Source organism: [Clostridium] citroniae WAL-17108 (genome assembly GCF_000233455.1).
Classification (GTDB): Bacteria; Bacillota; Clostridia; order Lachnospirales; family Lachnospiraceae; genus Enterocloster; species Enterocloster citroniae.
This window is the reverse complement of record NZ_JH376421.1, coordinates 516,073-573,186: the sequence shown is the minus strand read 5'-3', so window position 1 is coordinate 573,186 and position 57,114 is coordinate 516,073. Positions and strand designations below refer to the sequence as shown.

General features: G+C 51.6%; 56 protein-coding genes and 2 pseudogenes. 54 read left to right on the top strand and 4 right to left on the bottom strand.

What is annotated here, in order from left to right; genetic code table 11:
* Positions 1-303: 303 nt before the first annotated feature.
* The 10 genes from tet(W) (at position 304) to HMPREF9469_RS12540 (ending at position 8,624) form a co-directional block, all read left to right on the top strand.
* Positions 304-2,223 carry a tetracycline resistance ribosomal protection protein Tet(W) gene (tet(W), locus tag HMPREF9469_RS12585; RefSeq protein WP_002586627.1) on the top strand — a complete coding sequence of 640 codons (1,920 nt, stop codon included), beginning with the start codon at positions 304-306 and terminating at the stop codon, positions 2,221-2,223.
* Between the two features lie 50 nt (positions 2,224-2,273).
* Positions 2,274-3,041 (top strand): class I SAM-dependent methyltransferase, encoded by a 768-nt coding sequence (locus HMPREF9469_RS12580; protein WP_002586626.1) that lies wholly within the window; start codon positions 2,274-2,276, stop codon positions 3,039-3,041.
* A 171-nt stretch (positions 3,042-3,212) separates the two neighbouring features.
* Positions 3,213-3,635, top strand: a complete 423-nt coding sequence (locus HMPREF9469_RS12575) for a sigma-70 RNA polymerase sigma factor region 4 domain-containing protein (protein ID WP_002586616.1) — start codon at positions 3,213-3,215, stop codon at positions 3,633-3,635.
* Entirely contained in the window at positions 3,628-3,840 is a 213-nt protein-coding gene (locus HMPREF9469_RS12570; protein ID WP_002586615.1) for a helix-turn-helix domain-containing protein, read from the top strand. Before HMPREF9469_RS12575 ends, HMPREF9469_RS12570 begins: the two co-directional genes overlap by 8 nt.
* A gap of 497 nt (positions 3,841-4,337) precedes the next feature.
* Entirely contained in the window at positions 4,338-4,736 is a 399-nt protein-coding gene (locus tag HMPREF9469_RS12565) for a plasmid mobilization protein (RefSeq protein WP_002596229.1), read from the top strand.
* On the top strand, positions 4,708-6,333 hold the full coding sequence (locus tag HMPREF9469_RS12560; protein ID WP_002596230.1) for a relaxase/mobilization nuclease domain-containing protein: 1,626 nt from the start codon (positions 4,708-4,710) through the stop codon (positions 6,331-6,333). The genes HMPREF9469_RS12565 and HMPREF9469_RS12560 overlap by 29 nt, the downstream gene beginning before the upstream one ends.
* Positions 6,323-6,709: a cysteine-rich VLP domain-containing protein gene (locus HMPREF9469_RS12555; RefSeq protein ID WP_002596231.1), complete on the top strand. Its 387-nt coding sequence runs from the start codon at positions 6,323-6,325 to the stop codon at positions 6,707-6,709. Before HMPREF9469_RS12560 ends, HMPREF9469_RS12555 begins: the two co-directional genes overlap by 11 nt.
* A gap of 132 nt (positions 6,710-6,841) precedes the next feature.
* On the top strand, positions 6,842-7,576 hold the full coding sequence (locus HMPREF9469_RS12550; protein ID WP_087325174.1) for a replication initiator protein A: 735 nt from the start codon (positions 6,842-6,844) through the stop codon (positions 7,574-7,576).
* Positions 7,573-8,415, top strand: coding sequence for an ATP-binding protein (locus HMPREF9469_RS12545; RefSeq protein WP_002596233.1), 843 nt, complete (start codon positions 7,573-7,575; stop codon positions 8,413-8,415). The genes HMPREF9469_RS12550 and HMPREF9469_RS12545 overlap by 4 nt, the downstream gene beginning before the upstream one ends.
* A 14-nt stretch (positions 8,416-8,429) precedes the next feature.
* Complete coding sequence (locus HMPREF9469_RS12540) at positions 8,430-8,624, top strand: transposon-encoded TnpW family protein (RefSeq protein WP_002596234.1); 195 nt, start codon at positions 8,430-8,432, stop codon at positions 8,622-8,624.
* A gap of 64 nt (positions 8,625-8,688) precedes the next feature.
* Here HMPREF9469_RS12540 and HMPREF9469_RS12535 read toward each other — a convergent pair whose 3' ends face one another.
* Positions 8,689-8,889: a hypothetical protein gene (locus tag HMPREF9469_RS12535; RefSeq protein WP_002596235.1), complete on the bottom strand. Its 201-nt coding sequence runs from the start codon at positions 8,887-8,889 to the stop codon at positions 8,689-8,691.
* 225 nt (positions 8,890-9,114) lie between these two features.
* Between HMPREF9469_RS12535 and HMPREF9469_RS12530 the strand changes: the two genes are divergently transcribed.
* From HMPREF9469_RS12530 to HMPREF9469_RS12465, 15 genes and pseudogenes are all read left to right on the top strand, one after another.
* Positions 9,115-10,731, top strand: coding sequence for a recombinase family protein (locus HMPREF9469_RS12530; RefSeq protein ID WP_002596236.1), 1,617 nt, complete (start codon positions 9,115-9,117; stop codon positions 10,729-10,731).
* Between the two features lie 87 nt (positions 10,732-10,818).
* Positions 10,819-10,917, top strand: a pseudogene (locus tag HMPREF9469_RS33495) (Maff2 family mobile element protein); the annotation flags it as partial.
* 69 nt (positions 10,918-10,986) lie between these two features.
* The gene (locus tag HMPREF9469_RS12525) at positions 10,987-11,856 is read left to right on the top strand and encodes a VirB6/TrbL-like conjugal transfer protein, CD1112 family (protein WP_002589061.1); all 870 of its coding nucleotides are present in this window, start codon (positions 10,987-10,989) and stop codon (positions 11,854-11,856) included.
* A 13-nt stretch (positions 11,857-11,869) separates the two neighbouring features.
* A complete protein-coding gene (locus HMPREF9469_RS12520; RefSeq protein WP_002589060.1) occupies positions 11,870-12,415 on the top strand; it encodes an MT-A70 family methyltransferase in 546 nt (181 codons plus the stop codon).
* A gap of 14 nt (positions 12,416-12,429) precedes the next feature.
* Positions 12,430-12,885: a PrgI family protein gene (locus tag HMPREF9469_RS12515; RefSeq protein WP_002589059.1), complete on the top strand. Its 456-nt coding sequence runs from the start codon at positions 12,430-12,432 to the stop codon at positions 12,883-12,885.
* On the top strand, positions 12,842-15,241 hold the full coding sequence (locus tag HMPREF9469_RS12510) for a VirB4-like conjugal transfer ATPase, CD1110 family (protein ID WP_007862398.1): 2,400 nt from the start codon (positions 12,842-12,844) through the stop codon (positions 15,239-15,241). Before HMPREF9469_RS12515 ends, HMPREF9469_RS12510 begins: the two co-directional genes overlap by 44 nt.
* A gap of 2 nt (positions 15,242-15,243) precedes the next feature.
* Positions 15,244-15,618: a DUF3851 family protein gene (locus HMPREF9469_RS12505; RefSeq protein WP_002569211.1), complete on the top strand. Its 375-nt coding sequence runs from the start codon at positions 15,244-15,246 to the stop codon at positions 15,616-15,618.
* A complete protein-coding gene (locus tag HMPREF9469_RS12500; protein WP_038271071.1) occupies positions 15,611-17,320 on the top strand; it encodes a CHAP domain-containing protein in 1,710 nt (569 codons plus the stop codon). Before HMPREF9469_RS12505 ends, HMPREF9469_RS12500 begins: the two co-directional genes overlap by 8 nt.
* Positions 17,321-17,349: 29 nt before the next feature.
* Positions 17,350-17,601 carry a DUF4315 family protein gene (locus HMPREF9469_RS12495; protein ID WP_002589133.1) on the top strand — a complete coding sequence of 84 codons (252 nt, stop codon included), beginning with the start codon at positions 17,350-17,352 and terminating at the stop codon, positions 17,599-17,601.
* Positions 17,591-18,343 (top strand): DUF4366 domain-containing protein, encoded by a 753-nt coding sequence (locus tag HMPREF9469_RS12490; protein WP_002589132.1) that lies wholly within the window; start codon positions 17,591-17,593, stop codon positions 18,341-18,343. Before HMPREF9469_RS12495 ends, HMPREF9469_RS12490 begins: the two co-directional genes overlap by 11 nt.
* Before the next feature lie 147 nt (positions 18,344-18,490).
* Positions 18,491-19,198, top strand: coding sequence for a hypothetical protein (locus HMPREF9469_RS12485; protein WP_002589131.1), 708 nt, complete (start codon positions 18,491-18,493; stop codon positions 19,196-19,198).
* Complete coding sequence (locus HMPREF9469_RS12480; RefSeq protein ID WP_007862391.1) at positions 19,179-21,278, top strand: type IA DNA topoisomerase; 2,100 nt, start codon at positions 19,179-19,181, stop codon at positions 21,276-21,278. The genes HMPREF9469_RS12485 and HMPREF9469_RS12480 overlap by 20 nt, the downstream gene beginning before the upstream one ends.
* The gene (locus tag HMPREF9469_RS12475; RefSeq protein ID WP_002588974.1) at positions 21,275-21,553 is read left to right on the top strand and encodes a hypothetical protein; all 279 of its coding nucleotides are present in this window, start codon (positions 21,275-21,277) and stop codon (positions 21,551-21,553) included. The genes HMPREF9469_RS12480 and HMPREF9469_RS12475 overlap by 4 nt, the downstream gene beginning before the upstream one ends.
* Positions 21,554-21,559: 6 nt before the next feature.
* Positions 21,560-24,931: an LPD28 domain-containing protein gene (locus HMPREF9469_RS12470; RefSeq protein ID WP_007862387.1), complete on the top strand. Its 3,372-nt coding sequence runs from the start codon at positions 21,560-21,562 to the stop codon at positions 24,929-24,931.
* Position 24,932: 1 nt separating this feature from the next.
* Positions 24,933-25,148: a transposon-transfer assisting family protein gene (locus tag HMPREF9469_RS12465; protein ID WP_007862384.1), complete on the top strand. Its 216-nt coding sequence runs from the start codon at positions 24,933-24,935 to the stop codon at positions 25,146-25,148.
* A gap of 96 nt (positions 25,149-25,244) precedes the next feature.
* Here HMPREF9469_RS12465 and HMPREF9469_RS32940 read toward each other — a convergent pair whose 3' ends face one another.
* Complete coding sequence (locus tag HMPREF9469_RS32940) at positions 25,245-26,012, bottom strand: hypothetical protein (RefSeq protein ID WP_227884285.1); 768 nt, start codon at positions 26,010-26,012, stop codon at positions 25,245-25,247.
* Here HMPREF9469_RS32940 and HMPREF9469_RS32935 point away from each other — a divergent pair.
* The 9 genes from HMPREF9469_RS32935 (at position 26,011) to HMPREF9469_RS12425 (ending at position 38,985) form a co-directional block, all read left to right on the top strand.
* Positions 26,011-26,355 (top strand): TnpV protein, encoded by a 345-nt coding sequence (locus HMPREF9469_RS32935; protein ID WP_430734168.1) that lies wholly within the window; start codon positions 26,011-26,013, stop codon positions 26,353-26,355. The genes HMPREF9469_RS32940 and HMPREF9469_RS32935 overlap by 2 nt on opposite strands.
* Before the next feature lie 776 nt (positions 26,356-27,131).
* Positions 27,132-34,010, top strand: a complete 6,879-nt coding sequence (locus HMPREF9469_RS12460; RefSeq protein ID WP_330363665.1) for an SNF2-related protein — start codon at positions 27,132-27,134, stop codon at positions 34,008-34,010.
* A 1-nt stretch (position 34,011) separates the two neighbouring features.
* On the top strand, positions 34,012-34,830 hold the full coding sequence (locus tag HMPREF9469_RS12455; RefSeq protein ID WP_002588978.1) for a DUF3848 domain-containing protein: 819 nt from the start codon (positions 34,012-34,014) through the stop codon (positions 34,828-34,830).
* A 2-nt stretch (positions 34,831-34,832) separates the two neighbouring features.
* Positions 34,833-35,171, top strand: a complete 339-nt coding sequence (locus HMPREF9469_RS12450; protein WP_002588979.1) for a plasmid mobilization protein — start codon at positions 34,833-34,835, stop codon at positions 35,169-35,171.
* A gap of 155 nt (positions 35,172-35,326) precedes the next feature.
* Positions 35,327-35,626, top strand: coding sequence for a CD1845 family protein (locus HMPREF9469_RS12445; RefSeq protein WP_002588980.1), 300 nt, complete (start codon positions 35,327-35,329; stop codon positions 35,624-35,626).
* Positions 35,627-35,750: 124 nt separating this feature from the next.
* Positions 35,751-36,344, top strand: a complete 594-nt coding sequence (locus HMPREF9469_RS12440; RefSeq protein ID WP_425474077.1) for a type IV toxin-antitoxin system AbiEi family antitoxin domain-containing protein — start codon at positions 35,751-35,753, stop codon at positions 36,342-36,344.
* Entirely contained in the window at positions 36,341-37,195 is an 855-nt protein-coding gene (locus tag HMPREF9469_RS12435) for a nucleotidyl transferase AbiEii/AbiGii toxin family protein (protein ID WP_002595844.1), read from the top strand. Before HMPREF9469_RS12440 ends, HMPREF9469_RS12435 begins: the two co-directional genes overlap by 4 nt.
* Complete coding sequence (locus HMPREF9469_RS12430) at positions 37,192-37,518, top strand: hypothetical protein (RefSeq protein WP_038270897.1); 327 nt, start codon at positions 37,192-37,194, stop codon at positions 37,516-37,518. Before HMPREF9469_RS12435 ends, HMPREF9469_RS12430 begins: the two co-directional genes overlap by 4 nt.
* Before the next feature lie 54 nt (positions 37,519-37,572).
* The gene (locus HMPREF9469_RS12425; protein ID WP_002588983.1) at positions 37,573-38,985 is read left to right on the top strand and encodes a relaxase/mobilization nuclease domain-containing protein; all 1,413 of its coding nucleotides are present in this window, start codon (positions 37,573-37,575) and stop codon (positions 38,983-38,985) included.
* Between the two features lie 188 nt (positions 38,986-39,173).
* On the opposite strand, the gene HMPREF9469_RS12420 is transcribed toward HMPREF9469_RS12425, so the two are convergent.
* On the bottom strand, positions 39,174-39,488 hold the full coding sequence (locus HMPREF9469_RS12420) for a helix-turn-helix domain-containing protein (protein ID WP_002576937.1): 315 nt from the start codon (positions 39,486-39,488) through the stop codon (positions 39,174-39,176).
* 157 nt (positions 39,489-39,645) lie between these two features.
* Here HMPREF9469_RS12420 and HMPREF9469_RS12415 point away from each other — a divergent pair, with 157 nt between their 5' ends.
* The 20 genes from HMPREF9469_RS12415 to HMPREF9469_RS12335 all read left to right on the top strand — a co-directional run bounded on the left by HMPREF9469_RS12415 (position 39,646) and on the right by HMPREF9469_RS12335 (position 56,642).
* Positions 39,646-40,188 carry an SLOG family protein gene (locus HMPREF9469_RS12415; RefSeq protein WP_002588984.1) on the top strand — a complete coding sequence of 181 codons (543 nt, stop codon included), beginning with the start codon at positions 39,646-39,648 and terminating at the stop codon, positions 40,186-40,188.
* 107 nt (positions 40,189-40,295) lie between these two features.
* A complete protein-coding gene (locus HMPREF9469_RS32440; protein WP_166434156.1) occupies positions 40,296-40,466 on the top strand; it encodes a hypothetical protein in 171 nt (56 codons plus the stop codon).
* 53 nt (positions 40,467-40,519) lie between these two features.
* Entirely contained in the window at positions 40,520-40,753 is a 234-nt protein-coding gene (locus HMPREF9469_RS12410; protein WP_002576934.1) for an immunity 17 family protein, read from the top strand.
* An 11-nt stretch (positions 40,754-40,764) separates the two neighbouring features.
* Entirely contained in the window at positions 40,765-41,268 is a 504-nt protein-coding gene (locus tag HMPREF9469_RS12405) for a DUF2004 domain-containing protein (RefSeq protein WP_002588985.1), read from the top strand.
* Between the two features lie 36 nt (positions 41,269-41,304).
* On the top strand, positions 41,305-41,631 hold the full coding sequence (locus tag HMPREF9469_RS12400; protein WP_002588986.1) for a DUF5713 family protein: 327 nt from the start codon (positions 41,305-41,307) through the stop codon (positions 41,629-41,631).
* A 5-nt stretch (positions 41,632-41,636) separates the two neighbouring features.
* Positions 41,637-41,786 (top strand): hypothetical protein, encoded by a 150-nt coding sequence (locus HMPREF9469_RS32435; RefSeq protein WP_006059601.1) that lies wholly within the window; start codon positions 41,637-41,639, stop codon positions 41,784-41,786.
* A gap of 65 nt (positions 41,787-41,851) precedes the next feature.
* Positions 41,852-42,583, top strand: coding sequence for a DUF4241 domain-containing protein (locus tag HMPREF9469_RS12395; RefSeq protein ID WP_007862369.1), 732 nt, complete (start codon positions 41,852-41,854; stop codon positions 42,581-42,583).
* 27 nt (positions 42,584-42,610) lie between these two features.
* Positions 42,611-43,054 carry an Imm51 family immunity protein gene (locus HMPREF9469_RS12390; RefSeq protein ID WP_002588988.1) on the top strand — a complete coding sequence of 148 codons (444 nt, stop codon included), beginning with the start codon at positions 42,611-42,613 and terminating at the stop codon, positions 43,052-43,054.
* Positions 43,044-43,373: a hypothetical protein gene (locus HMPREF9469_RS12385; protein WP_171902266.1), complete on the top strand. Its 330-nt coding sequence runs from the start codon at positions 43,044-43,046 to the stop codon at positions 43,371-43,373. The genes HMPREF9469_RS12390 and HMPREF9469_RS12385 overlap by 11 nt, the downstream gene beginning before the upstream one ends.
* Before the next feature lie 18 nt (positions 43,374-43,391).
* A complete protein-coding gene (locus tag HMPREF9469_RS12380) occupies positions 43,392-43,691 on the top strand; it encodes a DUF6881 domain-containing protein (RefSeq protein WP_002588990.1) in 300 nt (99 codons plus the stop codon).
* A 15-nt stretch (positions 43,692-43,706) separates the two neighbouring features.
* Complete coding sequence (locus tag HMPREF9469_RS12375) at positions 43,707-44,657, top strand: hypothetical protein (protein WP_002588991.1); 951 nt, start codon at positions 43,707-43,709, stop codon at positions 44,655-44,657.
* A complete protein-coding gene (locus HMPREF9469_RS12370) occupies positions 44,654-45,064 on the top strand; it encodes a DUF6966 domain-containing protein (protein ID WP_002588992.1) in 411 nt (136 codons plus the stop codon). The genes HMPREF9469_RS12375 and HMPREF9469_RS12370 overlap by 4 nt, the downstream gene beginning before the upstream one ends.
* 11 nt (positions 45,065-45,075) lie before the next feature.
* Positions 45,076-46,044, top strand: coding sequence for a formylglycine-generating enzyme family protein (locus tag HMPREF9469_RS12365; RefSeq protein WP_007862364.1), 969 nt, complete (start codon positions 45,076-45,078; stop codon positions 46,042-46,044).
* Positions 46,045-46,086: 42 nt separating this feature from the next.
* Positions 46,087-52,059 carry an immunity protein Imm33 domain-containing protein gene (locus HMPREF9469_RS12360; protein ID WP_007862362.1) on the top strand — a complete coding sequence of 1,991 codons (5,973 nt, stop codon included), beginning with the start codon at positions 46,087-46,089 and terminating at the stop codon, positions 52,057-52,059.
* 15 nt (positions 52,060-52,074) lie between these two features.
* On the top strand, positions 52,075-52,938 hold the full coding sequence (locus tag HMPREF9469_RS12355) for a CbrC family protein (RefSeq protein WP_007862360.1): 864 nt from the start codon (positions 52,075-52,077) through the stop codon (positions 52,936-52,938).
* A gap of 15 nt (positions 52,939-52,953) precedes the next feature.
* Entirely contained in the window at positions 52,954-53,733 is a 780-nt protein-coding gene (locus HMPREF9469_RS12350) for a hypothetical protein (protein WP_007862358.1), read from the top strand.
* A gap of 26 nt (positions 53,734-53,759) precedes the next feature.
* Entirely contained in the window at positions 53,760-54,635 is an 876-nt protein-coding gene (locus HMPREF9469_RS12345) for a hypothetical protein (protein ID WP_007862356.1), read from the top strand.
* Positions 54,632-55,510 (top strand): DUF4261 domain-containing protein, encoded by an 879-nt coding sequence (locus tag HMPREF9469_RS12340; RefSeq protein ID WP_007862355.1) that lies wholly within the window; start codon positions 54,632-54,634, stop codon positions 55,508-55,510. Before HMPREF9469_RS12345 ends, HMPREF9469_RS12340 begins: the two co-directional genes overlap by 4 nt.
* The gene (locus HMPREF9469_RS32430) at positions 55,511-55,651 is read left to right on the top strand and encodes a hypothetical protein (RefSeq protein ID WP_007862354.1); all 141 of its coding nucleotides are present in this window, start codon (positions 55,511-55,513) and stop codon (positions 55,649-55,651) included.
* Between the two features lie 28 nt (positions 55,652-55,679).
* Entirely contained in the window at positions 55,680-56,642 is a 963-nt protein-coding gene (locus HMPREF9469_RS12335; protein WP_007862353.1) for a helix-turn-helix transcriptional regulator, read from the top strand.
* 266 nt (positions 56,643-56,908) lie between these two features.
* Here HMPREF9469_RS12335 and HMPREF9469_RS32625 read toward each other — a convergent pair.
* A pseudogene (locus HMPREF9469_RS32625) lies at positions 56,909-57,114 on the bottom strand (IS30 family transposase); the annotation flags it as partial.

Sequence of the window (57,114 nt, the reverse complement as noted above, 5' to 3'; positions counted from 1 at the left end):
GTGATACAATGATTTAATCCAGAAAAGGAGTAAAAAATATGCGGCAAGGTATTCTTAAATAAAACTATAATCAAATAGTGGGAACAAAGGATTATGATAGCTCCTTTTGTAGGGGCTTAGTTTTTTGTACCCAATTTAAGAATACTTTTGCCTTATCAATTTTGACATATCCCCAAAAACAGCAATCACAAACAGGTGTATGCTGTATATGTGTATGTCCGCAACTTATAATCCCCAGTGGTAAAAGTATTTTACTGCTGGGGATTTTTATGCCCTTTGGGGCTGTAAAGGGAGGACAATCACATGAAAATAATCAATATTGGAATTCTTGCCCATGTAGACGCTGGAAAGACGACCTTGACGGAGAGCCTGCTATATGCCAGCGGAGCCATTTCAGAACCGGGGAGCGTCGAAAAAGGGACAACGAGGACGGACACCATGTTTTTGGAGCGGCAGCGTGGGATTACCATTCAAGCGGCAGTCACTTCCTTCCAGTGGCACAGATGTAAAGTTAACATTGTGGATACGCCCGGCCACATGGATTTTTTGGCGGAGGTGTACCGCTCTTTGGCTGTTTTAGATGGGGCCATCTTGGTGATCTCCGCTAAAGATGGCGTGCAGGCCCAGACCCGTATTCTGTTCCATGCCCTGCGGAAAATGAACATTCCCACCGTTATCTTTATCAACAAGATCGACCAGGCTGGCGTTGATTTGCAGAGCGTGGTTCAGTCTGTTCGGGATAAGCTCTCCGCCGATATTATCATCAAGCAGACGGTGTCGCTGTCCCCGGAAATAGTCCTGGAGGAAAATACCGACATAGAAGCATGGGATGCGGTCATCGAAAATAACGATGAATTATTGGAAAAGTATATCGCAGGAGAACCAATCAGCCGGGAAAAACTTGCGCGGGAGGAACAGCAGCGGGTTCAAGACGCCTCCCTGTTCCCAGTCTATCATGGCAGCGCCAAAAATGGCCTTGGCATTCAACCGTTGATGGATGCGGTGACAGGGCTGTTCCAACCGATTGGGGAACAGGGGGGCGCCGCCCTATGCGGCAGCGTTTTCAAGGTTGAGTACACCGATTGCGGCCAGCGGCGTGTCTATCTACGGTTATACAGCGGAACGCTGCGCCTGCGGGATACGGTGGCCCTGGCCGGGAGAGAAAAGCTGAAAATCACAGAGATGCGTATTCCATCCAAAGGGGAAATTGTTCGGACAGACACCGCTTATCAGGGTGAAATTGTTATCCTTCCCAGCGACAGCGTGAGGTTAAACGATGTATTAGGGGACCAAACCCGGCTCCCTCGTAAAAGGTGGCGCGAGGACCCCCTCCCCATGCTGCGGACGACGATTGCGCCGAAAACGGCAGCGCAAAGAGAACGGCTGCTGGACGCTCTTACGCAACTTGCGGATACTGACCCGCTTTTGCGTTGCGAAGTGGATTCCATCACCCATGAGATCATTCTTTCTTTTTTGGGCCGGGTGCAGTTGGAGGTTGTTTCCGCTTTGCTGTCGGAAAAATACAAGCTTGAAACAGTGGTAAAGGAACCCTCCGTCATTTATATGGAGCGGCCGCTCAAAGCAGCCAGCCACACCATCCATATCGAGGTGCCGCCCAACCCGTTTTGGGCATCCATAGGACTGTCTGTTACACCACTCTCGCTTGGCTCCGGTGTACAATACGAGAGCCGGGTTTCGCTGGGATACTTGAACCAGAGTTTTCAAAACGCTGTCAGGGATGGTATCCGTTACGGGCTGGAGCAGGGCTTGTTCGGCTGGAACGTAACGGACTGTAAGATTTGCTTTGAATACGGGCTTTATTACAGTCCGGTCAGCACGCCGGCGGACTTCCGCTCATTGGCCCCGATTGTATTGGAACAGGCATTGAAGGAATCGGGGACGCAGCTGCTGGAACCTTATCTCTCCTTCATCCTCTATGCGCCCCAGGAATACCTTTCCAGGGCTTATCATGATGCACCGAAATACTGTGCCACCATCGAAACGGCCCAGGTAAAAAAGGATGAAGTTGTCTTTACTGGCGAGATTCCCGCCCGCTGTATACAGGCATACCGTACTGATCTGGCCTTTTACACCAACGGGCGGAGCGTATGCCTTACAGAGCTGAAAGGATATCAGGCCGCTGTCGGTCAGCCGGTCATCCAGCCCCGCCGTCCAAACAGCCGCCTGGACAAGGTGCGCCATATGTTTCAGAAGGTAATGTAAAGATACATAATCGTCAAGACGGCAACAATCAGAAGTTATGGAGGGTAACAATGGAATATAGTAAGGAAGATTTAATGGAAGCAAAAAAGCAAATTTGGGGAGTGGGAGAGAACATGGGAACAGAGGAAAGTAAAAAAATCTGGGAGGAGAACGCACAATTTTGGGATAATGCAATGGGTGACGAATCTAATGAATTTCACAGAGAGGTAGTGCGTCCCAAAGTAACGGAACTTCTATCTCCTAATCCTGCGGATTACATTTTGGATATTGCGTGTGGCAATGGAAATTATTCTTCGTATCTTGCACAAAGAGGCGCTTCGGTTGTCGCTTTTGATTACAGCAAAAAAATGATAGAATTGGCTAAAAGACGGCAATCACAATATGCAAAACAAATTGAATTTTGTGTGGCGGATGCGACCGATAGAAAAAGTATATTAGAATTAAAAAGAAATCGAGCCTTTACGAAAGCAGTTTCTAATATGGCAATTATGGATATTACGGATATTGAACCACTTCTTATGGCTGTTTATGAACTGTTGCAGGAAAGCGGAATTTTTGTCTTTGCAACGCAACACCCTTGTTTTGTCACGTTGACTGAAAAATATATGACACCGCACAGTTACTATGATATAGCGATTGAAGGGCAACCGAAAGAGCAGATTTATTATCATCGTTCCATACAAGATATTTTTAACCTTTGTTTTAGAGCTGGATTTGTCATTGATGGATTTTATGAAGAATGTTTTAAAACCAACAAAGAAATTCCTATGGTAATGATAGTAAGGCTTAAGAAGGTAAAACGTGATAGCTTAAAATAAATTCAAGTTTGTCGGGTAAATAGCAAACCCAGCCGAGCCAGTCAACGGTCAAGATGAACGGCGCATATGCGCAGCCGTTGACAGCCCCGCCCGCCTTTGCTGGTAGGCAATCAAGGGGCGACAGCAAGAAGTGCCACCGCCCCGCACTATTATTCAGAAAGGGGAATTTCCATGACCGACCAGATAGCCTATCAAGAATATATCCAGCGCAGGTACAACGCCTTTTGCAAGACTGTTATCCGCTGTGCCGCCTTGGACAAGATTTTGAAGCTTAAACGGCAATGGGAACGGCAAGTTTCCCTTGACTATCTGATGAACGAGAAGTTTGTCCAGTTTGCCGCGTCGGAGCCGGACGAGGAATACCCATTTACCGTCTGCGGTCAGACCGTCCTGCTCTGCAACGCCGCCCTTGCCGACGCGATCTCTGTTTTGCCGGAGCAGACGCGGGAAGAAATCCTGCGCTATTACTTTCTGCGCCAGCCGCAGCGCGTGATCGGCGCGTGTATTGGCCGGTCACGCAGCACAGCGGGGCGGCATATCCAGCTTGCCTTGCAGCGGCTACGCGAAGAAATGGGGGTGAGCCGGTATGAGTAGACTTCTCCCCTATGAAACAATCCTCAAAGCCCGTGAGGGCGACCCAGAAGCCGTGAACGCTGTCCTGCTCCACTACGCCGGATATATCCGCTATTTCTCAAAAGTGAACGGGCAGGTCAACGCCGAGGTGGAGGACTATGTAAAGCAGCGGTTAATTGACTGTCAATTCAAGTTCCGGCTTGACGAACCACCGGACAAGTCATAAAAACTGAATACCAGCCGCCACCGACGCGGCCAGCGAAAGCAGTAAGTCTTGAAAAAGATTTACTGCTTTTTTTGTTGTCCGGCTCCGCTCCCGGCCATTTTGCCCCCTGCCGGTTGTAGTAGTAAGCGAGGAGGGAATTTTTCTGCCCTGGTGTTTGGCATTTGGAGCATTTACCCGTAGTAGAGGGCAAAGAGAAAGGATTTCTCCAACACCGGGTAGAAACCACTGCGTCCGGTGTCATTTTAGCGAAAGCGGGCAGGAATGCCCTTTACAGGATTAGTAGTAGCAGAAAAAGAGAAACAAACTTTTGTGGTTGCAGTTTTCCAAAAAAGTGGCGGACGGAAGTGAGAGAAAGTTTGCAGTCACGGAGAGCAAGTTTCTACCACGGTGCCAAAATCCGCAATTCTGCAGTTTTGCCCCTCGCGGGAAACTTGTTGGGGAGTGCCTTCCCCAAACCCTGCTCATGCGCCCTTACGGGCGAGAAAGGAGGTCACACCATGCGAAAGAAATACAACACGCCCCACCGCAGCCGCGTTGTGAAAACCCGGCTGTCCGAAGATGAGTATGCCGACTTCACAGCGCGGCTTGCGCCCTATGGTATCAGCCAGTCCGAATTTCTCCGGCAGGCGATACGGCGGGCGACCATACGCCCGGTTGTCCATGTGTCGTCGGTCAATGACGAGTTGCTTTCCGCTGTCGGGAAGCTGACAGCCGAGTACGGCAGGATCGGCGGCAACCTCAATCAGATTGCCCGGTATCTGAACGAATACGGCGTACCCTACAACACCCTTTCCGGCGAGGTACGCGCCGCCATATCCGACCTTGCCGTCCTCAAGTATGAAGTCCTCAAGAAAGTAGGTGACGCGGTTGGCAACACTCAAGCATATCAACTCTAAAAACGCCGACTACGGAGCCGCCGAGCAATATCTTCTCTTTGAGCATGACGAGTTTACCATGAAGCCCGTCCTTGATGAAACCGGCAGGCTTATCCCCCGCGAGGACTACCGGCTGTCCACGCTGAACTGCGACGGGGAGGATTTTGCCGTTGCGTGTATGCGGGCCAATCTCCGCTATCAGAAAAACCAGCGGCGGGAAGATGTGAAAAGCCACCACTACATCATCAGCTTTGACCCGCGGGACGGGCCGGACAACGGCCTGACCGTAGACCGGGCGCAGGCGTTGGGGGAACAATTCTGTAAAGAGCATTTTCCCGGCCACCAGGCCCTTGTCTGCACCCACCCGGACGGGCATAACCACAGCGGCAACATTCATGTGCATATCGTCATAAACAGCCTGCGGATTGAGGAAGTGCCGTTCCTGCCCTACATGGACAGGCCGGCCGATACGAAAGTCGGCTGCAAGCACCGATGTACCGACGCTGCCCTGCGCTACTTCAAATCCGAAGTCATGGAGATGTGCCACCGGGAGGGGCTTTATCAAATCGACCTCTTGAACGGCAGCAAGAACCGCGTCACCGACCGGGAGTATTGGGCGCAGAAAAAGGGACAGGCCGCGCTGGACAAGCAGAACGCCCCCATGATTGCCGATAGTATCACGCCCCGGCAGACCAAGTTTGAAACGAACAAGGAGAAGCTGCGGCAGACCCTACGGAAAGCCCTTGCCACCGCCGCCAGCTTTGACGAGTTTTCCTCTCTGTTGCTGCAGGAGGGTGTGACCGTCAAGGAGAGCCGGGGGCGGCTTTCCTACCTCACGCCGGACAGGACAAAGCCAATTACCGCCCGGAAGCTGGGCGACGATTTTGACCGCGCCGCTGTCTTTGCCGTTTTAGAGCAAAACGCCGCCAGAGCAGCCGAAGCGCCAGCCAGATCCCCCGATCCCCCACGCACCATAAAAGACCGCTTGCAGGTTGCCAGAGCCGAGATAGCCGCCCCGAAACAGGACGGAGTGCAGCGGCTTGTGGACATTGAGCAGAAAATGGCCGAGGGCAAAGGCCGGGGCTATGAACGCTGGGCGAAGATACACAATCTGAAGCAGGCCGCCAAAACGCTGTCCGTCTACCAGCAATACGGCTTTACTTCCCCGGAGCAGTTAGAAGCCGCCGTTGACACCGCCTATCAGAAAATGCGCCAGACCAGCGGCGAACTGAAAGCACTGGAAACGAAGCTGCAAGGGAAAAAGAAGTTGCAGCGGCAGGTGTTGGCCTACGCCCAGACCAAGGCCGCCCGCGACGGGCTGCGGGCACAGAAATCCGAGAAAGCCCGCGCCGCATACCGGCAGGCCCATGAGAGCGATTTTATCATAGCCGACGCAGCAGCCCGGTATTTCAAGGCGCATGGCATTACCAAGCTGCCCGCCCGGAAAGCGTTGCAGGCCGAGATCGAGCAGCTTATCTCCGAGAAAGACGGCCTGTATAACACCTATCACGAACAGAAACAGCGGTTCAAGGAGTTGCAGACCGTCAAGCGGAACATCGACCAGATTTTGCGCCGGGACGAGCCGCACCGCAGAAAGGAGCAGAGCCATGAGCGATAACCTGCCCCACATGGACTACCGCCAGCACCGGCGGGCGCGGCGGCTGGTACATGAGTGCTGTAACTACGATGAGGGGAACTGCCTGCTATTGGACGACGGGGAGCCTTGCGTGTGCGTCCAGAGCATTTCCTTTTCCCTCATGTGCCACTGGTTCCGTGTGGCTGTCCTGCCCCTTGACGGGGAGCTGGCCGCAGCCCTCTTGTGCCGGGGAAGCCGGAAACGGTGTGCCGTCTGCGGGGCGGCCTTTGTCCCCAAATCCAACCGGGGAAAATACTGCCCCGACTGCGCCGGGCGCATGAAGAAAATCAAAGCCGCCGAGAGAAAGCGGAAACAAAGGCAGAGATGTCACGCTTTAGAGCCTTTCAAACCCGCATAAATCAAGGCTTTTTTCGTGGGTGTCAAAGGGTACGCGATACATTTATCCTTTTCCCCCGGAAACGGCGTTTTAATGCGTGACAATACGCCAAAATCAACCCGAACACAGGGAGGTGATCCTATCGCTGATTATATCAGGGCAGACACGCGGCTGCCCGCCTATCTGCCGTATCCCCGTTTCCTGCTGAAAATGGAGATTTCACAGACCGCCAAGCTGCTGTATTCGCTGCTGTTAGACCGTTCCACCCTCTCCCAGAAAAACAAGTGGCTGGACGACGAGGGCAGGATTTATATTATCTATCCCATCGCGGAGATAGCAGAAATACTGGATAAAGGCAGCACCACCATCAAGGGGGCGCTTAATGAACTGGACACGGCGGGGCTGTTGGAACGGGAACGGGGCGGCTTCTCCGCACCGAACCGGCTTTATGTCAAAGTACCGCCAGTGCCACAGGTACAGTTTTCAGACCAACTGATGGCCGGAAGTCCGCCCCTCATAGAGCCGGAAAACCGTCCTACTGATGGTCAGAAAACCGACCTTATGATGGTCGGAAAACCGTCCCCTAACCAAACTACTATAAACAACCTTACAGAGAGCCAAACAAAGGGAGTGAGTGGGGGGCCGTCCGCGCCCTATGGCCGATATGGAAATATTTTTCTGTCACAGACCGAATACGACGAGTTGCAGGCAGAGTACCCTGACAGGCTGGAACGGTTCATCGAGGAAATGAGCCGCTACCTTGCCGCCAACGGGAAAAGCTACCAGAACTATGCCGCCGCCCTGCGGATATGGGCGGGGAACGACAAAAAGGAAGCCCCTAAAAAGGGCATACCAGACTACTCATGCAAGGAGGGCGAGAGTTTATGAAGAATGAAATCAACGCGGTTTTGGAGAATATGACGACCACCATCCCGGAGCCGGAGGACTACACCGGCGAGGACGGTTTACTGTACTGCGGCAAGTGCCGCAAGCCGAAAGAAGCCTATTTTGCGCCGGATAAGGCCGCTATCTTCGGGCGCGACCGCCACCCGGCAGAGTGCGACTGCCAGAGAACCGCCCGCGAGGAACGGGAAGCCGCCGAAAAGCGGCGCAGACACCTTGACACCGTGGAAGAACTGAAACGCCGGGGCTTTACCGACCCCACCATGCGGGACTGGACTTTCGAGAACGACAACGGCAGGAACCCGCAGACCGGGCTTGCCCGCCGGTATGTGGAGCATTGGGAAGATATGCGGACAGACAATATCGGCTGCCTGTTCTGGGGCGGCGTAGGCACCGGCAAAAGCTACCTTGCAGGCTGTATCGCAAACGCCCTCATGGAGAAAGAAATCCCCGTCCGCATGACGAACTTTGCTCTTATCCTCAATGACCTTGCCGCCAGCTTTGAGGGGCGCAACGAGTACATTTCCCGCCTTTGTCGTTATCCGCTGCTGATCCTTGACGACTTCGGCATGGAACGCGGGACGGAATACGGGCTGGAACAGGTGTTCAATGTGATTGACAGCCGTTACCGCAGCGGCAAGCCGCTGATCGTCACGACCAACCTTACGCTGGACGACCTGCACAACCCGGAGGACACCGCCCATTCCCGGATTTATGACCGCCTGCTTTCCATGTGCGTCCCGGTACGCTTTACCGGCGACAACTTCCGGCAGGAAACCGCCAAGCGGAAAATGGAGAGCATGAAGAAACTGATTACCGACTGAAAGGAGTATTGCCTATGGCAGATAACAAGCAGCACGACACCCGCACCACCCGCCGCCCTGACTGTGTGACGGAAATCCGCATGGGCAATTCCGTCCTTGTCGTGTCCGGCTATTTCAAGAAAGACACCACAACCACAGCCGCCGACAAAATGGCGCGGGTACTGGAAGCGGAAGCCGCTGCTACACAGGAGCCGACTTATCCGGCGTGAACCGGGGCATGGAAAAGCGGCCATGCCAGGGAGCATGACCGCTGGAACGAAAATCGGAAGTGCTTTAGCAATTCTTAATCTCATTCTCTATAAAATAATTTGCAATTTCAAAGGCTTTTATTCTTCTCTTTGCCAATGTGATTTGTGATTTATAACGCTCGGAATTATCCTTTGATTCAAATGTTTTTACTGTTTCTCTTAGCTTGTGCAGAGTTGAATCAATTTGCCTTTTGGCCGCGGTTAATTCATCTATTGTATACTTCATGTTTTCTCCTTTAACTTCTGATTTTTTTGTTAAATCAGAGTATACCACGGAGTTATGAACTTTTCTACTGCAAATATGGGACGACAACCCATACCATAAAAATCGGAAAATTGAAAAGCTGTAAAGAAGCAAATTTAACGCTTTTGCCGCTGTACAGCCCCCGCCGTTCCGTGGTACAATGAAACCACGGAATAGTGGGGCTGGCTGTCGGAAACGGAGGATTTTATGTTAAGACAAGCCACCCAAAACCTCATTACCGCCCTTTATCCGAGATTGTCCCACGAGGATGAATTGCAAGGCGAGAGTAATTCCATATCGAACCAAAAAAGGATACTCGAAACCTACGCAAAACAGAACGGCTTTACCAATCTGCGCTGGTACACCGACGACGGTTTTTCCGGCGCGAACTTCCAGCGGCCCGGATTTCAAGCCATGCTTGCGGACATTGAAGCCGGGAAAGTGGGTACGGTCATCGTCAAGGACATGAGCCGGTTAGGGCGAAACTACTTGCAGGTAGGGTTTTACACGGAAATGCTGTTCCCTCAAAAGGGTGTGCGTTTTATCGCTGTCAACGATAATGTGGACAGTGCCAGCGAGGGCATGGACAACGATTTTACCCCGCTGCGAAATCTGTTCAATGAATGGCTGGTGAGAGATACGAGCAAGAAAATCAAGGCAGTGAAAAAGTCAAAAGGCATGAGCGGCAAGCCTGTTACCAGCAAGCCGGTTTACGGCTATGTGATGGACGAGGACGAGAATTTTATTATAGACGAGGAAGCCGCCCCGGTGGTGCAGCAGATTTACCAGCTTTGCCTTGCCGGGAACGGCCCGACCAAGATTGCCCGTATGCTGACGGAGCAGCAAATCCCCACGCCGGGGACGCTGGAATATCAGCGGACAGGCAGCACCCGCCGTTATCACCCAGGCTATGAGTGCAAATGGGCGACCAACACCGTCGTTCATATCCTCGAAAACCGAGAGTACACCGGATGTCTGGTGAACTTCAAAACGGAAAAGCCTTCTTATAAGGTCAAGCACAGCATAGAGAACCCCGTCGAGAAGCAGGCCATTTTCGAGAACCACCATGAGCCGATCATCGACAAGGAAACATGGGAACGGGTGCAGGAGTTACGCAAACAGCGCAAACGCCCGAACCGCTACGATGAAGTGGGGCTGTTCTCCGGGATTTTGTTCTGCGCCGACTGCGGCCATGTGCTGTATCAGCAGCGGTATCAGAACAAAGACCGCAAACAGGACTGCTACATCTGCGGCAGCTACAAGAAGCGCACCCGCAACTGTACGGCGCACTTTATCCGCACCGATCTGTTGACCGCTGGTGTCCTGGCAAATCTCCGGCAAGTGACCGAATACGCAGCCAAGCATGAGAGCCGGTTTGTGAAACTACTTGTCCAGCAGAACGAGATCGGCGGCAAGCGAAAGACCGCCGCAGCCATCAAGCAGCTTGAACAGGCGCAGGAACGCATTTCTGAAATCAGCCGCATTATCAAGCGGCTGTATGAGGACAATGTAAACGGCAAAATCAGCGATGAGCGTTTCATGGAACTGTCGGCTGACTACGAAGCCGAGCAAGCGGAGCTGAAAAAGAGAGCCGCCGCCCTGCAAGCCGAACTGGACAAGTCACAGGCAGCTACCGTCAACGCCGAGAAATTTATGGGCATTGTCCGCAAGCACCTTGCCTTTGAAGAACTGACCCCCACTCTCTTGCGGGAAATGATCGAGAAAATTGTGGTGCATGAGTGCAGCTATGATGAGAACGGCACCCGCAGGCAGGACATTGAGATTTATTACAGCTTTGTCGGCAAGATTGACTTGCCCGAATAACCGCCCGACCTATCCGACACAATGGCCAAGTGTCGGATAGGAACGGCAAAATTTTTTGCACTTCTATTGCTTCTTTATCACACATAAGCAAAATCACAGGGCATGAAGCAGCTCATGGCCGGCGCTGGTGTAGCCGTGGTCGGCATGGTCCTTGTACCTCTGCTCTCCGGGCTGTTCTCTGTCTAAGCGTCCCTGCATGAAATCCTTGCCGCTCCCGCAGTTTTGCGGGGGCGGCGGAAAGGAGGTTGACACCGTATGGATTTCTTACTTGAAGCCCTGACAAATTGGCTGAAAGAAATGCTGGTGGGCGGTATTATGAGCAACCTTTCGGGGATGTTTGACAGCGTAAACCAACAAGTCGCGGATATATCCGTACAGGTAGGCCAGACCCCACAGGGATGGAATGGCAGTATTTTCAGCATGATTGAGAACCTGTCAAACTCCATTATGGTGCCGATTGCAGGCGTGATCCTGGCTATCGTGATGACCGTAGACCTGATCCAGATGATCGCAGACAAGAACAACCTGCATGATGTGGACACCTGGATGATTTTTAAGTGGGTGTTCAAATCAGCCGCCGCCATCCTCATTGTCACAAACACATGGAATATCGTGATGGGCGTCTTTGATATGGCGCAGAGCGTAGTAGCGCAGGCAGCAGGGATCATCGGTTCGGATGCGTCCATTGACATTTCTTCTGTTTTGGCAGATATGGAGCCGAGACTTATGGAAATGGATCTGGGACCGCTATTCGGGCTTTGGTTCCAGTCCCTCTTTATTGGCATTACCATGTGGGCGCTGTATATCTGTATCTTTATCGTCATTTATGGCCGTATGATTGAGATCTACCTTGTCACATCCGTTGCGCCGCTTCCGATGGCTGCCATGATGGGCAAGGAATGGGGCGGGATGGGACAGAACTACCTCCGCTCCCTGCTGGCGCTGGGCTTTCAGGCGTTTCTCATCATCGTCTGCGTGGCAATTTATGCTGTGCTGGTGCAGAACATCGCTCTGGAAGATGACATCATCATGGCAATCTGGAGCTGCGTGGGCTACACCGTACTGCTGTGCTTTACGCTGTTCAAAACCGGCAGTCTCGCAAAATCAGTCTTTCAGGCGCACTAAAGGAGGGTTCTGTATGAAAAAATATCAAATCATTTACGCAGACCCGCCATGGAACTACAAAGTATATTCCAAGAAAGGATTGGGACGCAGTGCAGAAAGTCACTATCCGACCATGAGTATCGAGGATATTTGTGCGCTGCCAGTAGGCAACTTGGCGGATAAAGACTGTGCCTTGTTTTTATGGGTCACGATTCCATGTTTACTGGAAGGTCTCTCAGTTCTGAAGGCATGGGGATTTACCTATAAAACCGTCGGCTTTGTTTGGGTAAAGCAAAATCGAAAGGCAGATAGCTTGTTCTGGGGAATGGGATATTGGACGCGCTCCAATGTGGAACTTTGTATCCTCGCAACGAAAGGACATCCCAAGCGTATAAACGCAGCTGTTCATCAGGTCATTGTCTCTCACATTGAAGAACATTCAAAAAAACCGCAGGAAGCCAGAGAACGCATTGTCTCATTGATGGGTGATCTCCCGCGCATAGAACTGTTTGCTCGTCAATCCACACCCGGTTGGGATGTGTGGGGAAATGAAGTGGACAGCTCTATTTCATTCCCATAAAGGAGGTGGATAATATGGCTTATGTACCCGTACCCAAAGATTTAACCAAAGTCAAAACCAAGGTCATGTTCAATCTGACACGAAGGCAGCTGGTCTGCTTTACCGCCGGGGCGCTTGTAGGTGTACCGCTGTTCTTGTGGCTCCGTGAGCCTGCGGGAAACAGCATGGCTGCCATGTGTATGATGCTGGTCATGATGCCCTTCTTCCTGCTGGCAATGTATGAAAAGCATGGACAGCCCCTGGAAAAGATCGTCGGCAACATCCTCAAAGTAGCTGTGATCCGTCCCAAGCAGCGTCCCTACCAGACCAATAACTTTTATGCCGTATTAAAGCGGCAGGAAATGCTCGATAAGGAGGTGTATGACATTGTTCACCGCAATGAAAAGCTGGCTGCGCCGTCTGCTGGGAAAACCGGAAGAAAAGACCGTGCATCCGGTAAAGACAAAGAAAAAGCTGTCCCGCGCCGATAAGAAGCAGATCGAAGCGGCCATTGCCCGCGCCAACCGCACGGACAAAAAAGGAAAATCGGCACAGGACAGTATCCCCTATGAACGAATGTGGCCGGACGGGATCTGCCGCGTATCGGACAGCCACTACACAAAGACCATTCAGTTTCAGGACATCAACTATCAGCTCTCCCAAAATGAAGATAAGACCGCGATCTTTGAGGGCTGGTGTGATTTCCTCAATTATTTCGACAGCTCGATTCACTTCCAGCTGTCTTTTTTGAACCTTGCGGCATCGGAGGAGACCTTTGCCAACTCCATTTCCATTCCGCCCCAGGGGGATGCCTTTGACAGTATCCGTGAGGAATATACCACGATGCTGCAAAATCAGCTGGCCAGAGGCAACAACGGTCTCATCAAGACCAAATACCTGACCTTTGGTATCAACGCTGACAGCATCAAAGCCGCCAAGCCCCGTCTGGAGCGTATTGAGACCGATATACTCAATAACTTCAAGCGTCTTGGTGTAGCCGCCAGAACATTGGACGGTAAGGAAAGGCTTTCCCAGCTTCATGCGGTATTCCACATGGATGAACAGCTCCCGTTTCAGTTTGAATGGGACTGGCTGGCTCCTTCCGGCCTGTCCACGAAAGATTTTATTGCACCAAGCTCCTTTGAGTTCCGCACCGGCAAGCAGTTCCGTATGGGCAAGAAATACGGGGCTGTTTCTTTTTTGCAGATTTTAGCCCCAGAGCTGAATGACCGTCTGCTGGCTGATTTTCTGGATATGGAAAGCTCGCTCATTGTGAGTATGCACATTCAGTCGGTGGATCAGGTGAAAGCCATCAAAACGGTAAAGCGTAAGATTACCGATCTGGACCGCAGTAAGATTGAGGAACAGAAAAAAGCAGTCCGCGCCGGATACGACATGGACATCATTCCTTCTGACCTTGCCACCTACGGCAGCGAAGCGAAAAAGCTGTTGCAGGATTTGCAGAGCCGAAACGAGAGAATGTTCCTGGTCTCCTTTTTGGTGCTGAACACAGCGGACACCCCCCGTCAGCTTGGCAACAACATCTTTCAGGCAGGCTCTATTGCCCAGAAGTATAACTGCCAGCTGACCAGACTGGACTTCCAGCAGGAAGAAGGGCTGATGAGCTGTCTGCCCCTGGGACTCAATCAGATCGAGATTCAGCGAGGGCTGACCACCAGTTCTACGGCTATCTTTGTACCATTCACCACACAGGAATTATTCCAGAACGGCAAGGAAGCCCTGTACTACGGCATCAATGCCCTGTCCAACAACCTCATCATGGTGGATAGAAAGCTGCTGAAAAACCCCAACGGCTTGATTTTGGGTACGCCGGGTTCCGGTAAGTCTTTCAGCGCCAAGCGTGAGATTGCCAACTGCTTTTTGCTTACCAATGATGATGTCATCATCTGTGACCCGGAAGCGGAGTACGCACCTCTGGTGGATCGTCTGCATGGGCAGGTCATCAAGATCTCGCCTACCTCAACCAACTACATCAATCCGATGGATCTGAACCTGGACTATTCGGATGATGAAAGCCCGCTGTCCCTCAAGTCTGACTTTATCCTCAGCTTGTGTGAGCTGATCGTGGGCGGTAAGGACGGATTGCAGCCGGTGCAGAAAACCATCATCGACCGTTGTGTGCGTCTGGTCTATCAGACCTACCTCAATGACCCGCGCCCGGAGAATATGCCCATACTGGAGGACCTATATAACCTGCTCCGTTCACAGGAGGAAAAGGAAGCCCAGTATATCGCCACGGCCCTTGAAATCTATGTAACCGGCTCCCTCAATGTGTTCAATCACCAGAGCAATGTGGACATCAATAACCGCATTGTCTGCTATGACATTAAGGAGCTGGGCAAGCAACTCAAGAAAATCGGTATGTTGGTGGTCCAGGATCAGGTGTGGAACCGCGTTACCATTAACCGCGCTGCCCACAAGTCCACCCGTTATTACATCGACGAGATGCACCTGCTTTTGAAGGAGGAGCAGACCGCCGCTTATACGGTGGAAATCTGGAAGCGATTCCGCAAATGGGGCGGTATTCCGACAGGTATCACCCAGAATGTCAAAGACCTTTTGAGCAGCCGCGAGGTGGAGAACATCTTTGAAAACTCCGACTTCGTGTATATGCTCAACCAGGCAGGCGGAGACCGTCAGATTCTCGCCAAGCAGCTGGGCATTTCCACGCACCAGCTTAGCTATGTGACCCACTCCGGTGAGGGCGAGGGCCTGCTGTTCTATGGCTCCACCATCCTGCCCTTCGTTGACCACTTCCCGAAGAATACTGAGCTTTACCGCATTATGACCACCAAACCCCAGGAACTGAAAAAGGAGGATGAATAACTATGAAACAGAATATTTGCGAACTTGATACCATGATTTTTTTCCGTGAGGCATTGGAGGCTCACGAATTCATGTTGCTTCCGGTAATGGCCTCCGCTGTTGTTGAGTGTCGTACCGCTGACAAAGAACTCAAAACCTTGAATGAGGATGGCGAAATTGGTCTTGCCCGTCTCTTTTCGATTTGGGCGAATATGATGTGTGCCCCTGGTGCAGCAACCATTGTAGGGTGCAGACCTATCACAATGCTCTCTGAGATTCTGGCGCAAGTCCATGCGTATCTCACCGTGCATCCGCTATATGATCCGGAAGGTTTGGCCCTCTATGTGGAGCTGCACCACATGATGGATGCTATCCTAATGGGTGATTGGTTTGAATAAAGAGCCGCGCCTGCGCTTTACTGATGAGGAACGGGCTGACCCTGCACTGGAAAAGCCGATCCGCAAAACGGAGAAAGCTACGGCCAGAGCAGATAAGGCGCAGGCCAATATTCCAAAGAAAAAAGTCAGACAGACGGTCATTGACCCGGACACCGGGAAAAAGACCTCGAAGCTGACCTTTGAGGACAAGAAAAAACCACCTTCCAAACTTTCTCAAGGGGTTAAGGAAGCTCCCGTCCATCTGGTCGCGGGCAAGTTTCACAAAGAGATCCGGGAAACAGAACAGGACAATGTGGGCGTGGAAAGCGCCCACAAGTCCGAGGAGGCGGTGGAGACCAGCGCTTATCTGGTGCGGGAGGGCTATCGCAGCCACAAGCTGAAGCCGTACCGCAAAGCAGCCCAGGCCGAGCAGAAGCTGGAAAAGGCAAATGTAAATGCCCTGTACCAGAAGTCCCTACGGGAAAATCCTCAGTTTACCAGCAACCCTCTCTCCCGCTGGCAGCAAAAACAGAGTATCAAAAAGCAGTATGCCGTCGCCAAGCGCACCGGTCAGACTGCCGGAAATACCGCCCAGGCTGCGTCCAAAACCGGAAAAGCCGCAAGGACGGTAAAAGAAAAGGCACAGCAGGCAGGGGCATTCGTCATGCGCCACAAGAAGGGCTTCCTGATCGCAGGGGTTTTGTTCCTCATCGCCTGTATGCTGATGAATACCATGTTCTCCTGCTCTATGATGGCACAGAGTATTGGTTCTGTAATTTCCGGCACTACCTATCCATCGGATGACCCGGAAATGCTGGCGGTGGAGGCAGATTATGCAGACAGAGAAGCTCGGTTGCAGGAGAAAATCGACAACATCGAAAGCAGCCACCCAGGGTATGACGAGTATCGCTATAACCTGGATATGATTGGCCATGACCCCCATGAGCTGGCGGCAGTTCTCTCTGCTGTCTTGCAAGGCTATACACGCCACAGCGCACAGGCAGAGCTGGATCATGTGTTTGATGCACAGTATCAGCTTACGCTGAGAGAAGAAATTCAGATTCGCACTTACACTGACGAAGATGGTGATGAGCATGAATATGAATATCGTATTCTCCATGTAACTTTAACAAGCCGTTCCATTGCCTCTCTTGCGCCAGAACTACTGACTCCGGAGCAGATGGAGATGTACCAGGTCTACCGACAGACTATGGGCAATAAGCCGCTGTTATTTGGTGGCGGTTCTCCCGATACAGGTGTTTCTGAAGATTTGACTGGTGTTGAATTTATCAATGGCACCCGCCCCGGCAATCCGCAGCTGGTGGAACTGGCGAAAAGTCAGGTGGGCAATGTGGGAGGACAACCTTATTGGAGCTGGTACGGCTTTGACTCCCGTGTGGAATGGTGTGCCTGCTTTGTATCATGGTGCTATGGTCAATCCGGTCGAACGGAACCACGCTTTGCTGGTTGTCAGTCTCAGGGTGTTCCGTGGTTCCAGTCTCATGGACAGTGGGGCGCACGAGGATATGAAAACATCGCCCCCGGTGATGCCATTTTCTTCGATTGGGATCTGGATGGTTCCGCAGACCATGTGGGAATTGTTGTCGGCACCGATGGCAGCCGTGTTTATACCGTGGAGGGAAATTCCGGCGATGCCTGCAAGATCAAAAGTTATGACCTGAATTATCAGAGTATCAAGGGCTACGGCCTGATGAACTGGTAACAGAGATTTTTTAGAAGGAGTGATAGACGATGGCAAAGAACAAAATTGAACGCATTGACCAGGAGATTGCTAAGGTCCGCGAGAAGATCGCAGAGTATCAGGAAAAGCTCAAGGCGCTGGAGGTACAGAAAACCGAGGCAGAAAATCTGGAGATCGTCCAGATGGTGCGCGCACTGCGTATGACCCCGGCTCAGCTGAGCGCCATGCTGTCCGGAGGCACAGTTCCCGGCAGTTTTGCTGATGACAACAACGAACAGGAGGAAAACAGCTATGAGGAATAAACGATTGCTCCGAACACTTTCCGCCCTTTGTCTGACGCTGGTGCTGGCATCGGGCTTTACCGTTCCCGCTTTTGCCCAGGGCGCAGCGCCGCCCCCGGCAGAGGATACCACCAATGACAGCAATGTGGTGGTGGAAGAAACGGAAAAAGCACCTCCGCTGACCCCGGAGGGCAACGCCGCTCTGGTGGATGATTTCGGGGGCAATAAACAGCTCATTACCGTTACCACCAAGGCGGGCAACTATTTTTATATCCTGATCGACAGGGCCAACGAGGATAAAAAGACTGCTGTTCACTTTCTGAACCAGGTGGATGAAGCGGACCTGATGGCGCTGATGGAAGATGGAAAACCCAAAGAGGAGCCGCCTGCTGTGTGCAGCTGCACGAAGAAATGTGAAGCAGGGGCAGTTAATACGGCCTGTCCGGTCTGTGTAACTGATAAGAGTAAATGTACGGGAAAAGCACCGGAACCTCCGGCAGAAACACCGGAGCCGGAAAAAGAGAAGCCTGCCGGACTGAACCCGGCTGCGCTGATCCTTCTGCTGGCTCTGCTGGGCGGCGGTGGCGTATTTGCCTACTTGAAGCTCGTTAAGAATAAGCCTAAGACCAAGGGCAATGACAGTCTGGACGATTATGATTATGGTGAGGAAGATTCCGAGGAATGGGAAACCGAAGATGAGGAAGTCCTTGAGGATGGTTTTGAGGGTTCTGACCCTAATGAGGAACGCGATAGAGCAGATTGAACCATTTGAGCGTAGCGTATTTCAAATCATTGCGGGATAAGGGACAGAGGACAGGGAGAAATTCCTGTCCTCTGCTGCTCTACTCACTCTCTTACTGTAAATCCACACCCAAAATCAGCACATGGTCAAAGAAAGGAGGACCTCACAATGAACACATGGAACTGGTTATTACACTTTCTGATTATTTTTGATCTGGTCGCCTTCGGAATTTACTTTGGAGGAGACATTCTTTTCACTGCTATCAGCAAAGTTCAAAAAAAGTCAAAGAAGGACGATGACTTGGATCTTTATGATTTTGAAATTGAGACCGCACCCCAAAAGCGCTCTTTATGTGTGGACTCAATCCGAATGCTTTATTCTGGTGAGATAGATGAATTTGTGGAAAAGGAACTGTTGCCTGATGCAGCGGAGACCATGAACGCTTTATCTGAAGCTGAAAAAACAGCAGTTAGCCTGTTACTAAAAGCTTATATCGGTTTTTTGAGCGAAGAAGCAACGGTAGATGAACAAAGTTTTCCCATGGTTAAGGAACTGTTGTCTTATACACAGGGCAGCAAAGAAGATGGTGAAAAAGATGCCATAGATTGTCTGATGGAAGATACGGTCAGCAGAACCCACAGACATCGAGAATATTACAACAATTATCAACGCTATCAACTGATGCAGGTGGATAAAGAGCGTGTGATTATGGCCTGCAATATCATAATCAATGATTTGATTGGCAGGTTGTACCGATATGATTATCGCTTTGGCTATGACATTACACTTGCCTCAGAACACAGCATTGCAAAAAAACTGTCTGATAATTGGCAGAATGAATGGGAGGTTGAAGATTATGAAGCTGGTGATTGCTGAAAAACCATCGGTTGCACAAAGTCTGGCGGCGGTGATCGGTGCAACTGCCCGTAAGAACGGGTATCTGGAGGGCAACGGCTGGCGTGTCAGCTGGTGCGTGGGCCATCTGGCCGGTCTTGCGGATGCAGACAGCTATGACCCCAAGTACGCCAAGTGGCGATATGATGACCTGCCTATCCTGCCGGAGCATTGGCAGATGGTGGTGGGCAAAGATAAAAAGAAGCAGTTTGATATTCTCAAAAAGCTGATGAATGCCCCGGATGTGACGGAAGTGGTAAATGCCTGTGATGCCGGACGCGAGGGCGAGCTGATCTTCCGCAGCGTCTACGAGCTGGCAGGTTGCCAAAAGCCGATGAAAAGGCTCTGGATTTCTTCGATGGAGGACTCCGCCATAAGGGAGGGCTTTGCAAACCTGCGCCCCGGTGCGGACTATGATGAACTTCGGGATGCTGCCCTCTGCCGTGCCAAGGCGGACTGGCTGGTGGGGATCAATGCCACAAGGCTGTTTTCCGTGCTGTACCACCGCACACTCAACATCGGGCGCGTTATGTCCCCAACGCTGGCACTCATTGTCCAGCGAGAAGCTGAGATCGACACCTTTAAGCCGGTTCCCTTTTATACCGTGGCGCTGGAGCTGCCCGGTCTTACCGTATCCGGGGAGCGCATGGCGGATAAGGCTGCTGCCGAGCAGCTGAAAGAAGCCTGTCAGGGTGCAAATGTCACAATCAAAAAGATGGAGCGCAAGGAAAAGTCCGAAAAGCCGCCTGCCCTCTATGACCTGACTGCTCTGCAAAGAGATGCCAACCGCCTGCTTGGATTTACAGCCCAGCAGACCCTGGACTATCTGCAAAACCTGTATGAAAAGAAGCTTTGCACCTATCCCCGTACTGACAGCCGCTATCTGACCGGTGATATGGCAGACAGCCTGCCGGTGCTGGTGAATCTGGTTGCCAATGCTATGCCGTTTCGCAAAGGGATCGCCATTACCTGTGACTCCCATGCGGTCATCAACGATAAGAAAGTAACTGACCACCACGCGGTAATCCCTACCAGAAATCTCAAGGATGCAGACCTTTCTGCCCTTCCTGCGGGAGAAAAAGCGGTGCTGGAGCTGGTGGCCCTGCGTCTGCTGTGCGCCGTAGCCCAGCCCCATATCTATTCGGAAACCGTTGTGATTGCAGCGTGTGCCGGTGGGGAGTTTACCGCCAAAGGAAAAACAGTGAAGCACCCCGGATGGAAAGCACTGGAGGACGCTTACCGTGCCAAAACGAAGGATGCAGAGCCGAAAAAAGAGGGCGCAGAGAAAGCCCTGCCGGAGCTGACCGAAGGACAGACCCTTTCGGTTGCTGCTGCAATCATCAAAGAAGGCAAAAGCAGTCCTCCTCAGCGCTTTACGGAGGACACCCTATTGTCCGCGATGGAGACTGCCGGAAAAGAGGATATGCCGGAGGATGCCGAGCGAAAAGGTCTGGGGACACCGGCCACTCGTGCCGGTATTTTGGAAAAGCTGGTATCTGCCGGTTTTCTGGAACGAAAAAAGAACAGGAAAACGGTGCAGCTTCTCCCTTCCCACGATGCAGTCTCCCTGATCACAGTCTTGCCGGAACAGCTGCAATCGCCGCTTCTGACTGCCGAGTGGGAGTACCGCCTGGGCGAGATCGAGCGCGGGCAGCTTGCCCCGGAGGAGTTTCTGGACGGGATCAGCACCATGCTGAAAGATCTGGTGGGAACTTATCAGGTCATCAAGGGAACCGAGTACCTGTTCACTCCGCCCCGTGAGGTGGTGGGCAAATGCCCCCGCTGCGGCGGTGAAGTTGCAGAATTGCAAAAAGGCTTCTTCTGTCAGAACAAAGATTGCAAATTTGCAATCTGGAAAAACAACAAATGGTGGGCTGCCAAGAAAAAACAGCCGACCAAGGCTGTGGTGTCTGCACTGCTTAACGATGGCCGTGTCCGTGTGACGGGCCTATATTCGGAGAAAACCGGAAAGACCTACGATGCCGCTGTGGTTTTGGAGGATGATGGACAGTACGCTAACTTCAAGCTGGAATTTGACCAGCGGAAAGGAGGCAGCCGATGAAGCTCTCTTTAGCGGAACGGGAAACCATTCTCCTCTATAATCAGGCAGAACCAATGGCTGAGATCTATACCCATGATCCCCGTCTGATGGAGAAGCTGGATCTGCTGGCAAAAAAGCACCCCGACCAGATCACCCGAAAGGACGCCCATAACTTTACCGTCCCAAAGCGGTGTGTATCAGTCCGGGAGCCATATAGCGCAGAACGCCGCAAAGCCGCCAGTGAGCGTGCGAAAGCCGCCGGATACCAGCCTCCTATGCGAAAGTCCGGCAGTTAAAGGCACATGACAGAGAATGTATTTGAAGCAGTCAAGCAGTCGGTCAGCACCAGAGATGCGGCAGCGTTTTATGGGATCGAGGTCAAACGAAATGGCATGGCCTGCTGTCCCTTTCACGATGATAAGAACCCAAGCATGAAGGTAGACCAGCGGTTCCACTGCTTTGGCTGCGGTGAAGATGGGGATGTGATCGACTTTACCGCAAAGCTCTTTGACCTCTCCTCAAAAGAAGCGGCGGAGAAACTGGCACAGGACTTTGGCCTGATCTATGACAGTCAGGCCCCTCCCCGCAGGAGATATGTCCGGCAGAAAACCGAGGCACAAAAGTTTCGGGAGGACCGGCAGCGGTGTTATCGCGTACTGTCCGATTACTACTATCTGCTGAAAAAATGGGAGGCCGACAATTCTCCCCGGACACTGGAGGAAGAACCGCACCCCCGTTTTGTGGAAGCAATCCAGAAAAAAATCTATGTAGAGTACCTGCTGGACCTTTTTCTGTATGAAAGTGAAGAAGAACAAAGGGCATGGATTGCAGAACACACAGCAGAAATCACACACTTGGAAAGGAGATTGAAAATCATGGCTGAGAACAAACCCACCAACCGAGAGCGGCTAAGGGAAATCACAGATGGCATCGAGCAGGGCATCAAAGAACTGTTTGAGAGTGAAAAGTATATGCGCTATCTGTCCGTCATGTCCCGCTTCCACCGCTATTCGGTAAACAACACCATGCTCATCTATATGCAGAAGCCGGACGCCACTTTGGTAGCCGGATACAATAAGTGGAAAGACCAGTTTGAGCGTCATGTTAAAAAGGGAGAACATGGCATTACCATCATCGCCCCCACACCGTACAAGAAGAAAATCGAGGAGCAGAAACTGGACCCGGATACCAAGGCTCCGATTCTGGATAAAGACGGAAAGATCATCACAGAGGAAAAAGAAATCGAGATCCCCATGTTTCGCCCGGTCAAGGTCTTTGATGTGAGCCAGACTGATGGGAAACCTTTGCCGGAGCTTGCTTCCTCCCTTTCCGGCAATGTGCCAAATTATGAGGCATTCATGGAGGCTCTGCGCCGCAGCGCACCGGTGCCGATCACTTTTGAAGCAATGGCCGCCGATACGGACGGCTATTTTTCTGCCGATCATCAGAAAATCGCCATTCGTCAGGGCATGAGTGAGGTGCAGACGGTTTCGGCCACAGTACACGAGATTGCCCACAGCAAGCTCCACAATCAGAAAAAGATTCAGATTGCCAATGACGAGCAATATCAGGAGATCGAGCTGTTTGATAAACCCGGTCTGTTCTCCAATGGGCGGATTGCCCGTGATAATCTGCCGGAGGGCGTTTATTGCTATGACCTGCGCGGTTCTGACTACGACCCCGGAGAGCCGGTCTGTGTAGAAGAACAAGTGGTTGTAAACCATGCAGGTTCCGTTCTGCTGACAGAGCCGTTGGAGCTGGCGGAAGATGGACGCCTGATGCTGACCGAGGAAGAAGGGCTGAATTTTGTTGGCGGCTTTTCTACCCTCGCCCAGTTTTTGCAAGAACAGAGGAAAGACCGCCACACGGAGGAAGTGGAGGCTGAAAGCATCTCCTACGCAGTCTGCAAATATTTTGGCATCGAGACCGGAGAAAACAGCTTCGGCTATATTGCAAGCTGGAGTCAGGGCAAGGAACTGAAAGAACTGAGAGCCAGTTTGGAGACCATCAACAAAACCTCCGGCACTTTGATCTCTGACATTGAGCGCCACTATAAGGAAATATGCAAAGAGCGTGGGATTGATCCCCATGCAAAGGCAGAGCCGGAAACCGCCCCGATAGAGCAGCCGACCGGCAATCTAACCTACTATGTAGCAGAGTGCATGGAGTTTCCAAACCTCGGAGAATACCACGATAACCTGTCTTTGGAGGAAGCTGTACGCATTTATCAGGAGATTCCGGCAGAGCGAATGAATGGGATCAAGGGCATTGGTTTTGAGCTGAAAGACGGAAGCGATTATGAAGGACCTTTTCCGATTTTGACCGGCCATACCATTGACCTGGACACCATCCAGGCAATCGACTATTATCGTGACAATCCGCTGGTACAGAAAGCGGTAAAGGAACTGGCTGCGGCCATGCCGGAAATGGAGGTGCTGGGGGCGGACGCCAACCAGCAGGAGGCTTTGTTTCTGATCGACGATGCCACCTATCTTCATATCCAGCCCTGTGACAGCGGATGGGACTACACCCTTTACGATGCTGCGTCCATGAAAGAGATGGATGGCGGTCAGCTGGATATGCCGGAACTTTCCCGCATGAAGGCAGTTCTCCAGATTTGTGATGACAACGATTTGGGCAAAGACTCGGTAAAATACGCACCGTTGTCCATGATCGAGACCTTGCAGGAAGCGGCCTATCAGCAGATGCAGGCAGAGGTCAGTCAGATGACTGCTTCTTCCCAGCTGCCGGAGGCACAGGAGCAGGCGCTGGATGAATACCCCATGCCGGATGAGCAGGTCTCCACACCGGATATGCTGAAATACGGCTACTCCTATGATGGGATGCTCCCTGTTACCAGAGAACGGGCGCTGGAACTGGATGCCGCCGGTTTGACTGTCTATGTGCTGCATGAGGACAATACGGAGAGCATGGTGTTTGACCCACAGGAGATCATGGAGCATGGCGGTCTTTGCGGTGTGGACCGTGAGGAATGGGAGAAAAGCCCTCAGTTCCATGAAAAGGTCATGGAGCGTCAGGAACATCAGCAGGAACGAGAACAGGCATTTCTCTCCCAGAATAGAGATTGCTTTGCCATCTATCAGGTAAAGCATACCGATGAATTGCGTGACATTCGCTATGAAGGGATGGACTGGCTCCGATCCATCGGGCAAGCAGTAAAGCGTGAAAACTATGATCTGGTCTATACTGCGCCGTTGGAACCCTGCAATTCTCCGCAGGCTGCTGTTGAACAGCTTTATAATCAGTTCAACAACGATCATCCGGCAGACTACCACCATCCTTCTATGAGCGTCAGCGACATCGTTGCGATCAAGCAGGACGGTAAGGTATCCTGTCATTACTGCGACAGCGTTGGTTTCACCGAGATTCCCGGATTCCTGCCGGACAATCCGCTGAAAAATGCGGAAATGATGCTGGAGGATGACTACGGCATGATCGACGGCATCATCAACAACGGCCCAAAAGAGCCGACCGTGGCGCAGCTGGAACAGCAGGCCCGCAGCGGCCAGCCAATCTCTCTCATGGATTTAGCGGAAGCTGTCCACCGGGAGGAACGGGACAAGAAAAAGTCCGTCATGGAGCAGCTGAAAAGCCAGCCCCGGACGGAACACAAAAAGACAGCGCCTAAAAAGAGCGCAGAAAGGGAGATTTGATATGGGAAACTTTACTTTTGAAGAAATGAACCTGATGTGCATTTACAACACCGGCAGCCGCACCGGGCTGATGGAGGCTCTGACCGAGATGCGCGGCGAACTTTCGCCGGAGGAAACGGAACTGAGGGAATTGACCGACAGCGCTCTTACGAAGCTCTGTGCGATGACTGATGAGAAGTTTGCCGAACTGGAGCTGTACCCGGATTTTGACCAGTAAACAACATAACCGCAGGGATGGGGTGGCGATCTGCCACCCCGCCTTTTTACCCCAAAACTGAAAGGAGGACAGAACACCATGCCAACCAAAGCTGAACTATATGCACAGATGGCGGACAAGGTGGCAACACAGCTCACGGGGAGCTGGCAGGAATGGGCAGGGTTTCTCACCACTGCTTCCCGTCTTTACAAGTACCCGTTCCATGAGCAGCTGATGATCTACGCCCAGCGACCGGACGCCACCGCCTGCGCAGAATACGATTTGTGGAATGAAAAGATGGGCCGGTATGTAAGACGCGGCTCCAAGGGGATCGCTCTGGTGGACGATTCCGGGGACAGACCCCGCCTGCGCTATGTTTTTGATATTTCCGACACCGGAACCCGTGAACATTCCCGCACTCCCTGGCTGTGGCAGCTGGAGGAGCGCCATTTGGATTCGGTGCAGGTCATGCTTGAGCGCACCTATGATGTTTCCGGTGATGACCTTGCCGGACAGCTCACCGAGGTAGCCGGAAAACTGGCTGAGGAATACTGGACGGAGCATCAGCAGGACTTCTTTTATATCGTTGACGGTTCCTTTTTGGAGGAATATGATGAGTTTAACATCGGAGTACAGTTCAAGGCAGCAGCCACCGTCAGCATCACTTACGCTTTGATGTCCCGCTGCGGACTGGAGCCGGAACGCTACTTCGACCACGAAGATTTCATGGCAATCTTTGATTTCAATACCCCGTCCACCATCGGGGCGCTGGGAACAGCGGTCAGCCAGATCAACCAGCAGGTGCTGCGGCAGATCGGCGTTACCGTCCGAAATGCAGAGCGCGAAGCCAACCAAGAAAGGAGCAAACAAGATGAACAATCCCATGACCTATATCCAGAACGGAGACTATCTGATTCCCGACCTGAAGCTGAGCCAGCAGCCGGAGAAACCCCTGGGCAAGTACGGAAGGATGAGGAAAACTTACCTGAAAGAACATCGTCCCATCCTCTACAACCAGATGTTGCTGAGCGAGAAGCTGTACCCGCACCTTCTGGAGATCGACGAGACCGCCCAGAGCAGACTGGAGCAGATGATGCCCCAGCTGGCGAAGGAAGCGGGAGCCACCGAGGAACTGAAAGCCAGCGATCCCATGAAGTGGGTGGGGCTGATGAACAACTGCAAAGCCCAGGCCGAGGAAATCCTGATGGCGGAGCTTATCAACAGCTGACTCTAAACCTGTTCCTCTCCGAAGCGGAACAGATCCAATCCATAGATGAAGCAGAGAATGTAGCGCATACATCCTCTGCTTTTTCTTTTGCCCAAAATGACATCGACCATGTGCTGCGTTTGGGCGGCAATACAGACCGTCAAAGGGAGCGTGTGGTTGCAGCCTTTGAAAAGCAGAAAACCACCGCTGAGATTTCCGAGATACTGAAAACGCTGTACCACGGCGGCAATGGCCTTGGCAGTGTGAGCGCATGGTATGCCGAGGATGGTATCCATCTTTCCCATGGGAAGTCTGTCCGTTATGACAGGTCTGCCCAGGTCATTTCCTGGGAGAGCGCCGCAGAGCGTATCGGGGAGCTTTTGGAGAGCGGCCAGTTTGCCTCCAATGTGGAGCTTGCAGAAGCGGCAGGCTATGAACGCTCCCTCCTTGCAGAAAAGCTCTGGTATCTGTACCACGATTTCAGCGAGGAAGCCAGAGAAGCAGGATATTTGTCTTGCCTGTCAGAAATCAGAGGCAATGGGTTCCCGGAGGAGACCCGCCGCCTGACGGAGCAGTTGAATGACCCGGCTTTCCGCCAGACACTCAAGGAAGAATACGCCGCCTTCTGGACTGCCTATCAGCAGGACCGTGACCTGTTGCGCTTTCATTACCATAGGCCAAGGGAAATCTGGGAGAACCTGAAAGACCTTGACCTGCCCCGCAGGACTTTTTCTTCGGACCTTTCCCAAGTGCCAACCGTCCAGCATTTCATTACAGAGGATGAGATCGACACCGCCATGACCGGCGGCAGCAGTTTTGCCGGAGGAAAAGGCCGTATCTATGCGTTCTTCATGGAAAACCATACGGATAAGGAAAAAGTGAGATTCCTTAAAGACGAGTATGGCATTGGCGGACGCTCTCATGCCCTGTCCGGCGCAACACACAGCGGCGAAGATCACGATGGGAAAGGACTGCACTATAAAAAGCAGGACTGCCCGGATGTTCACTTGAACTGGGAAAAGGTTTCCAAGCGCATTACCTCACTTGTCCAGAAAGGCCGCTATCTTACCGAACAGGAACAAGCGCAGTATGACAAGATCCAGGCTGAAAAGGATCTGGCAGAAGAAGATGCCATTCAAGCCCAGCAGCCGGAGATAGAGGAAGAAACGCCAAAGCCTACCCTTCGGGAGCAGTTTGAGCAGTATAAGCCTGTGGTGACTGCCGCCATATCTGAGGATGTGGCATATCGAAATGCCTGCGGTCATTCCGACCGTGAAAATGCTGTCATCGAGGGCAATGCCGCTGTGCGCCGTGCGGTTCTTGGCTCTAAGGATATGGAGCTGATCCGCCTTTATTCGGATGTGCCGGAGTTCCGCCAGCGCTTGCACCGGGAAGTGATCGACGAGACCTATCCAAAGCTCCATGAGCTTCTGCGCCCTCTTTCTCAGGAAGATATTGATACTGTCCTTTGTGCATGGAACGGCAATATCGAGAGTAAACACGCTGTCGTCCGCTATATGAAAGACCATGCAAGAGAGAAGGATACCGCTGCATGGCTGGCTCAGGAATACGGTGGCAGCAACAGCCCGTTCGTTGTCCGTGCCGGCAGCCCGGAGGAAACACAGCTGCCCTGGCCGAAGGTACAGCGCAGGCTTGCCCAGCTGATTCAGGAGGACCGGTTCTATACCGAAGAAGAACAGGATCGTTTTGACAATATCGACCCTATCGCCATCCGGGAAGCCCTGGAGGAAAGAGGGATTGTCAATGGACAGGTGGCAGACCCGGAAAAACTGGACAATGACTCATTTATCCAGCAGGTAATGTCGGATGTAGAGCAGATCGCAGCTGTTGAGACAGAGCAGACTTCCAAAGTTGCTATTTCCGATGAGGAATATGACGCAGTTCGCCGCCCAATTCCGCAAAGAACCTCCTATGACCCAGCCGCCCCGGTCTATGCCGTGAGCGATACCGTGTATATCGAGGATGACGCCTATCAGATCACCGAGCTGCGGGAGGACACCGTACAGCTTCTGCCCACCGGGATGGTATATCCCATCTACCGGGCAGAGCGCAAAGAACAGTTCGAGCAGCTGCTTCGGGCAGACCATCGCAATGCTTACTATACCGAGTTTCTTCCTATTGACCCGGACAAGGCAGATCAGGACTTGCGGGATGTATTGTCCCATGGACTGATGGATGAAGCAGATAAACAGCAGCTTTCCACGCTACTTCAATCTGGCAGGAGCAACAGCGAGATCGCCTACTGGCTGAGTAGAAACTATCCCCGTGAGATCGAGACCCTGAATCTGGAGACCGGCGATATTGCCGATTACCGTACCACGGCACAAGGCATGGAGCTGGAAGTCATGGATGCAGAGGAAAAGCGTCTGGCTGTGCTGTATTTCCGCTGGGATGAGGTTGCGCCTTTGCTGCGCGGGATGTATGCCCGTCAGCTGGATGGCTTTGGACAAGAACAGCCCCAACCGTCTGCCGAATCCCCAGCCTTTCATTCCGAGACCGTGGCCGTCTATTCGGGCGATAAGAACCATCTACCTTATGATGTGGTGGTGGAACGGTTGCATATTGAGGAGCCGGAGCTGCCAGCCCCTGTAACAGAGCCGGAAAAAACCTTTGAGGAAGTGTTGGATGAACACCCGGTTTCCATTCAGGTCAACGGCCAGTGGCAGACCTTCCCCAATGCCAAAGCTGCCGAGGAAGCCTCCTATGAGGAATACAAGGCTAACCTGCGCCGCAATGCACAGAACTTCCGCATTACCGATGAGCATTTGGGCGAAGGCGGTCCAAAAGCCAAGTTCCAGGCAAATGTTAATGCTATTCGTTTGCTGAAAGAGCTGGAATCTGCCGGACAGCAGGCAAGTCCCGAACAACAGGAGATTCTTTCCCGTTATGTGGGCTGGGGCGGTATTCCTGATGCTTTTGACCCAGAGAAACCGGCATGGGCTTCCGAGTATACCCAGCTGAAAGAGCTGCTGACCCCGGAGGAATATGCCGCCGCCAGAAGCTCTATCCTCAATGCCCATTACACCAGCCCTACGGTTATCCAGGCAATCTATGAAGCGGTGGGGCGCATGGGCTTTGAGACCGGAAATATTCTGGAGCCGTCTATGGGTGTGGGCAATTTCTTCGGTATGCTGCCGGAGGAAATGCGAAACAGCCGTCTGTACGGCGTGGAGCTGGACCCGGTTTCCGGGCGCATCGCAAAGCAGCTCTATCCCAAGGCGGACATCACAGTAGGCGGCTTTGAGACCACCGACAGGCGTGACTTCTTTGACCTTGCCATCGGCAATGTACCTTTCGGTCAGTATCAGGTCAACGACAAAGCCTATAACAAGCTGAATTTCAGTATTCATAACTACTTTTTCGCCAAAGCACTGGATCAGGTGCGTCCCGGCGGCGTGGTAGCTTTTGTGACCTCCCGATATACCATGGACGCCAAGGATTCCACCGTGCGCCGCTATCTTGCCCAGCGTGCTGAGCTGATGGGAGCTATCCGTCTGCCCAATGATGCGTTCAAAAAGAATGCCGGTGCCGAGGTTGTATCGGACATCATCTTTCTCCAAAAGCGGGACCGTCCGCTGGACATCGTGCCGGAATGGACTCAGACCGGACAAACGGAGGATGGGTTTGCCATCAACCGGTATTTTATCGACCACCCGGAAATGATGCTGGGCAGACAGGAGCCGGTAAGCACTGCTCATGGTATGGACTACACTGTGAATCCTATCGAGGGACTGGAGCTTTCCGACCAGCTGCATGATGCCGTGAAGTACATTCATGGCACTTATCAGGAGGCAGAGCTGCCGGAGCTGGGCGAAGGCGAAGCCATTGACACCTCCATTCCTGCCGACCCAAATGTGAAGAACTATTCCTATGCCATTGTAGACGGGCAGGTGTACTACCGGGAAAACAGCCGCATGGTGCGCCCTGACCTCAACGCCACCGCCGAAGCCCGCGTGAAAGGTCTTGTGGGACTGCGTGATTGTGTGCAGGAACTGATCGACCTTCAGATGGATGCAGCGGTTCCAGACAGCACCATTACCCAAAAACAGGCGGAACTGAACCGGCTCTATGATAGCTTTTCTGCCAAATACGGTCTCATCAACGACCGTGCAAATCGGCTGGCCTATGCAGATGATTCTTCCTATTACCTGCTCTGTGCGCTGGAAGTTATCGACGAGGACGGAAAGCTGGAGCGCAAGGCGGATATGTTCACCAAACGGACCATCAAGCCCCATCAGGCAGTGGCTACTGTGGATACAGCAAGCGAAGCACTGGCGGTGTCCATCTCGGAAAAAGCCTGCGTAGATATGAGCTATATGAGTCGGCTTAGCGGAAAAACAAAAGAAGAACTGGAGGGAGAACTGCAAGGTGTGATCTTCCGTGTACCAGGACAGCTGGAACAGGACGGATCGCCCCATTATGTGACTGCTGATGAATACCTTTCCGGCAATGTACGCCGCAAACTGCGTCAGGCGCAGCGGGCGGCACAGCAGGACTCTTCTTTTGCAGTCAATGTGGAAGCTCTTACCGCCGCCCAGCCCAAAGACCTGGATGCGTCGGAGATCGAGGTGCGTCTGGGCGCTACCTGGATCAACAAAGAATATATCCAGCAGTTTATGTATGAGACCTTCAACACCCCGTTTTATCTCCAGCGCAGTATCGAGGTCAACTATTCGTCCTTTACCGCTGAATGGCAGATCAAGGGGAAATCTTCTGTATCCTACAACGATGTGGCAGCTTATACCACCTATGGAACCAGCCGTGCCAATGCCTACAAGATCTTGGAGGACAGCTTAAACCTGCGTGATGTGCGAATTTATGACACCATTGAGGATGCAGACGGAAAAGAGCGCCGCGTGCTGAACGCCAAGGAGACCACTCTGGCTGCCCAAAAGCAGCAGGCTATCCGGGAAGCCTTCAAGGACTGGATCTGGAAAGATCCGGAGCGCCGCCAGACTCTGGTGCGCCAGTACAACGAAGAAATGAACTCCACCCGTCCCCGTGAGTATGATGGCAGCCACATTACCTTTGGCGGCATGAACCCGGCCATTACCCTGCGGGAACATCAGAAAAGCGCTATCGCCCATGTGCTGTATGGCGGTAATACCCTGTTGGCGCACGAGGTGGGAGCGGGCAAAACATTTGAGATGGTAGCTGCTGCTATGGAAGCCAAACGCCTGGGCTTGTGCCAGAAATCTCTTTTTGTGGTTCCAAACCACCTGACCGAGCAGTGGGCGTCGGAGTTTCTGCGCCTCTATCCCTCCGCAAATATCCTTGTCACAACCAAAAAGGACTTTGAGACCCATAACCGCAAGAAGTTCTGCGCCCGTATCGCGACCGGTGACTACGATGCCATCATCATGGGACACAGCCAGTTTGAGCGTATCCCCATCAGCCGGGAGCGTCAAGAACGGCTTCTCTATGAACAGATCGACGAGATCACCGAGGGAATCGCAGAGGTGCAGGCCAGTGGCGGCGAGCGTTTTACCGTCAAGCAGCTGGAGCGTACCAAGAAATCGTTGGAGGCCAGACTGGAAAAGCTGCAAGCCGAGGGGCGAAAAGACGATGTGGTAACCTTCGAGCAGCTGGGTGTGGACCGGCTGTTCGTGGACGAGGCCCACAACTATAAAAACCTGTTTCTATACACAAAAATGCGGAATGTGGCAGGCTTATCCACATCGGACGCGCAGAAATCCTCCGATATGTTTGCCAAGTGCCGCTATATGGATGAGATCACCGGAAACCGTGGCGTGATTTTTGCCACCGGAACCCCGGTCAGCAACTCCATGACCGAGCTTTACACCATGCAGCGTTACCTTCAGTATGAACGCCTGCAAGAGCTGAACATGACCCACTTCGACTGCTGGGCTTCCCGATTTGGGGAGACCGTCACAGCATTGGAGCTGGCACCGGAGGGAACCGGCTACCGGGCAAGAACGAGATTCAGCAAGTTCTTTAACCTGCCTGAGCTGATGAACCTGTTCAAAGAAGTGGCCGACATTAAGACTGCTGATCAGTTAAATCTCCCTACCCCGGAAGTGGAATACCACAACATCGTGGCACAGCCTACTGAACATCAGCAGGAAATGGTCAAGGCCCTTTCGGAGCGCGCATCGCAGGTACACAGCGGCAGCGTTGACCCATCAGAGGACAATATGCTCAAAATTACCTCGGATGGCCGTAAGCTGGGGCTTGACCAGAGGATCGTCAACCAGATGCTCCCAGATGAACCCGGCACAAAGGTCAATCAGTGCGTAGAGAACATCATGCAGATCTGGCGGGATGGCGAAGCTGACAAGCTGACCCAGCTGGTGTTTTGCGACATTTCTACACCACAGGCAAAAGCTCCTGCAAGCAAGGCGGCGAAAACACTGGATAATCCACTGCTTCACGCATTGGAAGGCGCTGTGCCTCTGCCGGAGCAGGAACCGGCATTTACGGTATATGACGATATTCGTCAGAAACTCATTGTCCAGGGGATGCCTGCCGACCAGATCGCTTTTATCCATGAAGCCAATACCGAAGTGCGGAAAAAGGAGCTGTTCTCCAAAGTTCGTACCGGTCAGGTGCGTGTACTTATGGGCAGCACTGCCAAGATGGGCGCAGGCACCAATGTGCAGGACCGTCTGGTGGCACTTCATGATCTGGATTGTCCGTGGAGACCCGGAGACCTCGCCCAGCGCAAGGGCCGTATCGAGCGCCAAGGCAACCAGAATCCCCTTGTCCATGTGTACCGCTATGTGACCGAAGGAACCTTTGACGCATACCTCTGGCAGACGGTGGAGAATAAGCAGAAATTCATTTCCCAGATCATGACTTCTAAATCGCCGGTGCGCTCCTGCGATGATGTGGATGAAACCGCCCTCAGTTTTGCCGAGATCAAGGCTCTGTGCGCCGGAGACCCCCGTATCAAAGAGCGTATGGATTTGGATGTGGAAGTATCCCGCCTGAAGCTGATGAAAGCCGACCACCAGAGCAAGCAGTATCGTCTGGAGGACCAGCTGCTCAAATACTTCCCGGAGGAGATTGAAAAGCACAAGGGCTTTATCAAGGGCTTTGAATCTGATCTGGAGGTTTTGGCAGCTCACCCGCACCCGGAGGACGGCTTTGCCGGTATGGAGATCCGTGGAGATCTGCTGACCGATAAGGAGAACGCCGGTGCTGCCCTTTTGGATGCCTGCAAGGAGGTCAAAACCTCCGATCCGGTACAGATCGGCAGCTACCGGGGCTATGCCATGTCCGTGGAATTTTCCGCTTGGAAACAGGAATATACGCTCCTGTTGAAAGGCCAGATGACCCACAGGGCAACCCTTGGTACAGACCCTCGCGGAAATCTTACCCGCATCGACAATGCCCTCGCCCAGATGCCACAGCGTCTGGAGGCGGCAAAGGCCCAGCTGGATAACCTTTGTCAGCAGCAGGCTGCCGCAAAGGAGGAAGTTGGAAAGCCATTCCTTTATGAAGAAGAACTGAGAAGCAAAAACGCCCGTCTGGTGGAGCTGGATACCCTGCTCAACATCGACGGAAAGGGACCGGCACACGATGAAGCTGTCGTTGCCAAAAGCACACGGCCTTCGGTATTGGATCATCTGAAACGCCCGGTGCCGCCCCGCAGTACTGACAAGAAACCAAAACAACATGAGGAGGTGCGATAACATGAATACCAACGATTTGAATATGGCCCTTTATGAAAAGATGGCCGCTGAGCAGGACAAATACAGGGACTGGCTGAAAAGCCAGCCCCCGGAAGAAATTCTGCACCACACCTATGAGTACACCATCCGTGAGGACATCGTGATGGCGATGGAGGAACTGGAGCTGACCGATGCCCAGGCAGAGGCGCTTTTGGAATCTCCCTCGCCGCTGGCGGATGTGTACCGCTATTTTGAAAAGCTGGAGACCGGCCACATGGATGTGATCCGGGACAGCATTGAGAACCGTGCCAATGATGTGTGCAGAGCTAAAGAGGAACTGCGAACAACACCGGTCTATCCCCACTCTGCCGCCTATGCGAGAGAACATGGGGAGCTGGAGCAGTACCGAGCTTTCAACAATGTAAATCTCCAATGCAAGGAGTCCATTGAAGCGGCGGTGCGGGAACACTTCGACGGAATGTATCTCAGTCACGATGCGGCAAAGGGTGTGATCGAGACCTATGGCATGGAGCGTGTGGCTTTGGTTCTGGCCAACACCGTCCAGCTTCAGGACTGGGATGGGCGCTACTCCCGACGCAATAAGGAATGGGCTAAGACCATTCCCAACGAGAACCCCGAAACCGTCCGTTGTGGTTATGTCCTGAACAGCCACCCTGCTGTACTGGATGGCTTTATTGATCTGGTGCGTGAAGAACAGCAGCGTAGCCGTACTCAGGGAGAAAAACTGCAACCGTCCCGTCCCTCAGTACGGGATAAGCTCAAACAGGAGCTGCCGGCCCATAAGCCCGCCGCCTCAAAGAAACGGGAGCCGGAGCGATAACTATGGCAAAGCGTAAGCGGGATATGCAATTAAACTTTAGAGTTTCAGCGGAGGAGCTTGCTGTGATTGAGCAAAAAATGTCTCAGTTTGGAACCTCCAACCGTGAAGCCTATCTAAGAAAAATGGCGCTGGATGGGTATGTAGTCAAGCTGGAGCTGCCGGAGCTGAAGGAGCTTGTTTCCCTGATGCGCCGAAGCAGCAACAACTTAAACCAGCTGACCCGTAAAGTGCATGAGACTGGGCGGGTTTATGATGCTGACTTGGAGGATATATCCCAGCGGCAGGAACAGTTATGGGAGGGCGTAAAGGAAATCCTTACCCAGCTTTCCAAACTTTTATAACGGGGATAGATACTCCATTTGCGGAGGGAGGAACGGCATTACTTCGCTGCTCCTCTCTCCGCTTTTTCTTTTTATCGGTATCCTTGTCTTTTGCCTGCCCATGCCGGATAATATGATTAGAAAAGATACCAAGAACGCTGCAAGGAGGAAATGACATGAAGATTTTGAAAGGGCTTTTGATGATTATAACTGCACCGGTCATTTTGGTTCTGACACTTTTTGTCTGGCTCTGCACAGGGCTGATCTACATATCCGGTCTGGTGCTCGGCCTGTTCAGTACCGTGATTGCTCTGCTTGGTGTGGCTGTGCTGCTTACCTATTCCCCGCAGAATGGTGTGATTTTGCTGGTTATGGCATTTTTGATTAGCCCTATGGGGCTGCCGTTGGCTGCAATCTGGCTGATGGGTAAGGTGCAGAGTTTGAAATTTGCAATTCAGGAGTTGGTTTATGGATAAAAATACGCAAAACCATAAAAATGCCAGACACCGTCTGTTAAATTTGGAAAGAGAAACTATATATCCACGACTTTACTTTTGAACTAATATCGCGTATAATATTAGTGCGAAAGGAAGTGATATGATGGGACAATTTGAACAGCTGGATCAGATGCTAACAGAACAAGAAGGAATGCTGCGAACATCGCAGGTCGTATCTTCTGGAATTTCAAAGCCGGTATTTTATGATTATGTGCGTTCACGAGATTTGGATAGAGTCGCACATGGGATTTATCTGTCCAAAGATTCCTGGGTGGATGCCATGTATCTGCTTCATTTGCGATTTGAACAAGCAGTATTTTCACATGAAACAGCTTTATTTTTTCACGATCTGACAGATCGTGAACCAATAGAATATACAGTTACGGTCAAAACTGGATGCAATCCAAGCAAAATGAAAGCAGAAGGCATTCAAGTTTTTACGATTAAAGCAGACTTACATGATGTAGGACTTACAACAGCGAAAACTCCGTTCGGGCATACTGTGCCGGTTTATGATATGGAGCGAACAATCTGTGATTTGCTCAGAAGCCGTAGCAGAATTGAAATTCAGACCTTTCAGGGAGCACTGAAAGCGTATGCCCGTAGAAAAGATAAGAACCTGCGAGCTTTAATGCAATATGCTGGGATGTTCAAGGTGGAAAAAATTTTACGACAGTATTTGGAGGTACTTTTATGATAAAAACAGCAAGACAGCTTAAAGATTTAATACGAAACCTTTCCAGAGAAAAATCCGCAGATGCTCAGATTTTAATGAGGAACTACATGATGGAGCGTTTTTTGGAGCGTATTTCTCTTTCTGAGTATCGTGATAAGTTTATCTTGAAGGGTGGTATGTTGGTAGCGGCTATGGTTGGATTGGATGCCCGCTCTACGATGGATTTGGATGCAACCATAAAAGGAGCTAATGTTAATGTGGAGGATATTGAGAATCTAATTTCATCAATCGTAACTGTTCCGATTGATGATGGTGTTAAATTTCAGCTGAAAAGTATTTCGGAGATTATGGATGAAGCAGAGTATCCGGGGATTCGTGTCAGCATGAGTACAACATTCGATGGTGTAGTGACCCCTTTGAAAATTGATATTTCTACGGGAGATGCAATCACTCCAAGAGAGGTTCGGTATTCATTCAAACTTATGCTGGAAGATCGCTCCATTGATATTTGGGCTTATAATTTAGAAACTGTGCTGGCAGAAAAACTGGAAACCATTATTACTAGAACCACAACCAATACCCGCATGAGAGATTTCTACGATATTTACATTTTAGAACAGCTGCATGGAACCACGCTGAACCCGAAAATTTTACATGATGCGCTTCTGGCAACTGCTCATAAACGGGGATCGGAGAAGTATCTTAACCAGGCTGAAGAAGTTTTTGACGAAGTGGAAAATGATTCGGTTATGCAAAAACTTTGGGAGGCATACCGTAAAAAGTTTTCTTATGCTTCTGATTTGGAATGGGATGTGATTATGAAAGCAATTCGCAGGTTATATGTTCTTTGTGAGAAGGGCATCAGCTTATGAAAAAGCATGGACACTATTGTAAAGTTTGTGGTGAATACAAAGCCAACGAAAATTTTTCAGGCAAAGGTCATGCATCCCACATTTGTAAATCCTGTGCTTCGCTACCAGCAGAAAAGCAGGCTGAACTGATGACACTGAATCGTCTTTTGAATCTTCCATGGAGGCTATCGAAAGAGCAGTTGTCCTGGCTGAAAAATCGACTAAAGAATAGGCGGCCTGATGTCCGTGCATTGGCGCAAGAGCAATATGAAATGAGATTTCCACCAAGACACTTAGAAGATGATGAGTTCAATTTTTTCGATGAAGAAAGTTTTATAGAATAGTGAAAGCGGTCTGCTATGGCAGGCCGTTTTCTTTTCGGGAAGGAGGTCTGACCTATGGCAACCACAAGAATCATGCCGCTTCATGTCGGCAAGGGCCGCACAGAAAGTCGGGCGATCAGTGACATCATCGACTATGTGGCCAATCCCAAAAAAACAGATAATGGCAGGCTCATTACCGGCTATGCGTGTGACAGCAGGACTGCGGATGCAGAGTTCCTTCTGGCAAAGCGGCAGTACCTTGCCGCGACCGGACGAGTGCGAGGTGCGGATGATGTGATCGCCTATCATGTGCGCCAGTCGTTCCGCCCCGGTGAGATCACACCGGAGGAAGCCAATCGGCTGGGTGTGGAATTTGCCAAGCGATTCACCAAGGGCAATCATGCCTTTGTGGTCTGCACCCACATAGACAAGTCGCACATTCACAATCACATTATCTGGTCATCGGTCAGCTTAGAATATGACCGGAAATTCCGAAACTTTTGGGGCAGCACCAAGGCAGTCCGACAGTTAAGTGACACCATCTGCGTTGAAAACGGACTATCCATTGTGGAGAATCCGAAACCTCACGGAAAGAGCTATAACAAGTGGCTGGGCGATCAGGCAAAGCCCTCTCACCGAGAGCTGCTGCGTGTAGCGATTGACAACGCATTATCACAAAGTCCTGCTAATTTTGAGGAACTGCTGAAGCTGCTAAAAGAGTCCGGCTGTGAAGTATCAAAGCGCGGAAAATCGTATCGTTTGAAACTCCCCGGCTGGGAGAAAGCCGCCCGAATGGACAGCCTGGGCGAAGGATATGGATTAGATGATTTGCAGGCGGTTCTCTCCGGGAAGAAAGCGCATACCCCACGAAAGAAAATAGTTACACAGGCAGAGACGCAGAAGGTCAATCTGCTGGTGGACATTCAGGCAAAATTGCAGGCTGGAAAAGGTGCTGGCTATGCTCGATGGGCCAAGGTGTTCAACCTCAAGCAGATGGCGCAGACCATGAATTACTTGTCAGAGAATAACCTGCTGGAGTATGCGGTTTTGGAAGAAAAGGCTGCGGCTGCCACGGCACATCACAATGAGCTTTCGGCGCAGATCAAAGCGGCTGAAAAGCGCATGGCAGAGATTGCTGTTCTGCGTACTCACATTGTAAATTATGCCAAGACCCGTGAGGTCTATGTGGCATACCGCAAGGCAGGCTACTCTAAGAAATTCCGGGAGGAACATGAGGAAGAAATTCTGCTCCACCAGGCTGCTAAGAATGCCTTTGATGAGATGGGCGTCAAGAAGCTGCCCAAGGTCAAAGAGTTACAGACGGAGTACGCGAAATTGCTGGAAGAAAAGAAAAAGACCTATGCCGAGTACCGGCGTTCCCGTGAGGAAATGCGGGAGCTTTTAACGGCAAAGGCCAATGTGGATCGAGTGCTGAAAATGGAGGTAGAACAGGATGTTGAAAAAGAAAAAGACCACGGCCAGCGATAAGCTGGTCCTGGTCAAAAGCGTTCGTAGAACGCGCAGCCACAGAATGAAATTCTGTGTTCAAAGGGGCTTGGGGGCACTGCCCTCAACAAGCAGTTTGTGGCGAAATGGATAGCCACAAGCATTGCTTGCCACAATATGCTGCGCATAAAATGAAAAACTAACGACGGGACGCTTACTGCCTCCTATCGTTAGTTTTCTGTGTTTAAGCGACTTATAAAACCAATCAGCATAATCAAATCGTCATCTGACATCTTTCTCATTCCGTCCAAAGCCTTCTTGATAAGCTGAGGGTTATTTTCCTGTGCATCAAAAAATTGAAGCGGTGTGATTTCAAAATACTCACAGATGTTGAGGAACTGCTTCATAGACGGCATAGAACGCCCAGAGGAAATCGCCTGAATATAGCTTCTGTTCTGCCCTAACTCCATGCTCATCTGATATTCTGAAACACCTTTTTTCAATCGCAATTCTGTGATCCGATTGCGGATAAATTCTTCGTCCATACGCTCACCTCTCTGCTCTTTTAGCATAGCAGAAAGCAATTCTTGATACTTCGTATGTATTGTGTTATAATTTTATAATACAACCTTTATACGCATTATTATTTGCGTTATTTTTGCTTTATATGCGTAATCAAGGCAGTTATCAAGGGTGATTTATATGAATCAGTATGCCTGCGCCATTACCGGCCACCGACCAACAAGATTTTGCTTTGGATATAATGAGGAAGATCCCCTATGCCAAAAATTAAAAGAATGTCTCCTGGAGCAGTTTCGGATACTTCATGACGAGAAATTTGTCCGTACTTTTTTTGTCGGCGGTGCTCTTGGTGTGGATATGTGGGCTGGAGAACAGCTGCTGACATTGAGGGCACAAACGGGATACGAAGATATTAAAATTGTCGTTGTAGTTCCCTTCATCGGTTATGACTCTAAATGGCCGGATCAGAGTAGACATAGATTGAAAAAGCTGATCCAAAACGCAAACGATTCCATTGTTATTTCACATTCTGCGGATGTTTCCAGTTATAAAAAAAGGAATTACTATATGGTCGATCATGCAGAGTACCTTATCGGTGTGTTTGATAATCAGAAAAAGCTGCGCTCAGGTACATCACAGACAGTCAACTATGCCTTGCATCAGGGAAAAGTAATCACTCTGATCCATCCAGACACTATGGAGATAACAGCCCCTGCGCCTTAACAAATTCACAAAAATTTTTCATTAGCATTTCCAACAAAATATTTTCATTGAAGGGGTGCTGTGATATAATAAGATATAAAACTACGCTCAGAACAAATGGTGCCGCTATGAACAAATATATTGGACAGCAATTTGCTGCTTTAAGATACGAAAAAAATATTTTGGTTGTTGAAGAAACTACATCTGCTGGTGGATGCGGCTCCTTCAACGCGGCTTCTTCATGTCCTGCGTCAGCCTGTCTTTATGACAGTGCGGCGTGGGGCTTTTTTATTGTTTGAAAAGAGTATGAAAAGAGAAATACCAGCAGGTATTTGCGTGAGGAGGAAGTAGAATGAACAGTGAACAGATCACAGCATTTTTGCAAGAGCATTGGTACATTGCCTCGGTGCTCATCGGGGCCGTGATTTTAATTGGGGCGATCCGCAACTGGAACTGGCTCTGCGACCCCACTGGTACGCGGGATGCCCACCGCCACAGCAGAGGATACCGGCGGGTGGTGTTCTTCCTGCTGGGCGTCCTTTTGATCGTGGTGAGCATCTGGGGATTTGTGCTGAAATTGAAATAAGAGGTATATCTATGAAACTGAATTGTAAACGCATTGATTTTACATATACACCCGGTGAGGAAATCTTCAACTTTCCCGAGGAATCGGGACTACCCTTTATCTTCGATGTAGAGGAAGAACTGACCGGCGATCCTGCTGTCATGGATGCGGTGGGAGAAATGCTGGATGAGGCGGAGAAATTGGCGGAGAAGGCCAAAGCCGCCATCAAAGCGGCGCTGGCAGACGAGGACAGCCGCTACCATAGCGTTGTGACATTTTTCATGGAGTTCCATCGGGACGATGTAGGCCCGGATATTGTGGCGGAACTTTTTCCGGGAACCGACCCAGCCAAACTGTCCTTTGCTGAGATGGTTGACTTTTTGAAGCTCAAGCGGTTCGGCAGTCTGGTGGATAGCGAGATGAACCAGCAAGTTTTCATTCTGGATCTGTCCTTTAACCCGGAGATTACCGACGAACTGATGGTAATCTACTTTGATTTGAACAAGGAGATTTTCTGTATCACACATGAGAGCTGAGCGTGACTGACATACACGAGGAAAGGAGCAATCCCTATGAAAGCATTTGACCCCAATTACAAGCTGCTGGACGAGATGTATCAGGACGATTACTATCCTGCTTTTCTGGTGGACAAGGTAAAGGACGAGCTTCAGAAGGTCATCGCCCTGCTGGAGAGTGGCGAAACCGACACCGAAGTGGTGCAGGAAACGCTGGACGAGGCGGTCTGCGGCATCAATGATCTCCAGGAGGAGTTTGACGAGAACGACAGCGAGATCGAAACGGTGGCGCGGGAATGTATTGCGGCAACCGTGGCCTACATTCTGGAGTGGTTTGGCATCCCCATTGACACCGAGGAGGCCATCCGGGAACGGGACTGGTGAACCCTATGGCAGAAAAAGAACTGGCCCTTTGTGATGAGTGCGGAAGCCTGTTTTTCAAAGGCTCCTCACAGATGATGGGGCTGTGCCAGAATGTGCCCATGTTCTCTATGGCTACCCGAATTGTGACCATCATTTTCAGGATGGCCGGTGTGTGAACTGCTATTGGGACGGCTCAAAGAGTGTGTACATCAAGAAGCAGAATCAACAGGAGGAAACTGATATGCCTACAACTGAATGGCTGAACAAATACGAAGCAATCAAGGATAAATTGACCTGTAAAGATGACTTGGAGGCCCATTTCACAGAGAAAGTGATTGGGAACATGGCGGTGGATGTGCTGGACATCGGCACCGTCCATTTCCCCACCGGGCAGATTTTCGCCTGTGATCCGCTGGTGGAACTGGAGGACACTCTGCCGTTCCTTCAAACGATCCCCGCCGGAACTTATCCCGTAAAAATCTGCGTGGTGCCCAGCGAACAATACGGCGACCGCTACGCCTGCGTCAAGGTAGAGGTCAACCAGGAAAAACCTGTCCGCTATGAGCTGGGCATGGTGGGCAACGAGGATCTGGACGAGGAACTGGGCGAGGACGAGTATTTTGGCTTTGGCGTAGACGCCGGGATGGGCTGCGTTGCGGACATCCAGACCCAGGCGGCCTTCAAGGCATACTGGGCCAAGCGGCTGGAGGAGGACCCTGACATTGACCCCTATAACAACCTGTTCTGCGACTTGCTGGAGGAAAACGCCAAAGCTCACCCCAAATATCAGGGGGACTGCGGCGACTGGCTCAACTGGACAGTGCCGGACACGGACTGCAACCTGCCCATCTTTGCCTCTGGCTGGGGTGACGGCTACTATCCCGTCTACTTTGGGTATGACGCAAAGGGCGAAGTCTGCGCCGTGTATGTGCGGTTCATCGACATTGAAGCCAGTTATCAAGAACAGGATTAAAAATGTGACAGAACAAAGGAGAACACTATGAAAGACCTTTGCCAATACGGAAACCGACCGGAGGACGAATGGGAAATCTTGCCCTGGATACCTGACCCGCGCCCGCCCTTCAAAATTTGGGTGAAGCTGGAGCAGATCGCGCCATTCTTTCTCATTCCCCACCACCCCTATGCAATCTCCCTTCTGCTGAAAATCAGCGATGGGTTTCGGGCAGAAGAATTCTGCCGGCTGGGACTGACCGGCAGCAGCGGAGACTGGGAACGGCTGGTCCGGGGCGTGATCCGGGAGTTTGAGGAAAATAACAGCGGCGTGGATCTGTTTCACTTCGACTCCGACGAAGATGTGTTCTGCGTGTACTCCCAATACATCGACGATTTGATGCTACTGTCCAAAATGATCCGGGCGGCCTGTGACAATGAAAAAACGATGGGGACTTATCTGGGTATAGGTGAGGTGGAAGATGAGAAATAAGGAGCAGGAGATGGCATGGCGAAAAGTAATAGAAGCCTGCATGGAGGATGTGAAACACCACTTCGATGACATCCAGCAGGCCATTGAGTTTGGCTGCTACATCCAGCCGGACAACTACTTTGTGTCCTACATCTTTGCCACGGACTCGCAATTAGAGACGGCGCGGCAGAGCGGCCTGACGGAACAGATCAATTCCTATCACAGAGAGCAGCTGATAAAGAGTCATTACCCCATTGAGGGAATCAAGGACTGCACCTTTGCCTCACAGGAGGAATGTGACCGGGAATTTGGCGGGAATTGGTATTACTATTTCAAATGATACGATGAAGGGATCGAGATGATCGAGTACATCAAGCTCTTTTGGGCGGGCGCACCAGAGGGTGAACCATCGGTCATCCTCTATGAAGTGGATACCGAAAATGAGCGGCTGGCCCTCCGCTCCATTGACATCTTTGCGGATGGCCGCACCCGCAACATCCCTGACCTTTACGACGGTGTCATCGAGATCACGCCGATCCCCACCGTGGAGGAATTGAACGCCCATGTCTGGGGCGAGGAATTCCACGCCTGCATCATAGAGCAGGCGGAATTTGAGGCCATCTGGGAAACTCACACCTATGATGGAGCGTTAAAGTAGCCAGGAGGAGACACTATGAACAAACCTATAAAAGCCAAAAATCTGCCGTTGTTCTCCATCATTGACCTGAACCAGCTGCGCCGGGAAAACCATCTGGAGGGCACAGAAGTGACAGACTTTTTCACGGAAAGGGATGGAAAAGTCTATCTTCTCATGGAACAGCCGTCCGAAACACAGGGTAAGGACTGGCTCAGCACTCCTTCCACCTATACCGCAGTGGAAATCCAGCTGGATTGGGCGGAACAGCGGGTGCTGGAAACGACGCTGTTTCCTCTTGGCCTCTTGAAGTTCCAGTTCCATTATTTGCGGCCCGCAGGTGACCACTTCCTCCTGCTGGGGGCAAGATGCGCCTATCGGGAAAACGGCCCCGACCAGAACGCCTGGATCGTCAGCCGGGACGGAGCTGTGCTGTCCCGTTTCTGCCTGGGGGATGGCATTCAAGACTGTGTGGTAAAAAAAGATGGCACCATCATTACCAGCTACTTTGACGAAGGTGTATTTGGTAATTACGGTTGGGATGAACCTCTGGGTGCTTGCGGTCTGATTGCATGGACATCGGAGGGAACTCCTCTCTGGAAGAATGAGAACTATTCCATCTATGACTGCTACGCCATCAGCCTGGACGAAGAAGAAAACCTGTGGTTTTATTATTACGATGAATTCCGGCTGGTGCGGACGAACTTCAAAGAGGACTTTGTATTTGAACTGCCAATCGAAGGAAGCGGAGCTTTTTCTGTTGCCCCGTCCGGCAATACCTTCCTGTTTCAAGGCGGATACCAGCAACGGGATAAATTCTACTTCCTTACCGCTCATGGTGATCACCTTGGGAAAAAACAGGAGGCTATTCCCACCTGTGACGGAAACAAGGTCGCTGTGGAGCAGTGCAGCCTGCTTCGCAGCCGGATGTTGTTCCTTGGAAAAGATGGTGTGCTCTATGGAGGTATTTGGGGGAGCGATGGCCAATGAAACAGTCTGATATTTATACCGAGGCTCTGACCTGTCTGCGCTCCATCCTTCTGGCAGACCATCCAGAGTTCCAAAACTGGATCGACTGGTTGGAGCGGGACATTCAGGACTGGAACCAGCGGCGGGAGGTTGCCCACCATCTTCGGGCATACGGAGGTATGGGCTCGTTCAACGACCTGCCCAGTATGCGTGGAAATCACGACTATATTTTCGACTTTCTCAAGTCCGTGTGCTATGCCTTCGGCCATCTTTATGGCAAACGGGAAGGCATTTCTCCGGAGGCATTGATGGAGGAGTGCCTGCACGATGTAGAGCAGGCAGCCTATCACCCCCATAAGGCACTGAACCAAGCCATTGCCCAGCACTTGATGCAGGGCGATTTACAGGAAAACCTGGATAGGCTGTAGGAGGACTTGTTATGAACAAAAGACTATTCCGCACCCAATTCAATCAAATGGAAAACATCGAGAAGCAGGTGCTGATGGAGAGCCTGGCTGCCCGTTATGATATGACCTTTCTCGGTCTACATACTTTTGACCGCTGGGGCCAGAGCTGCACCACCGGCATCTTCAAGAAAGATGGTCGGGAGTTCGTCTTTGTCCCCGGCGATACCGTCACCCTGGGCTGGGAGCAGTTTGCCGTGGGACTGAATCAGGAGAGCTGGGAGGAATTGGAGTATCTGTTCCGGGAATGGGAAATGGAGCGGGACCCGGAGGAGATGATTCGGGAAAGCATGGCTCCTGTTCGGCAGGTGGCCATTGGACCCATGCTGGTGGGCCGGGAGCTGGAGGAAATTAACTGGGAGCCAGTCAAACTGGAGGACCCACGACTGCGCTCGGAATGGTTGGAAGATTTTCGCCAATTCGCTTTGACCGACAGGGACAGTCTTACTCTGGCAGGTCGTGCCCGTTTCGAACGGGATAGTGACAGCTGGCAGGTCAGCCTCTATCACGAGGTGGACTATCTGGACTTTCAAAACCGGCTGCAAAAACAGGGCTTCTCCCTGCCCACGGCGGACGAGTGGGCCTACTTGTGTGGCGGCGAGTGCCGGACCCTGTTCCCATGGGGAGATGGGTTAGACTACTCCATGCGTCTGCGCTGGTTTGAGGATATGGATGAGGATGAGAACCGGCCTTATGACATGGAGGAACCCAACTTCTTCGGCCTGTCTATCGCCTACGATCCCTATATGCGGGAAGTGGTGCAGGCTGATAGACTTACCACCTGCGGCGGTGACGGCGGGTGCAATATCTGCGGCGGGCTGGGCCCATTTCTCGGTTTCCTACCCTGTTCGCCCCACTGTAAGCCGGAAGTGCAGGAGGACAAGGAACTAAACGGAGATTATGACTTCTACCGGCCCATTATCCGGGTGGAGAACCATGATTGACAATAGAAGCTTGATACGAAATAAAGAAAGAGAGGTGCCGACATGGGAGCATGGGGTATAAAAGCATTAGAGCGTGACGAAGGGCTGGATGTACTGGACATCCTCAAAAATGAATATGTACCGGAGCATCCGGTAATGGATCTGGGCGAGATGATTGAACTGATGAAAGAGGAAGTCATGCTGGGATCTGACTTCTCACAAATCGACTTTCTCTTTGACAATACTGCGATGGCTCTGGCGGAGCTGTATTTTCAATGGAAGGATAACGGCAAGCTGGACTACGATCATGAAGAAGCTATATGGGATAAAGTCACCGGTTTCACAGCATCCAAAGAAGCACTTGCTTTCCTGCTGCGGCAGCTCACCGACATCAAAAACGAGGTGCCGGACGAGGACGGCATCCGTGAGATTATGGATCTTTGGAAGAACGAGGATAGCGGTGAGATCGCTCCTGCGTGGTTGGAACACTTGAATCAGCTCATTGATCGACTGGATTCAGAACAGGAGGCACGACAAATGTATATCAAAAAATACTGGGGCAACTTTATTGGCGGTTCCGATGACAGTCTGAACCTTGTGGCATTTTTAGAGGATCAGAAAAAGGAGGAGATCCCCCTCAGCGAGATTTTCGCCAAGATCGGTCTGGACAAGCAGAACTGGGACTTTCGCCAAACCGTGGAGTACCTGGAGTTTACACATTCCGATGGCGTGGAAATGGACTTCCACTTCGCCATTGATGTGGTCACCGACCTGGCCGCCATCCTGCTGGAGTGCAGCGTCAGTGGCAGTGTAAACCTTCAGGATCTGGACGAGTACAACACCCCCATCCGCCGTATCCGCATCACTGCTACGCCGGAGGAGCACGAGGCCATGGACAAGGCCCTGGCGGACTTTGCCCAATCCCCCCTGACCTATGACCTCCATGAAATGATGGACGACGAGGAGATTCAGGAGATGGCACATCATGTGGAGGCGCTGCGGAAGGAACTGTACGAGGCCGCTGGCCGCAACCGGGACTACCATGTGAAAGCGGAGGATGTGAAATCTCTGCTCCCTGACTGGAAGGGTGCCGATGGCTGCATCGCCACCAACCGCATCACAGTAGAGGGCCGCAAGGTGGGTTACTGCTATCGTGAGATTCCAGACGGTAACTGGGACAGCGGCTGGCGCTTCACTGCCGGTGACGAGAGCGATGAGTACATGGACGACCCCAACAATGCCGGGATTTACAAGCTGAACACAATTTGCAACGACGATCCCGACATCATTTCTCTGCTGAACACCCCCGCCCCCTGCGCCTTTGAGCGGGATGAGAACGGTGTGTTCCAGCAGATCAAAGACTGGAAACCGGATGAGGACGAGGAGGACCCTGATATGGACATTTTGAAGCAGTGCCAGAAGTGGCATGAGGAGAGCAAACAACATAAAATTATTGATGCGCTGGAGGCCATCCCCGCCGAGGAGCGTACCCCTGAGATGGACAGTGAGTTAGCCCGTGCCTATAACAATCTGGCAGACCCACATAAGCCAACTTGCAAAGAAATGCTCAAAAAGGCCCTCGCTCTGCTAAAGCCCCATGAGGAATACTTCGAGGACGATTATTACTGGAACTTCCGCATGGGTTACTCCTACTTTTATCTGGATCAGGAGGGCCGGGCTCTGCGATATTTTGAAAAGGCATTGGAAGTCCGCCCTGGTGACGATGACACCAAAGAGTTTATCGACCGGTGCAAGCAGGGTATTTCTCTGCCGCAGTTCTGGGAGTGCTTCCGAGAGCGGACAGAGAACTGGTGGGAAACCTTTGCCGAGATGGAAGCAGAATTGCGCCAGATGATGGATGAGGACAAAGATCATACCCGCGGCGCAGAACTCGTGGCCCAAATGGAGGACACCCTGAATCTGGTTTTTGATGAAATTTCCTTCGAGCTGGGCTTCAATGGCGAAAAGCATGAGCTGATCCTCACCCCGGAGGGTAATAAGGTCAAGCTGTTTGAGCTGGTCTACTTCCAGAAACACGCCCCAAAGGAGGTGCTGGAGCACTGGAACATCCTTGTGGGCCGTCAGCCCTCCCAGAATATCGGCCTGCGTACCGACGACAGCTGGGACATCTCCGGTGAGGATGTGCAGATCTGGCTGGAGGAACAGGGCGAAAACAGTTTCAACATCTCCGCCTACTGTGAAAAGCTGCTGCCTATGCTCCGGGAGGCGGAAGGCCGAGTCTGGTGGATGCTCACCACCCTCACCGATCAGATACTGGGCGAGATCCCCCACATGAGATACATAGACAGTTTTGATGTGCTGGAGGAACCCAAGGCAGAGCCGTCCTTCCTCCTGTCCCAGCTGCCCGACAAACTGCGGGAGCAGGGCCTGGAGCTCTCCACCGATCCGGAGGCCTATCTGGAGAGCTATCTTGGCTACGAAATGAAACCCAATGAAGACCCCAACGCCGATTGGCGGCTGGATGTAATGGCCGGTTCCACCTGCTGTGTGCCGCTCATCAACGGCTATCTGAATGCCGACAACGACTTTATGGACGATCTCCATGCCGACGGAGCGGTAGCGGGCTTTTTCTGCTATCCCCTGGATACCTTGCGGGAGGAGGAAGGATCGGAAAAGATTTTCGACTTCCGGGACAAGCTGGAGGAATTGTTCACCACCGTGGACGGATCGGAGATGCTCGCCCTCATCGGCGGGGCCACCGGCCTCTACTGTGGCTATGTGGACTTCATCGCCTGGGACATCCGAGAGGCGCTGAACATGGCGAAAGAGTTCTTTGAAGGCACGGATATCCCATGGGCCATCTTCCACACCTTCCGCCGTGAAGCCGGTTCTGTACCTCTAAAGCAACAAGATGATGGGACAGAAACTGAAAATCAGGATGACGAGTTGGATGAAACGCTTACGGGCATGGACTATATTCCTTATACCCAACAGGACGCCGAAGCATTCTTCGCTCAGCTGGAGCAGTGGAACGACGAGGACGAGTACACCCGCTGCATCCAGGCACTCAATGCCATCCCAGAGGACTGGAGGAACTATCGCACCGCCTACGCCCTGGCACGGGCGCTGGAGAACTACGCCATCATCGGGGACCATGATGAGGGTACTTTGAAATTCAAGAGAGACAAAGCCCTCCAGAGGGCCATTGAGGTGCTGGAGTCCGTCCGGGAGGAAGGTCAGGACAAGGCGGAGTGGAATATGCGGATGGCCTACGGCTATCAGTATCTCTATGGTCAGGAGGAAAAGGCCATTCCCTACGCCCAGCGGTGGGCAGAGCTGGACCCGGAGGATGAAAATGCCCCGGCGGTAATTCGGGAGTGTAAGGCGGAGATCCGGAAACGCCAGCGCAGCCGGAAGAAGAAGGCCAAATTCGTGCCCGGTGATACCCCATTTGAGGGTTTCGACCTCATCAACTTCTGGGATGATAATTGGTATGCACTGAAAGAATATGTCAGTGATCCGCCTTCCGATGAGCTGATTGCCAGCGTGGAGGAGGAACTGGGCTACAAGCTGCCCGCCGCCTACATCTGGCTGATGAAGCAGCACAACGGCGGCATTCCGGTGAACACCTGCTATCCCTGCGATGAGCCTACCTGTTGGTCAGATGATCATGTGGCCATCACCGGCATTTTCGGAATCGGACGGGAAAAGAGCTGCTCCCTCTGTGGAGAGCTTGGCAGCCAGTTTATGATCGCTGAGTGGGAGTATCCTGCCATCGGTGTGGCCATCTGCGACTGTCCAAGCGCCGGACACGATATGATTTTCCTGGACTACCGGGCTTGCGGCCCTCAGGGAGAGCCTGCGGTAGTCCATGTGGATCAGGAAAATGACTATAAAATTACCCATCTGGCAGACAGCTTTGAGGAATTTATCCGCGGACTGGAGCATGAATCCCTCTATGATCCGGATGAAGATGCAGAGGATCTTGAAGATGACGCCGACGAGGAGGAAACCGACCATAAGGGTTCCTTTGCCGGATCTGTGCTCCTCTCCAAAGCAGAGTGGGACAAGGAGCAGTTGATTCGAGATCTGCGGGAAGAATGGGGTATCGTAGATGAGGAGCCGGATGAGGGCGACGAAGATGTTGAGAACAGCGATGACGCTGTGGTAATGCGGGTCGGCAATATGATGCTGATTGTGACACTATTCCACGGTCACATCCCGGACAATGAAGCAGAGATCAACGCCGAAAACAACTATATGTGGCCAGAGGCCGTAGAAGTGGCCAAAGCGCACAAGGCCCATATCATGGTGGCTGTGTTGGGCGAGGAGGAAAAACTGCTGGAACGAGGTAAGCTGTTCACCAAGGCGATGGCAGTGTGCTGCAAGCAGAAATACGCCACCGGTGTCTACACCAGCGGCGTGGTATTTGAGCCTCGTTTCTATGAGGGCCTTGCCGATATGCTCAAAAAGGACGAACTGCCCATCTTCAACTGGGTTTGGTTCGGCCTGTACCGGAGCGAGGGGGGCCTAAACGGCTACACCTACGGCATGGATGTGTTTGGCAAGGAGGAAATGGAGGTGTTGAACACCGACGCTGAGCCGGAGGAACTACGGGACTTTTTGGCAAGCCTTGCCTCCTATGTGCTGGCGTGTGATGTGACGCTGCAAGACGGCGAGACCATCGGTTTTTCTGCGGACGATAAGCACACCATCACCCGCAGCCCCGGTGTCTCTCTGCCAGAGGAACAGATGACCCTGAAGATCGGTTACGAGCCTATAAAGGGAGATCCGGAGGATGACGATGACAGCATAGGAATGGATGATGTTTCCTATCATATTGAGAACCTTGAGGAGAAGGAGCTTCCCATTGACCCCATCAACGCCTACAACCACATGGCGATTTATTTGCGCTGGTGCATGGAGCATGACCTGATGGGCGGGAAATTCCTGGCGGAGCATGGCGAAGTGGTAAATCAGGTCAAAGCCGATCCAGGCAACACAGACCTACGAACATTCATCCGGGAGGAGCTGTTCGGCTGTCTATTCTCGGCTCTGTTCAATCAGAAAGGCCGTGCCTTTGCCCATTATTACTATGGAGAAATTGATGCGCCCTATTATCCTGCCGACATTGATGACTATGCCCTGAAATATTTTGGTCCGTCCCGATACCACTCCAATGAATTTCAACAGGAGGCATACTTATTCATCCCCTTTGACGAGGACTACTATCAGGCTATGGCAGAGGTAATTGAGGAACGCTTCACCAACTGGCAGGGACAGGACTTTGACGAGGATACGCTGGAGCCTTCCGAGGTGGCGCAGGCCATTATGGAGTATCTGGACTGTGAGTGTACCTATTTCCCGTCTATGGCAGATGATGATCCCATCATGTCAGCATACAGCTACGCCCGGCGGCTGGGGGTACGGGAGGGCTTTGTTCCCGTACTTATCCAGGCGGATGATGAAACGCAGTTGGAGTGTCTGGTGATGAACGCTGACCCGGAGCATGATGCGGACTTCTATGAATTTGACCTCAAAACCGTGGAGGAGTATCGAAAGAAGATGCTCTCCGCTCCCATCAAGGACGGAAAGGCGATTTTGGAGGAATTGACCGGTCAGCGCAAGGAAGAAGCCGAGGACGATGATCTGGACTGGGATGAGGAAGTCCTGGGCGAGATGGAGGGCGGAGAACCCAACGACCGCTTCGCAAACTATTGGAACGATGATACCGGAATGACATATCCGCTCATTCTGGCTAAAATTCCGGTAAAGAACCCCTGGGAGATCTTCGCCTACCTGCCCTTTGGAAATTGGAATGAGTGTCCCGACACACCGGACCTGATGGCAGTGGCGAAATACTGGTTCGAGCAACATGGTGCCATCCCTGCCGCCATGAGCCACGATGAATTGGAGTTTGAACTTCCAACTCCGATTTCCAAGGAAAGAGCTATGGAGGTGGCTGTGGAGCAATATGGTTTCTGCCCAGATCTGGATCAGAATGAGGATGGAAGCATTGGCTCCTTGGCAGCTGTCCTGTGGCAGTCCACCGTCTGGTATTTCTGGTGGGATTGATGGGAGGTGCGACCAATGACAGAATATCAAAAAACCTATATCGAACTAAAAAAACAGTTTGTTGCGACCAATGAAGGTCCGGACAGTGTCCGCGCTCTATATACCTTCAAGGAAGAACTTGAGCAGAGTGAGGATCAGCAGGCCAAGGAAGTGCTGGTGGATGTGTATGATCTACTGGACTTCAAGAAGGATGCCTATGAACTGCTCTGCCAAATCGGAAATCGTTCCGATAAAAAGACCCTCAAGCGGCTGGGCACGCTGAAGGACTATGCGGAAAACTGGGGCAATCATTATGCTCTCCCCAAGCCCAAAACGCCGGAGGAAAAGCAGAAAGAGAAGGAACGGCAGGCCCAGCTGGGCCTGCCCGCCTTCCGGTATCACCCAAACCCTCTGGAAACTGGGGCTTTTGAGGAATCCGCAGACGGCGTTGTCTGCGACTGCTGTGGCAAGACGACCCATATTTTCTATACCAATCCGTTCTTTTCAGTGGAGGATATTGCATATCTGTGCCCAGAGTGCATCGCCAACGGCGAAGCAGCCCGGAAATATGACGGTAGTTTTCAAGATGATTTCTCTGTGGACGATGGTGTAGACGATCCGGAGAAGCTGGACGAGCTGATCCACCGCACCCCCGGCTACTCCGGCTGGCAGCAGGAATACTGGCGCGCCCATTGTGGTGACTATTGCGCCTATTTGGGTAATGTGGGAGCCAGAGAACTGCGGGCACTGGGTGTGCTGGAGGAGGTGCTGGACGACCCGATGTGGGACGATGAGCAAAAAGAAATGATCCGGGAATCTGTCAATGGCGGGCATCTGCAATGCTATCTGTTCCAGTGCCTCCACTGCGGAAAACACCTGGTCTGGATGGATTTTGATTGAAAAGGAGACATTACTATGGGACTTGACATCTACGCCGGGACGCTGACCCGGTACTATTCTCACAACTGGAAAACTGTTGTGCAGCAGTGGGCGGAGGAAAACGGATACTCTTTCAACCGCATCACCCCGGACGGGGAACCTGCTGATAACGAGGAAGAAATGTCCCCGGCTGAGGTCCAGGCGGCGGTGGAGAACTGGCGGGATCAGATCTTGAGCGCCATTTCTCAGCCGGGCCAGCCCCCCTACGCTCCCTGGCTTGAAAATAATGAGAAACCTTATTACACCGACAAGCCGGATTGGGATGCCTTCGGCGCTATGCTGCTGGTGGCCGCCTGTCGTACATACGAGGAACCGGTGCCTTCCACCGTGGAGAAGGACTGGATCTTCGGGGAGCATCCTCTGGTCGCCCGCCTTGCATCAGATGAGGAGCGGGTGTGGTCCCTGTTTCGTGGGGCTACCTGGTGGCTCCCTCTTTCTGACAGCTTTCTGTTCCAAGGGTCCTTGCCTACCGATGACACCGCCGCTATCGCCACCTTGGGCGGACTGCGGAAGGAGCTGGAAAAGCTGAACCAGCTGGCGTGGCAGGCCGATGAGGACACTATCCTTGGCTGGGCAGACACGGAGGGATACCCGGTAGACGGAACCGTAGACTCAGATGGACAGTACAGCAAGGCAGACATCCCGGAACACACCCAGTATGACACTCAATCCCTTGCCAAGTTTGCCTTCTCCATGTTCTGGCGGGCCATGCGATTTGCCGAGGAGCAGCAGGTGCCTATCCTGCTTGACTATTAAAGAGAATTCGTCAGGGGGTGGAGACCGTGGAACAAAAACGGCCGGCAGATATAATTCAGGAACTTCTGGACTACCTGTGGAACGGCCTGGGCCTGGAGGAAAAGGGCTGGAAGCGTCTGAAAAAGGGCGACTTCAAAAAGAAAATGAAAAACGGGCTGACCTATCAGATCTGGTTTGACCGGAGCCGCTACAACTACATAGACTACGAAATCGGCCATGGGAATGTGGAGGTGGGCTTCAGCTGTATCATAAAGCAGGGAGATGACTACCTCTACTCTTTCAGAATTGAACCCACAACAGGCGGTTCATTCTTTCGGATGCTGACAGAGGACCTGCGGCTGAACACCGGGCTGCTGGACACCTTTCTGCCCCTGGTCAAAGCCAACTACCTCGACTTCATCGACCGCTTCGAGGCAGACCCCGTGGAGGCATTACAGCCGGTCTGCGCCCCCTTCACCGAGGCGGAGGACTACAGCTGGTTCATCTATGTGCGGGAGCAGATGGTGGAACGGTACGGAACGGCGGAGCAGATGGAGGAGTACCGCCGTCAGGCGGAATTGCGCGGAACGCCTGGACACAAGGCAAAGAACTGGATGGGTTCGATGTTGTTCCACCTCTCCCACGCCAATGATGTGGATCAAGCCTGGGCCTCAAGCCGCACCAGAGAGGAACTGGACCAGGTGGTGGAACCCTTTGTGCAGGCCAAGCGGCAGACAGGACAGTGGACACAGGAGGATGAGGCGGGCTATCAGCTCTACCGGCAGGAAACAGATCCGAAGAAGCGCACCTTTCGGGTATGGTATCTCATCGCCAACCCCCGCGGCCTGCCGAAAGAGTTTGTCCAGAAAGAGCTGGAGTTTCGGTGGAAACTGTTCCCAGAAAAGAAGGAGGAACCCAAATGAGCAATAAAGCTTTCCAGCAAAATCTGGACGACAAAAAAGGCCCCCAGCCCGGAGGTCCCTATCTCATTCAGATGCTGTTCAAAGAGCCGGTAGAAATGCCGGATAAAGAAAAAATGACTGCCATAATGGAGAAGCACATCGGATCAACAGAGTGCTTCTGTTATGATAAGAAAATGGCCGGCTTTGCCGCCCTGGATCATGTCGCGGAATTTCAGGACGGCAAGTACCCGGTACAGCTGATGGTGATGAAATGCGACAAGTTCAAGGGCAAAGGCTTTGATGCCTTTCTGATGAGCCAGATGTGGGACTGCCAGGAGGACCGTGACCGGATCTTCCGGGAGTGCAAATATCAGGTGGTGGCCACCGATATGCTGACTGCGGCGCTTCCAGCGCTGGAGCGTGCCAACCTGGATGCCGACTTTCTGGAGGCTCTGGCAGAGCTGTACCCCACCTGTGAGGCGTTCTATTTCCAGAACTGCGGCAAGCTGTTTCTGGCAGAGGATGTGCGCTCCCATCAGATTGAGGGGCCGGATCGGTTCATCCGCTTTGGCGTCAATGTCCGTTTCTTCAACATCGAGGGCACGGAGGATATGCTCATCGACACGGTGGGCATGAGCACCCTGTTTTTGCCGGATCTCCAGTACCACTTCCACGGCATGGACCCCAACTGGGTGGTAAACCACGCCTATAATGCAGCGTCCTATATTCTGGAGCATGATAACCCCATTCAGGATGGGGAAACCATAGACGGCGTGGCGGATAGCCAGATGTGCCGGGAGGTCCAGTGGAAGTGCCAGTATGAGGACTCCCTGATCCAGCCGCCCAGAGGGGTGCTGGACATCAACATGGGAAACTATGCTTCGGGAGGACGCTGAATGAATGGCGTTGTGCTCCTGGCAGGCGGACTTCTGCTTGTGGCGGTGATCAAGCTGATTATAGATCGAAATTGGATCGGCCTGCTTCTCTGTGCTGTCGCCCTGCTTCTGGTCTTTGGGGCTGGACACCATACAAAATAGGCCATTTTAAGAATCGAGGAGGTGAAGTATGCAGAATTCAACAAATATGCGGATACTGGAATTACTCCGGTTTCTCTATGAGAGGACCGATGAAAACCATCCCGCCACAGTATCTGACATCATTGCCCATCTGAATGGAAAAGGAATTCAGGCAGTGCGGCAGACTGTTTACGCAGATACCAATGCGCTGATCGATGCAGGGATTGATATTGTGGTGGTCAAGAGTACCCAAAACCAATATTTTATGGGAAGCCGACCGTTTGAGTATCCTGAACTGAAAATGCTGACAGACGCAGTAGCATCCTCGAAGATCATTTCTGCCAAGAAATCCGAGGAACTGGTACAGAAATTATGCCGTCTGACCAGCACACATCAGGCAGAACAGCTTCAAAAATTTGCTGCTTTATCCAGCCGTGTCAAACCGCATAATGAAAAGGTTTACTATATCATTGATAATATCCAAACAGCGATTGGAAACCATCAGCAAATTCGGTTCCAATACTATGAATATACTCAGGAAAAAAAGAAAATCTTAAAGCACGATGGATATTATTATGTCGTAAATCCCTATGCGCTTGAATGGAAAAATGACCATTACTATTTGATTGGATTTTCTCTGAAGCATCAGAAAATTGCTCACTTCCGTGTAGATCGGCTAACAAGTGTAGAAAATCTGGAAACTTACTTTATGCCGATAGAGGGATTTGATGTAGCCTCCTATACAAATAAAATGGTTGATATGTTTACATCGGAGTCATCGAAGGAAGTAACCCTTCTATGTGAAAACGAATTGATGAGAGTAATCATAGATCATTATGGAGAAGATGCTGCTGTTGATAGGTATGATGATACACACTTCACAGCCAAAATTGAAGTGAACCCCAGTGGAACTTTTTATGGCTGGATATTCAAATTCAAAGGGAAAATAAAAATTCTCTCTCCCAAAGAGTGCATTACGGAAATGCAGCAAATCGCTCAGGAATTTATATAGCGCAAAAGAGGTGTTATTGATTTTTAAACTTAAATGAAAAACTAAATTCCAGTTGTAGACTATTCTAGTAAATTTGCGGAATTAACTTCCACTTTGTACCTTAACAAATTTATACATTTGCCTTATAATGAACCTATAAGCACCCAGTTTTGATGTTTTTTTGCATGCTAACGGGGCATCTGAAAATAGTGTGCGAGACTAAATTCCACATGCCTTTGTGCAAGACTAAATTCTGGTGCAGTGAAATCTGCCTGTGCTTAAACTATTTATTTTAACAAGTTTGGACTAAGCATTACGTCATCAGGTGCGATTGCCTTTAATCCGATTGCTTTGTGAAGCTTATTGTCCAAGAGTAAAAGAGAGAGTTCATATGGGCTATGCCCATTAAGACTGTCTCTTTTTTCGTTATTTATGTGATTCATCATAAGTTTAATTTTATTATCATCTAAATCAGCGAATGAACTGCCTTTTG

Excerpts from the sequence above, each read along its gene's own strand:
- HMPREF9469_RS12580 (WP_002586626.1), top strand. The coding sequence starts at position 2,274 with ATGGAATATAGTAAGGAAGATTTAATGGAAGCAAAAAAGCAAATTTGG.
- HMPREF9469_RS12575 (WP_002586616.1), top strand. The coding sequence starts at position 3,213 with ATGACCGACCAGATAGCCTATCAAGAATATATCCAGCGCAGGTACAAC.
- HMPREF9469_RS12570 (WP_002586615.1), top strand. The coding sequence starts at position 3,628 with ATGAGTAGACTTCTCCCCTATGAAACAATCCTCAAAGCCCGTGAGGGC.
- HMPREF9469_RS12565 (WP_002596229.1), top strand. The coding sequence starts at position 4,338 with ATGCGAAAGAAATACAACACGCCCCACCGCAGCCGCGTTGTGAAAACC.
- HMPREF9469_RS12555 (WP_002596231.1), top strand. The coding sequence starts at position 6,323 with ATGAGCGATAACCTGCCCCACATGGACTACCGCCAGCACCGGCGGGCG.
- HMPREF9469_RS12545 (WP_002596233.1), top strand. The coding sequence starts at position 7,573 with ATGAAGAATGAAATCAACGCGGTTTTGGAGAATATGACGACCACCATC.
- HMPREF9469_RS12540 (WP_002596234.1), top strand. The coding sequence starts at position 8,430 with ATGGCAGATAACAAGCAGCACGACACCCGCACCACCCGCCGCCCTGAC.
- HMPREF9469_RS12535 (WP_002596235.1), bottom strand. The coding sequence starts at position 8,889 with ATGAAGTATACAATAGATGAATTAACCGCGGCCAAAAGGCAAATTGAT.
- HMPREF9469_RS12530 (WP_002596236.1), top strand. The coding sequence starts at position 9,115 with ATGTTAAGACAAGCCACCCAAAACCTCATTACCGCCCTTTATCCGAGA.
- HMPREF9469_RS12525 (WP_002589061.1), top strand. The coding sequence starts at position 10,987 with ATGGATTTCTTACTTGAAGCCCTGACAAATTGGCTGAAAGAAATGCTG.
- HMPREF9469_RS12520 (WP_002589060.1), top strand. The coding sequence starts at position 11,870 with ATGAAAAAATATCAAATCATTTACGCAGACCCGCCATGGAACTACAAA.
- HMPREF9469_RS12515 (WP_002589059.1), top strand. The coding sequence starts at position 12,430 with ATGGCTTATGTACCCGTACCCAAAGATTTAACCAAAGTCAAAACCAAG.
- HMPREF9469_RS12505 (WP_002569211.1), top strand. The coding sequence starts at position 15,244 with ATGAAACAGAATATTTGCGAACTTGATACCATGATTTTTTTCCGTGAG.
- HMPREF9469_RS12495 (WP_002589133.1), top strand. The coding sequence starts at position 17,350 with ATGGCAAAGAACAAAATTGAACGCATTGACCAGGAGATTGCTAAGGTC.
- HMPREF9469_RS12490 (WP_002589132.1), top strand. The coding sequence starts at position 17,591 with ATGAGGAATAAACGATTGCTCCGAACACTTTCCGCCCTTTGTCTGACG.
- HMPREF9469_RS12485 (WP_002589131.1), top strand. The coding sequence starts at position 18,491 with ATGAACACATGGAACTGGTTATTACACTTTCTGATTATTTTTGATCTG.
- HMPREF9469_RS12480 (WP_007862391.1), top strand. The coding sequence starts at position 19,179 with ATGAAGCTGGTGATTGCTGAAAAACCATCGGTTGCACAAAGTCTGGCG.
- HMPREF9469_RS12475 (WP_002588974.1), top strand. The coding sequence starts at position 21,275 with ATGAAGCTCTCTTTAGCGGAACGGGAAACCATTCTCCTCTATAATCAG.
- HMPREF9469_RS12470 (WP_007862387.1), top strand. The coding sequence starts at position 21,560 with ATGACAGAGAATGTATTTGAAGCAGTCAAGCAGTCGGTCAGCACCAGA.
- HMPREF9469_RS12465 (WP_007862384.1), top strand. The coding sequence starts at position 24,933 with ATGGGAAACTTTACTTTTGAAGAAATGAACCTGATGTGCATTTACAAC.
- HMPREF9469_RS32935 (WP_430734168.1), top strand. The coding sequence starts at position 26,011 with ATGACCTATATCCAGAACGGAGACTATCTGATTCCCGACCTGAAGCTG.
- HMPREF9469_RS32940 (WP_227884285.1), bottom strand. The coding sequence starts at position 26,012 with ATGGGATTGTTCATCTTGTTTGCTCCTTTCTTGGTTGGCTTCGCGCTC.
- HMPREF9469_RS12460 (WP_330363665.1), top strand. The coding sequence starts at position 27,132 with ATGACCGGCGGCAGCAGTTTTGCCGGAGGAAAAGGCCGTATCTATGCG.
- HMPREF9469_RS12455 (WP_002588978.1), top strand. The coding sequence starts at position 34,012 with ATGAATACCAACGATTTGAATATGGCCCTTTATGAAAAGATGGCCGCT.
- HMPREF9469_RS12450 (WP_002588979.1), top strand. The coding sequence starts at position 34,833 with ATGGCAAAGCGTAAGCGGGATATGCAATTAAACTTTAGAGTTTCAGCG.
- HMPREF9469_RS12445 (WP_002588980.1), top strand. The coding sequence starts at position 35,327 with ATGAAGATTTTGAAAGGGCTTTTGATGATTATAACTGCACCGGTCATT.
- HMPREF9469_RS12440 (WP_425474077.1), top strand. The coding sequence starts at position 35,751 with ATGGGACAATTTGAACAGCTGGATCAGATGCTAACAGAACAAGAAGGA.
- HMPREF9469_RS12435 (WP_002595844.1), top strand. The coding sequence starts at position 36,341 with ATGATAAAAACAGCAAGACAGCTTAAAGATTTAATACGAAACCTTTCC.
- HMPREF9469_RS12430 (WP_038270897.1), top strand. The coding sequence starts at position 37,192 with ATGAAAAAGCATGGACACTATTGTAAAGTTTGTGGTGAATACAAAGCC.
- HMPREF9469_RS12425 (WP_002588983.1), top strand. The coding sequence starts at position 37,573 with ATGGCAACCACAAGAATCATGCCGCTTCATGTCGGCAAGGGCCGCACA.
- HMPREF9469_RS12420 (WP_002576937.1), bottom strand. The coding sequence starts at position 39,488 with ATGGACGAAGAATTTATCCGCAATCGGATCACAGAATTGCGATTGAAA.
- HMPREF9469_RS12415 (WP_002588984.1), top strand. The coding sequence starts at position 39,646 with ATGAATCAGTATGCCTGCGCCATTACCGGCCACCGACCAACAAGATTT.
- HMPREF9469_RS32440 (WP_166434156.1), top strand. The coding sequence starts at position 40,296 with ATGAACAAATATATTGGACAGCAATTTGCTGCTTTAAGATACGAAAAA.
- HMPREF9469_RS12410 (WP_002576934.1), top strand. The coding sequence starts at position 40,520 with ATGAACAGTGAACAGATCACAGCATTTTTGCAAGAGCATTGGTACATT.
- HMPREF9469_RS12405 (WP_002588985.1), top strand. The coding sequence starts at position 40,765 with ATGAAACTGAATTGTAAACGCATTGATTTTACATATACACCCGGTGAG.
- HMPREF9469_RS12400 (WP_002588986.1), top strand. The coding sequence starts at position 41,305 with ATGAAAGCATTTGACCCCAATTACAAGCTGCTGGACGAGATGTATCAG.
- HMPREF9469_RS32435 (WP_006059601.1), top strand. The coding sequence starts at position 41,637 with ATGGCAGAAAAAGAACTGGCCCTTTGTGATGAGTGCGGAAGCCTGTTT.
- HMPREF9469_RS12395 (WP_007862369.1), top strand. The coding sequence starts at position 41,852 with ATGCCTACAACTGAATGGCTGAACAAATACGAAGCAATCAAGGATAAA.
- HMPREF9469_RS12390 (WP_002588988.1), top strand. The coding sequence starts at position 42,611 with ATGAAAGACCTTTGCCAATACGGAAACCGACCGGAGGACGAATGGGAA.
- HMPREF9469_RS12385 (WP_171902266.1), top strand. The coding sequence starts at position 43,044 with ATGAGAAATAAGGAGCAGGAGATGGCATGGCGAAAAGTAATAGAAGCC.
- HMPREF9469_RS12380 (WP_002588990.1), top strand. The coding sequence starts at position 43,392 with ATGATCGAGTACATCAAGCTCTTTTGGGCGGGCGCACCAGAGGGTGAA.
- HMPREF9469_RS12375 (WP_002588991.1), top strand. The coding sequence starts at position 43,707 with ATGAACAAACCTATAAAAGCCAAAAATCTGCCGTTGTTCTCCATCATT.
- HMPREF9469_RS12370 (WP_002588992.1), top strand. The coding sequence starts at position 44,654 with ATGAAACAGTCTGATATTTATACCGAGGCTCTGACCTGTCTGCGCTCC.
- HMPREF9469_RS12365 (WP_007862364.1), top strand. The coding sequence starts at position 45,076 with ATGAACAAAAGACTATTCCGCACCCAATTCAATCAAATGGAAAACATC.
- HMPREF9469_RS12360 (WP_007862362.1), top strand. The coding sequence starts at position 46,087 with ATGGGAGCATGGGGTATAAAAGCATTAGAGCGTGACGAAGGGCTGGAT.
- HMPREF9469_RS12355 (WP_007862360.1), top strand. The coding sequence starts at position 52,075 with ATGACAGAATATCAAAAAACCTATATCGAACTAAAAAAACAGTTTGTT.
- HMPREF9469_RS12350 (WP_007862358.1), top strand. The coding sequence starts at position 52,954 with ATGGGACTTGACATCTACGCCGGGACGCTGACCCGGTACTATTCTCAC.
- HMPREF9469_RS12340 (WP_007862355.1), top strand. The coding sequence starts at position 54,632 with ATGAGCAATAAAGCTTTCCAGCAAAATCTGGACGACAAAAAAGGCCCC.
- HMPREF9469_RS32430 (WP_007862354.1), top strand. The coding sequence starts at position 55,511 with ATGAATGGCGTTGTGCTCCTGGCAGGCGGACTTCTGCTTGTGGCGGTG.
- HMPREF9469_RS12335 (WP_007862353.1), top strand. The coding sequence starts at position 55,680 with ATGCAGAATTCAACAAATATGCGGATACTGGAATTACTCCGGTTTCTC.